Origin of the sequence: Sphaerospermopsis sp. LEGE 00249 (genome assembly GCF_014299995.1) — a bacterium.
Lineage (GTDB): Bacteria > Cyanobacteriota > Cyanobacteriia > Cyanobacteriales > Nostocaceae > Sphaerospermopsis > Sphaerospermopsis kisseleviana.
This window is the reverse complement of the sequence record NZ_JACJUZ010000027.1, coordinates 1-57,671: the sequence shown is the minus strand read 5'-3', so window position 1 is coordinate 57,671 and position 57,671 is coordinate 1. Positions and strand designations below refer to the sequence as shown.

The window sequence follows — 57,671 nt, the reverse complement described above, 5'->3', positions numbered from 1 at the left end:
GTACTCCAGAACTGGCTGGATAATGCCTCCTTTGCTGTTTTGTTCTGCACTATGCTGGTGTATTGGGTGGGGGCGGCTTTTCCGAGTTTATCGGTGACTGCGGCTTTGGGGACAGCTGGAATGGCGATCGCTAATTTGTGTATTGCTACTCTTTTAGGGGCAAGATGGATTGAAGCTGGTTATTTCCCTCTTAGCAATCTTTATGAGTCTCTATTTTTCCTCACTTGGGGAATTACTGCTGTCCATCTCATTGCTGAAAATACGAGTCGTAGCAAGTTAGTGGGGGTTGTAACTGCTCCTGTAGCGATGGGAATTACAGCTTTTGCTACTTTAACCTTACCTTCAGAAATGCAGGTTTCTGAACCTTTAGTACCGGCTTTAAAGTCGAATTGGTTGATGATGCACGTCAGTGTGATGATGTTGAGTTATTCGGCTTTGATGGTGGGTTCTTTGTTGGCGATCGCTTTCTTAATTGTCACTCGCGGCCAAAACATTCAATTACAAGGAAGTTCTTTTGGTAATGGTGGTTATCGCACCAATGGTTACAAACTTATCAAGGCTGAAGAATTAGTCACAGAAACCCTCACTTCTGCATCGGAAAATAATGGTTTTTCCCGGTTGGAAAGTAATAACAATGGTAATGGTACTGCTGTTTTAGATGCGGTAAAAATTACCTCTGTTGCTACTGCGGAAATTCTTTCTCCTCAACGTCTTACCCTAGCAGAAACCCTAGATAATATTAGTTATCGCGTTATTGGTTTGGGTTTTCCCCTACTCACAATTGGTATTATAGCCGGTGGTGTTTGGGCTAATGAAGCTTGGGGTTCTTATTGGAGTTGGGACCCAAAGGAAACTTGGGCTTTAATTACTTGGTTAGTTTTTGCTGCTTATCTTCATGCGAGAATTACTCGCGGTTGGCAAGGTAGAAAACCGGCAATTTTAGCTGCTGGTGGTTTTGTTGTAGTTTGGATTTGTTATTTAGGTGTGAATCTTTTGGGTAAAGGTTTACATTCCTACGGTTGGTTTTTCTAGTTTCAGCAGTCAGCTTTCAGCTTTCAGCTTTTGATGTGTTGATCATTAATTCCTCCTTTCTGTTGAGAGGGGGAATATTTTTTGATCTCACGCAGAGGCGCAGAGGCGCAAAGATACAAAGAAAAATTCAGGAGAAGTTATAACGTATAATATTCTTGAATATACTTGGTTTGATGAATTTCAAGGTAATATCTGTGAGTCATCAATTTGCAATGCTAAATCAAAATGATGTAATTTCTGTGAATCCAGAAAATTTTGACAGATTAGATGTATCTAAAACTATGACAGCTAGTGAATTAATAGAAGTAATTAAAGAATATATAGGTTCTGATGATCACGACGCAAAACTGTTTACAGAAGGTATGGAAGCAAAGGTACTCAGACCTGGTGATGGTTGGAAAAAGGGTAAAATCAGGGTTTGCATAGAATTTGAACCTGATGAACCGACAGTCAAAGAAATAGTTGTGAATAATAATTCAAAATTAAATCAAGAAACTTCACCGTTAGATGATTTAAGAGAAAAATTGAAATATACTGAATGAATAGAATCAAGTTTGTAGAGTGCATCAGACGCACCCTACAATATGCAATTAAAGATTAAAAACCTTGTCGATAACCAACGCTCACACCATAGGAATTAGGTGGGCTGATATCGCTACCAGCATCATTTTTGTAGGAGCTTATGCCCAAATATTTAAATTCAACAAAAGCATTACCTTTTTTGGCGACTTCATATTGAAGACCTACTTTACCTTGATAAGCAAAAGATGAGCCAATACCAAGGTCTATATCTTCAAGCTTACCGCTAATTAAACCAACACCTATACCAGCACCAATGTAGGGACGAAATTTAGAGCCAGTCGGGATATCATAGTAGCCGTTCACCAGTACAGTAGTTGCACTCACATTACCTGTAGCTGGAAAAGAGTCACTATTCAAATTACCTTTATTAACACCAAAAGAAGCATTACTAACTTCTAGTTCAGCGCGAGCATCTTTCCACTGATAACCAGCAGCTATGCTATATTGAAATGCAGAATCTAAGTTTAAGCTACCGCTTAATCCACGATCGGAGTTTTCTGCTTTTAGATCATTTGGGAAAGCACCACCAACACTTCCACTTAGATACCAATAGTTACTTCCAGGTTGACTAGAATCAAACAAATCAGCATCCCTATTCTGAGCTACTAAATTAGATGAATTAGACTGCTTGTTAGTAGGTAATAAAGGACTTTGTGCCATGAGATCAGCGGCTTTCCTAGAAACTTCCTCAGCTTGAACAGAGGTAGTCAGTAAAGTAGCTGATATTAAAGATAGCAAATAACACCAGTTTTTTTTCATGTGTAGGTAAACTTTGATTTCAAACTAAAAAACGAAATTATCTTGTGCTGAAGATTGTATAGAAATTTACCCAATATTGCTGATCTACTATAGTTTCAACGATACCAGTAAAACTTCTCTTTGTTCTAACTAGCTTTAGTTCCTGAATGAGTATTGAGCAACCACAACAACCTCTTTTTTTGTCCTTACACAAAAAAGTATCTCATCACTATATGTAATTGTCATCACTAACTAATTATCAGTATTTAAGCTCATAAAACTAATAAAACTAATAAAGTTAATAAATTTAATAAAGTTAGTGCAAATTAAGATACAATCCACAATACGAGCTTGAAAGAAAACTGGACTATGGATGGGAAAGAGTTAATCAAACTATTTAAAGATTGGGTAAAGCGGGAAAAAGAACAAGATTTAGATTTAGATCCTTGTGAAGAAGCAATTCTGGAATATTCTCTGCACGGTGAACCATACAAAAAGATGAAAATTCCCAATTATGCTCCCAGTACCATCATGATTATTAAAGGTCCCCAATTATTCAAGAAACTGGGTGATACCATAGGAACAGATATAAATAAAAAAAATTGTCGGTTAGTGCTAGATGAACTTTTAAAAAAAAAGAAAGAACTTGTCACAGAAGAGAACACTAAGCACAGATAAATTCACAGATAAATTCACAGATAAATTCACAGATAAATTCACATATAAATTTGCTGGAAGCACCAGATGTAAGTGATTTTTATGGACGACAACAAGAACTGTCTGATTTACAAAAATGGATAGTTACCGAAAACTGTCGTGTGGTAGGTGTTTTGGGGATAAATGGTATTGGTAAATCTGCGCTAGTGAGGGAGTTAGTTGAAAAGGTTAAAAATGATTTTGATTATGTGATTTGGAAGAGTCTTGAATATTCCCCTTCCTTAGCAGAAATTTTAACTGATATAGAGTGCTATTTTGCATCAAATAATCCAGAAACAAATATAAATAGAAGAATTACAAATCTGATTAATTTATTAAATCAGCATCATTGTTTATTAATATTTGATCAATGGGAAGGAGTGATGGGAACTAGTGAATTACTGGACAATTATGATTTATTACTAAGAAAAATTGGAGATTTAGCACATAATAGCTGCTTGGTTTTTACCAGTATACAAAGACCAAGAGTAATGAATTTATTTGTAAATAAGCAACAAATTAAGGAACTTTCATTATGCGGTTTACAAATTCAAGATGCTAAAAACCTATTGACAGATTTGGGAATTGTCAATTCAGGAATAGAACAACTAATTGACACATACAAAGGACATCCATTAGCTTTAATTCTGGCTTCTGAACCAATTAAAAACATTCACGATGGACAAATTTATGAATTTTTGGAAGGAACAATTTATATACCTGATGTGATCATGGGATTACTTGATAAACTTTTTTTTAATTTAACAAACTTAGAAATTCAAATTATGCAACAATTAGCGATAGCGACAGAGCCACTATTAATTGCTCAAATATCTCAAATTTTCCCCTTTAAAGGAGAAATTAGTCAAGCGATAGATAATTTATGGCAAGTGCGTTTGCTTGAAAAAGCTGATATATTAGCAGGAGGTAAAATTCTTTGGGTTCTGAATCCTTTAATTAAAAAATATATTAAAAGACGTTATAACTGATTGTAAAGGTTGATTACATGAAAAAAATCCGCAAAAACTTCCGTCAATACACCATCAGGGCTAAAATAACATTTTTAATCTTGATATTAAGTTTTACTGTTTGGGGATATTGGATTATTCATCCTCAAGATAATTTATTTATTGGGTTATATAATTATTATTTTTATAATACTTGGTGTAACAACTTTAAATTATCTGACAATTTATCTTGTGGTGAGGAAAGTTTATTTACACAAGAGAAATTTTCATATTTTCATGCAGGTAACTGGCAAAAAGCTGTTAATTATTTTACTCAAAAGAGAAATACAGATCCAAATAACCCGGAAATTTTGATCTACCTTAATAATGCCAAATTGATGCAACAGGAAAAAATCACTAGTGAAAAAAGTTACACTATTGCTGTGGTAGTTCCTATTAATGGAAACTCTGAAGGTATAGCAAAAGCTCTGTTAAGAGGTGCTGCACAAGTTCAGGAAGAATTTAACAAAAATCCTAAATATCCAGGTCTAAAAATTATCATTGTTAATGATAAAAATAACCCAAACACTGTGAATAAATTAGCTGAAGATATACTCTCTAAAAAAGACATAGTTGCAGTTATTGGACATTATGCCTCTGAACTCACTAAAGCCGCTTTACCAGTTTATCACAAGCATCAAATAGTTTTTATTTCTCCTGCTTCTACTGCTTTGCGACCAGATATTTTAAATGGTAATACATATCCAAATAATTTTTTCTTTCGCACTGTTAATAGCGTTAAAGTTCAGACTACTCTACTGATTGAAAAATGGCAATTAGCTAAATTAGCTAAGGAAGAAAAAGTAGCTATTTTCTACACACCAAGTAGCACTTATAGCAAATCTGCTTTGGAAGAATTTCGGAAGCAATTGGATGCAAATAAGATAATTGCAATAGATATATCTCAACCTAACTTTATTCCTAATAAGATATTAAATGAAGTTAAAAAACAACGAGCTAAAGCACTTATTCTTATTCCCGATGGTCATGTTAATTCTCTCTCTTTCAAAAATACTTTAAGTATCATTGATGTTAATGAAAATCAATTACCGATGGGAGGACTGTGGGTTTTATATGATCCTCAAATACTTAATCGCAGAAATCTTGTCAAAAATCTTTTAATATTCATTCCTTGGCATCCTTTAACTGCTCCTAATCAGGAGGTTATTACCAAAGCCCAAAACCTTTGGGGAACAGGTAAGATAGATGCTCAAACTGCCATGTCTCATGATGCTACTTTGGTGTTGACAAAAGCTCTGGAAAAACTAAATATCAACGATTCTTTGCAAAAACAAAGATTAGATATACAGCAGCATTTAAGAAGTCTACAGGTTATAGGAGGTGCTTCGGGTAATATTTCTTTTGATCAGGATGGAGATAGGAAAGAAAATATTTCTCAAATAGTCCGTGTTGTACCTACTCAATGTTCTACCTATGGGGCTATGTTTGTACCGATTAACTATAATGTATCAGATTTAAAGTGTCTAGATCAGGAAGCATCCCAATTTTGAAAAAATGACAGCAGCAACACTAAAAAATCTCTTAAACTCTCTTACCTTTGTGTCCTTTGCGCCCTTTGCGGTTCAATCATATCAGTCCCTTGGAACATTTAAGTTCGTTAGATCAAAATAAATTTACACAAATTTACACATTTGGGATGCTCCCATATATAATGCTAAAATCTTAAAATCAACCCATATTTTATTAACCGAAAGGAGAGATAATTATGATCGAAACAGGAGATATTATTAGCAATCGTTATCATGTACTTCAAGAATTAGGAGATGGGAATTTTGGTAAGACCTTTGAGGTAGAAGATAGCTTAATGGGTGATCATAAAGTCATTAAGGTTTTAAGGTTCGGAAATTCTAGCAATCCGAAAGTTGTGGAACTTTTTGAACAAGAATATGATGTATTGAAAAAATTAAATCATCCAGGAATTCCCAAGGTGAAAGTGGATGGTTATCTCAAATTTCGTTGTATTCACACCCAGGAAATTTTACATGGGTTAGTAATGGAGAAAATCGCTGGACAGGATTTAGGTGAATGGCTAAAAAAAAATCAAAAAATTACTAACACCAAATTAGCTATTGAATGGCTAAAACAACTAATTGATATTTTAGATCATGTTCATAGTCAAAACTATTTACATCGGGATATTAAGCCAGATAACATTATGTTAAAACCTGATGGTCAATTAGTATTAATTGATTTTGGGATTGTTAAAGAAGCTACTCAAAAAACTCAAAAGCAAACTATTCCTGGTACACAAATTGGCACACCTGGTTATTGTTCACCAGAACAAGAAAATGGCATAGGGGTAACTTATCAATCTGATTTTTTTTCTTTGGGTCGTACTTTTGTTCATTTACTAACTGGAATTTATCCTGGAAATGGAAACTTGCAACTAGATCCAAGAAATTCAAAGTTATTATGGCGAGATGAATCTCCAGAAATTTCTGAAGAATTTAAAGATTTAATTGATGATTTAATAGAGCATCAACCACGAGACAGACCAAGAAATACTCAGGAAATTTTACAGGAAATCAAAGAAATTGCAGCAGATAATAAGCCAACTTTATTTCCTGTACCAATTGTTTTTTTAAGTTTTGCTCTCAATCTAGTTTTCTTGACTTTACTAGCTATGGGAAATATATTAACACTAGGCTGGAAAGTGTTTTTCTTAGTTGTTGTCTGTGTGATTGGTGGGTTTCTCTTTTTACCTTTGATTAAATATTTATTATAATTTGTGATCATTAAACTTATGAATTTCAATCTATCCTTGTCAACTAAAATCATGCACTAGCAGCAACAGAAAAATGAGCTTATGGACTCCTCTCCACGCCCACATACATCGTACTATCCGCGCTCGTCATTTATTTGAGCGTCACCAAAATCTATTAGTCGCAGTTTCCGGTGGTCAAGATTCTTTATGCTTAATTAAATTATTATTAGATTTACAACCTCAATGGGGATGGAATCTAGCTATAGCCCATTGTGATCATCGTTGGCGTTCTGACTCTCCAGCTAATGCGGATCATGTCCAAAATTTAGCACAAACTTGGAATATACCTTTTTATTTAGAAACAGCTATAAATCCTGTTAATAGTGAAGCTACAGCTAGAAATTGGCGTTATCAGGTTTTAACGAATATTGCCCAAACATATAATTATCAATATATCATTACTGGACATACAGCCAGCGATCGCGCGGAAACTTTACTCTACAACCTTATGCGCGGTACTGGTGCTGACGGTTTACAAGCTTTAACTTGGCAACGTCCAATGACTGACAATATTACCCTAGTACGTCCACTTTTAGAAGTTACTCGCACCCAAACTGAGCAATTTTGTCAGGATTTTAATTTACCAATTTGGGAAGATTCCACAAATCAAAATTTACAATATGCTCGTAATCGCATACGTAACGAACTTTTACCATATCTCAAGCAAAATTTCAACCCCCAAGTAGAATCTCACCTAGCACAAACAGCAGAACTACTGCAAGCAGAGGTAGAATATCTAGAACAAACAGCCCGTCAATTGCGGTTAGAAGCCTCAGTAAAGGGTGAGAAAGAAGATTTACAACTCAATCGTCATCTTTTAAAAAAACAACCCCTAGCTTTGCAACGTCGAGTGATGCGTCAGGTATTACAGGAAATATTACCTGATGCTCCCAACTTTGAACACATTGAAAAAATCACAGCTTTAATTACAGCACCCAACCGTTCTCAAACTGATCCTTTTCCCGGTGGAGCGATCGCTCAAGTACAAGGTGAGTGGATATGTATAATCAAGAAGCAAGGATGAGTGAGATTTTCATCCTCATCCTTTCTAAGAAGCTAACAAATCCAATTGAGGAATCAAACTTTTAATAGTCTGACGCATCTGGGTAATAGTCTGAAGTTGAGAATCACCACTCTTTTGAACATGATTTACAGATTCAGAAACAGCTTGTAGCTTATCCCGTAAACCATCCAAACAATCCTGAATAGGTTGTAAAGCTTCTTGATAAAGATTGACCTTACCCCAACATTCAGCAGTTGTAGTTTGCAAGTTCAGTAATTGTGCTTCCAGTGATTTAATTTCTTGACGCTGAGACTCTAACTCATGGGTTTGATGTTCTATTTCCCCTTGCTTGCTTTCAATATCAGCAATCAGTTGCTGAATCTCACTTTCTAGCTTTTGCAGTGCTTGGGATTGTTGTTGTCGTTGGGTGTCAATTTGGGCAAGAATTGACTCTAAATTAATTGCATTATTACCTGTGGAGTGGGGAACAGACTGTCCTTGTCGGTGCAGTAAAATAGCTTGATGCTGTTTAAAAATTTGCTCCTGTTTTCGTAAATTATGGCGTTGTGGTTTTAAACTTTTATTTAGCATCTGATAGAGGTCTTGTTCTTCAGCGAGTTCTGATGCTAAATTTCTGAGTTCATCTCCAGATGCATGCCGGATCTTTTTCTCTATTTCTTGTATAGCTTGTTCCTTGTAATTTAATTCTTGTTCCTGGTCTTGAACGAAACTAGAATCTATTTCTAGTTTATTTTGTAAGTCGTGTACAATTTTTTGCAGTTCTTCCAGAGGGAGATGCTGCAAAGCGTCTACATCAACTTGACTGTCCAAAACCATATTCCCAGTCATTGTCAAAAAAGCCTGGGTTTGTTGGTATAAATATTCTTGATTTGACAATTGTGCTTTAAGTAAGTCCAGAAAATCTTGTTTACTGTTCAGCTGTGTTTTCGTCAGTTGTAACTGAGTTGTTTGTTCCTGCAAATAATTTTGCTTTTGTTGGAGTTGGGATTGGCGATCGCTCAAAGTTTGGCAGAGTTGTTCAACTTCCCCTTGTTGTTGTTGAGCCAAATGGCGCTTGGACTCTAGTTGTTGCCAATGTGGGTTGAGAGTGGCTTGTTGCTTTTCTACAAGTTCAAAAGCCAAATTCAGATTTTTCCGCAATATTCCCGTAGAACCAACGCCATTAGATAAGCGATTGAGTAAATCAGCAATTCTTCGGCTTTCATCCTCATTGAAAACAGTCCCCTGGTGAGAATCTGCTTTAATTTCATCAAGACGACGTTGTTCTCCCCGTAAATGCTCCCAAGCACCTTCGAGTTCGTGACGATTGCGTTCAACTTCTGCCCGCAATCTGTCAATTTGCTCACGGGATTTTTCAACTTCCTGCTTGTTTTTTTCTAAGCTTTGTACCTCTTGTTCTAGATTTTGCAGTTGTTCCCACCGCGCTTCCATGTCAATTTCACGGCGATTTATCTCTTGGACTTGAAACATTAGTGACTGCTTCCACGAGTCAATTTCATCTTCCTTGAGCTTAAATTTTTCCACTTGACGGGAAAAACTTTGCAAAATGTTTACTAGCGGCCGACCGGCTTCCTGAATCCGCTGTAATTGACGATTCGGACTCAGTTCCACCAATACAAGTGCGCCATCATTCAATTTGCTGGCTTCCTCAGCCACAATTGTTTCTTCTGAGACATTACTCCAATTCTGGTCACTACGTTGACAAGCGAGCAGTTTGAGTTCAGTTTTAGAACCGCCACTCAGTAAACCGCCTTTCTGCTTTTGTACTTCTGCTAAATACAGCACACCGCTAGTCCTTTTGATGTACTTTACGTCTGTGTTTCAGTATATACCTTAGATTATTTTTTGCATTTGTCTTGTTTAACCGTGCGTGATGTTTTCACATCACACGGCTCCTCTGCAAGTTAACCCTTGTCATGGGTACTAAGCTGAGTTGAAAGTTTGCCGATACCACCCCCGTATTTCTCACAAAGAACAAGAAAAAAAGGGTCAAAAACTGAGAAAATCTATATGTATAAAGCATTTCAACAGTTATAAAGTACGACCCAATTAACAACAGATTGTACACCAAAACAGTTCAAATTTGAAAGAGAATAAACCCACCCAGTAGTAGTAAATTTCCAAGGTGGGAAAGTAACAATAGCTCATTTTTAGTTTTTATTTCGAGTTGAGAATTCAGTTTTCTCTCAACTGTGTTTCCTGATGTCTGAGTTTTACCAAAAGAATCTTGATATCCGTATCTAGCAGCTAGGTTACATATAATTTATTACAGCTTTTATCGAATTTATACTGTGACATTTATTTTTTCTCATCGCCGCCCTTCATGTATCAAATAAATTTCACTTGGTGTAGCTTTTCATCAATTATTTTTTCCTCTTGTGAGAAATTCGGGGTCTTCATTATATATTATGCTAGATTGCGTTCACAAAAACCATAAAACCCTTATGATATAAATACGGGCATTATTTATTAACACTTCGACAAGCTCAGTGCATCGCATTTTAGGTATTTTTCATGGGATATGGCTTTTTGCCTTTATTTTTAAACACATTTTTGATGTTTAATTAATAGTTTGGCATACTAGGTACTGAAGAACCATTAATATTTACAACACCAGACCGGATCGCATATTTTATATCCTGTATACATAATAGTGACTATGACTACCGTGTGAACACTAACTTTGTCAAAACTCGATCAAAAAATGAGCATATCTAGGTTTTCAGAATATTGGTGAGAGACAATCATCTAGCCATTCTACTTGAAACTGGTAAAAGCTGAAGGTGACAATAATTGACACTTTGCGTTCTCAAGGAGCGCAGATTCTTGATTCAACGAGTCCACTTAGACTAGATCCCTTGCAGTTTCTAGCAAGCGAGGTGGTTCTCTCCTCAAGCGTTACTTAGGGAATGCCCTTCCCTAGTTGGATGATTCCCAATTTGTTTGAGTTTAAATTATGTGTCGTGTTTCGACTACTTCGACTTACTTCGACTGCGCTCAGTACAAGTGGCTCAGTACAAGTGCGCTCAACACGAGTCTAGCCCCCATGTAGACGCGAAGCGGCTTCCCGAATAGTAGATTTTACTTATTCCTGGGTAGTAACTAGAACTATGGAATAGAACCCACCAATCTTCAATTGTCAAGGTACAGATTGCCGTTAGGCAGTTAGGTTTTTATACAGGTTGATTACCATACCTGTTGAAAAGCAATATATCATGACTGCCTCTAAAGGGGCAAGCCGTTCGCCTACATCCACCGACTGAAGTACGATAAAGTATCGGAACTTGGTGGAGATACTTTATCGGGCGTGGTTTTGGCGCACTCGATTTTCTTATAAAGTAATCTTTCTAGAATACTAAGGAGGGGGGTTTTAAGTAAATGCAGGGAAATTTAAACGAAATTGATATTTGTAGTATTCTACAACTGATTTCCTTAGGACAAAGAACTGGGCAGTTGTGGGTGGAGGCACACCACACTTACCAAAGCCACAAACTGAGTAGGGAGGAAACCCTCAAGCACCGTTCTGCAAGAGAGAGTAAACCACTATCTTGGTTTGTATTTTTTCTAAACGGTCAAATCGTCTACTGTCAAGCTGGTGAAAGTAGTTTAGCCCGGATTGATGATTACCTACGTCATTACCGAGTTGAGCAACGGCTTAACAAAATGCAACTTACCACCTTAGAATCAACAAATTCCCCAGAGTATGCCTACATCTGGGCGCTTTTAGAGCAGAATATCATTAGCCCAAAAGTAGCTAGGAATATTATTTATGGCTTGGTACATGAGACACTGTTTGATCTGTTGAGCTTACACCAAGGCAGTTTCATTTTCGATTTAGGGACAGCACTTGTTCCCCAACTCACCAGTTTAGAAATTACGCCTTTAGTCACAAAAATTACCAAGGAGGTGCAAGAATGGAAACAGTTATATCCACATATTCAATCGCCGGAACAGTTACCGATGCTGGCTGATCTAGCTAAATTGACAGATTCACTACCAGTATCTACAGTGAATAAGTTACAACATTGGGCGGATGGGAAAACATCCATACGCCAATTGGCTCGTTATCTGAATCGTGATATTTTAACTATTGCCAAAGCAATATATCCCTACGTACAACAGGGGTGGCTACAATTAGTATATTCAGTTTCTTCAGTGCCTGGTGATCAAATACCAAATTGGGAGAAAGTAGACAACCATAAAGGAAAAGGACGGATAGTATGTATTGAAGATGCGATCGCCATCTGTGAAACTGTAGAGTCAATTTTGAAACCACAAGGATATGAAGCGATTTCCATCACTAAACCTTTAGAAGCCCTCAGCCTCGTTTTTCAACTCCAACCCAATTTAATTTTATGCGACATAGCTATGCCGGAATTGGATGGATACGAAATTTGCTCCATGCTGCGACATTCCACAGCATTTCGATTTGTACCAATTATCATGCTCACTGGCAAAGAAGGATTTATTGATCGTGTCAGAGCGAGAATGGTTGGAGCTACAGACTATTTGACAAAACCATTTGCAGATACGGAATTACTTATGCTTATAGAAAAATATATCAACGTAGATCCCAGTGTGGGAATATAAACCAAGACAAGACTTGTGGATTTGCTCAAAGATAGGGTAAAAAATGTTATTACAGAATCAGCTAACTCCAGTAAAATGACTTTGTAAATTAGTTAAATATTAGACTTAATTTATACAATTATTAGCTGGGAAGAGAATTGGTGAACATTCCAGAACCGAAAGTCTGACATAGGAGGTAGATAGGTATTTATGAGTACAGTTCTGATTGTCGAAGACAGCATCGCCCAAAGGGAGATGATCACAGATCTCCTCAAAGCTAGTGGCTTAACTGTCACCCATGCGGGAGACGGAGTAGAAGCTTTAGAAGCCATTCAAAGCACACCTCCCGATTTAGTAGTTTTGGATATTGTCATGCCCCGTATGAATGGCTACGAACTTTGTCGGCGGTTAAAATCCGATCCCAAAACCCAAAATGTCCCCGTAGTCATGTGTTCTTCCAAAGGAGAAGAATTTGATCGCTACTGGGGAATGAGACAAGGAGCAGACGCTTATATAGCCAAACCGTTTCAACCAACTGAGTTGGTAGGAACAGTCAAACAATTACTGCGAGGATAAGGATGATAACAAAATGGTCAGCAAACCAGACTTTTTAAGTGGCAGCGGTCCAGACCAATTTAGCCCAGAATTACAACTAGAAAGTCCTGATAGCGTTAACGTGGCACAAGCCATAGACCCAAAAGGCGAGTTACATTTAAGATTTTATATTCCTTCACAACAGGAGTTTGCATTACCGGCAACTGGGATCAGGGAAGTCATCGAACTCAGTCCTGATCGGATCACCCCGATTCCTAATGCTTCTCCACTGCTTTTGGGTACTCTAAATTTACGAGGTCGATTAATTTGGGTAGCAGATTTAGGTCAATTTCTGGGAGATGCCACTCCATTAAACACGGATAGGTCGGAGATACCAGTAATTGCTATTGAAGATCAAGACACAATAGTAGGCTTAGGAGTAGAACAAATATGTGGTATGGGTTGGCTTGATGTACAGTATCTAATGCCAGCCAATAATGTACCAGATACGATGGCTCCTTTTCTCAGGGGCGAATGGATAGATACTGAAAATAATAAGTATCTAAGATTGATTGATCAAACAGCAATTTTGCGGAGTGCTAGGTGGGCAGGTTGAAGTCGGGAGGGAGGATATGGCAGCAAATATAGATGATCGTAATTCAAAATATCAGCAGGCACTAACAGCCTATACAGAAGGAAATTATGAATTCGCCGCTACTTTAATAGACCAAGCGGTGCATAGTTCACCAGATGAAGCCAATTCTCATCTGTTGCGGGGTCACATTTACTATGTTTTGCAGCAGTTCGACATTGCCCAAGCAGAATATGAGCAGGTGTTCCATTTGACAGATGATCAAGAAATTTTAGGTTCTGCAACTAACTACCTAGAAAGTATTCAACAATACTTTGAAGCCTTTGGTGAAGATGAATCCACCGTCGAGACTAGTCAACAGAGAAATCATCTGGAGTCTAATGGTCTGGTAATGGATGAAGCAGATTTACTAGATTTAGGAGTTATGAGAGACTTGGATAACGCCAACTTTGATTTGAAATCGTTTGGTGACTATGAAGCATCTCAAGACTCGCTTGAAGATATGTCTTTGAGTAATCCTTTTACAAGTGATTTAGATAGTATTGATCTTGACAAGCTACCAGATAGCTCAATAGATTTCGGTCATGATCCTTTTGCATTGGATCAACCATTTTCAGAGTTAGGAGCAACCAGCAATGATGCTGAAGTATCAAAAGATTTAGAGTTACCTCCTTTTTGGCAAGAAGGTATTTCATCTGAAGAGAATATTGGAACATCAGTAGAAAATAGTTATTTAACTGATCTGGATGCAAATTCAGAACAGGAAATTTCACTAACCAGTGAAGCGGAGACTAACTCACCATTTTTGGGAAAAATTAATTTATCAGGTGAAAAGAATTGGGCAAGTGCGCCTGAATTAATGCTGGAACAAGATTCACCAGACTTTGAAGATATGAAACTGGAGAATTTGAAAATTGCCAACAATAGTCAGGAAAATATTAATGTAGTCATTGAAGAACATGAAATCAATAATCATTTAAATAGACATGATTTGCCAGACAGTAGTGCAAATACATTTTGGAACCGACCAGATCATTTGAGAGAAAAAAAATCAGAAGAATTTGAACCTGAACTTGACACAAGTACCCAAATTTCATCATCTGTGAACAACAATTTTGCCGATGATGAGCAAGGTATAAATTTGGATACAAAATATCATGCAGATGAATTTGATGATGATCATTTCGATTTAGAGGCATTTGAGTCTGCCTTTGGTTCAGAAAGCTTTACCACTGATGAAGAAGAGAATCCAAATGTGCAGGGAGAAAATTCCCCAAACAATATGGAATTTCTGGGCGATTTTGACGAATTTGACGATTTAGGCAGTATTCCCAGTTTTAACCTCACAGGAGAATCTGAGTATCGAGAAATGAGTGTGTCATCACAAACAAGAGAAAGGTCGAATACTGCTAACAGTAGTTTTTCTCAAGATTTCTCGATGAATTCAGTTGATGATGAAGATATTGACAGAAATGAAGAACTATTCACAATTACAGGAGCGCAAGAAGCAGTTCCTGTCTTTACCCAACCAGAAGTTTCTAAACTAGAACCCAATGTCAGTGTTGAACAGGGTCTATTCGGATTTTTTGAAAATGCCTCTTTAGATAAAAAGCAATGGTATATCGCTAGTACAGTGGGTTTGACATCCGCAGTAGTAGCAGCTTTGGTCAGTTTTGGAGCTACCACATTTTCTCCACCAGACCAACGGGAGTCAGTGCGAAATACAGGCTGGGCAATGGCTTTAGCCGCAGGACTGGCAGGTGGGATGACAGCTGGTTTCATGGGAAATCTGACACTCAAACAAATTCGCCGCACAACCAAAGATTTGCAAGCTCAGTTTGATGCTGTGCGAGAAGGGAATCTCAATGCTCAGGCTACCGTCTACTCAGAAGATGAACTAGGGTATCTAGCTACCAGCTTTAATGATATGGCACGGGTAATTTTCATGACCACCAATGAAGCCCAGCGGAAAGCGGTGGAACAGGAAGAAGCCAAAGAAAACTTGCAACGCCAAGTGATTCGTCTCTTAGATGATGTGGAAGGGGCAGCAAGAGGAGATTTGACAGTTCAAGCCGAGGTGACAGCCGATGTCTTGGGAGCAGTAGCTGATGCCTTTAACCTGACAATTCAAAACCTGCGGGATATTGTTCAACAGGTAAAAATGGCAGCGAGGGAAGTAACCAAAGGCTCAACCAACTCAGAAACCTTTGCTAGAGCCTTATCAGGGGATGCTTTGCGGCAAGCAGAAGAGTTGGCTGTCACCCTTAATTCCGTACAGGTCATGACCGAATCTATTAAACGGGTAGCAGATGCCGCCAAAGAAGCAGAAGTTGTAGCCCGTGATGCCAGCGTGATCGCAGTGAAGGGGGGAGAGGCGGTAGAAAATACGGTAGCGGGGATTTTGGAAATTCGGGAAACAGTGGCAGAAACTACGCGAAAAGTGAAACGGTTGGCGGAATCTTCGCAAGAAATTAACTCTATCGTTGCCTTGGTTTCCCAGATTGCTTCTCGCACTAACCTATTAGCACTTAACGCCAGTATTGAGGCTGCCAGAGCCGGAGAAGCCGGACGGGGGTTTGCAATTGTTGCCGATGAAGTGCGGCAGTTAGCAGACAAATCCGCCAAGTCTTTGAAAGAAATTGAACAAATCGTCATGCAAATCCAGAGCGATACAGGCTCTGTAATGACAGCGATGGAAGAAGGTACACAACAGGTAATTCAAGGGACAAAATTGGCAGAAGAAGCCAAGCGATCGCTAGAAGACATTATCGAAGTAGCTGGTCATATCGACAGTCTGGTGCGCTCAATTACCGCTGATACCGTAGAACAGACGGAAACTTCTCTGGCTGTGGCTCAGGTGATGCAATCAGTGGAACTCACAGCCCAGGAAACGTCCCAAGAAGCACAACGAGTTTCAGGAGCATTACAACACTTGGTGGGAGTATCCCGCGACTTGATCGCTTCTGTGGAAAGCTTCCGAGTGGAAACTATTGAATCTAGGTAAAGGGAGTGTTTAATTTTGGATTTGAGATTTTTTTATCCAAGATCCCAAATCCTAAATTCAACATTCAGCCTTATTCCTGCATTAATAGTCAGGATTCATAATACAAAATACAGAATAAATAAGACTTTGAACATCCTAATTGATATGTTTTCTAAAATCTCTAATCTGTTAATTCCTGAGCAAGATAATACTCCTGACTCCTGACTCCTGACTCCTGAATTCTTCTCATTAATCGTTCATCCTTTATTCTTCATCCTTGTTTATGCAGCTGGAACAACAACAACGGATATTGGGTTACTTCATCGAAGAAGCCAGAGACCACCTGAACACCATTGAACAGGGGTTACTGAACCTACAAGAAACCCTTAATGACCCAGAAATGATCAACGAAGTCTTCCGCGCTGCTCACTCCATTAAAGGAGGGGCGGCTATGCTAGGATTGACCAGTATTCAGCATACGTCTCACAGGCTGGAAGATAGTTTTAAAGTTCTTAAAGAGCAACGAGTTGAGGTTGACCAAAAACTAGAGTCTTTGTTTTTGAGTGTCTCTGATACTTTAAAAGCTTTGTTGGATAATTTGGGTAGTCCCTTTGGTCTGTCAGAGGAAACTGCAAATACTTTGATGTCCGAAACTGAACCGCTGTTTGCAGAACTAAATCAGCATCTAGAAAAACTTTTACAATCAGGAAATATTAACACCCCCATTGCTGTATCTGCACCGACACCACCACCAAAACAGGAAGTTGTACCTCCAGTAAGTACCCAAAAACCGCCAGTAGTCAGCCAAAATAATTGGTCAGATTTTCAAAGTCAAGTCCTACAATCCCTGCGGGAAATGCTGCAACTTTTTAAACAAAGCAGCACACCTTCATCTAGGGAAAATTTACAGTCATGCTGTCAGCAATTATTTAAACTTGGTGAAAAATTTAATTTGCCTAATTGGTCTAAATTGTGTCAATCTGCCAATAATGCGATCGCCAATCCTGATAATAGTTATCTCACTTTAGCCAAAATTATTATTACTGAAATCAAACAAGCTCAAGAATTAGTTATTCACGGTAAAGAAGCAGAAATAACCATTGGTCAAGAATTAGAAGCACTGGAGCTAATTCCAGAACTGGAGTTGTTAGAACTAAATTGGGCAGAGGAAAAACCACAGCCAATCACATCCTCTAACGATACACTAGAAATACAAGAATTACATACAGATAATGTACTGGATAGCAGCGCAATTGTTGAACCAATAGAAGAATTTGACATAGCAGCAGATACAAGCATTCAAGACTTTGATAGTTTGCCAGAAATCGCTAGGGATGACACAGATGTAAATGCTTTTAGTCTCAATTCCTTGTTCACTGAAAACGATGACGAAATACTCAACTTCAGTGGTGATCTTACTAACTTAAATGGACTAGAAGTAGGCATTGCTGAGTTCAATACTCTAGAAGATTTATTTCAAGGTGAGTCTCCCGATTTTGAAAGATGGGAACAAGAACAAATACCAGACACTACCATCAATCAATTAAGAACTGGTGATACTCAGGTTGAAGATAGTGATATTCCTGTAATCTTGAAATCAGAAAATCATGCACCATTAGCATTTGATCAAGAGAAATTAACTCAACCAGAATCCACGGTAGAAGAAAACAGTTTTGATGACTTATTAAGAACTACAACTACTGATTTTCTAGAGGAACTGACTGTTGAAGAACCTACATCAGAACAGATACAATCTCAACCAGAAAGTTTGTCTTTAGATTTGTTTGGTGAAATTGAAGCAGATACAACAGCCACAACAAATGATTTAGAAATTGATGATTTATTGCCTTTAAATCTCAATACAAAAGAAGCAATTTCTGCCGCTGCACCTGAATATGATCTTAATAGCTTCTGGACAGAAATGGATTCAGAACCAGCACAGTTAAATGCTGCTGAATTAGAACAGGATGTGGCTAAGGAATTAGAAGAAAGTTTATTTGCAGGTTTTGGGGAAACTGTAGCTGATAGTCAGCAGTCATCTAACCTCAACTTTTATTTAGCAGACTTTGATTTTACTGAAAACCAACAACAAGAGATAGGAGATTCCTGGTTGACATCTGGTGGAGATGATTTATTTGCTGATTTAGAAAATGCTCCTTCCACTTCTCCCACAGCAGATAATAATCAGGTGTTATTGCCGGAAATTGATAGCTTTTCCCAACAACCAGCAGCAATGAATTTTATAGCAGAATTTACCGTTCCATCTGCTCAGACAAATGCTGATTTGGAATTGGATATATTTGCTGGTTTTGATGACAACAGTAATGAGGATGTATCACTTTCCTGGGAGAAGATCACAGTAATTCAGTCAATTGAAGATCACCAGGAAACCACAAAGACAGCGATCAATGATCGCAATCTTAGTGAGGAAAAACAGCCAGAGGTATTAGAGCAGGATATAAGTGAAAATCTGGGGATAGATATTGATCTTTCCTTTGATCTTTCCTTAGATGTTGATTTGCCAGAATTGGCTTTAGAACAAGAAGAAATTACAACAGATTTATTTGCTCAAACGCCTCTAAGGCTACCTCTAACACTAGAAGCAGCAAATTCTCAACGATTAAAGTTAGAAACCACAACCACAAATACTGCGGAAAATGTAGTAGATGAACTGGCAGAATTGGCAGTATTCAATACTTCAGAAAATGCAGTAGATGAATTTGCAGAGTTAGAAGCATTACTCGATGAAGAAGAATTAGAAACCCCCAATCCAAAGTCCATTCCAGACGCAGATTTTGCGGCTTTAGAAGCATTACTGGGTACAGATAATGCTTCAGCAACAGAGATACCACAAACGCCACCAAAACCGAGTCCACCTGTGGCTGCAAAAGCTAAAAATATAGCTGTGTCTTCAGACATACCAGATGAATTTAAAGACTTGGAGGAATTACTTCAACAAGCAGATCAAACAATTAACTCATCAGGAAGAGGGATAAACTCAAATACTAGCAAAGTGCCACGTCCGGCTACTCGTCGTGTTCGAGAAGAAAGCATGAAAATTCCAGTCAAGCAACTGGATGAAATGAGCAACTTAGTTGGGGAGTTGGTGGTTAATCGCAATACCTTAGAACAGGATCATGAGCGTCTGCGACAATCATTAGATAACTTATTGATTCAAATTCAACATCTTTCCGATGTGGGCGCAAGGATGCAAGAATTATACGAGCGATCGCTCTTGGAAGCTTCACTATTGAAGAGTCGCAGAGCCAGAGAAAAAGGTTACAACAGTTCCAATGATCGGGGTTTTGCCTCCGAAGAAATGGACGAGTTTACCGAATTTCACCTACTTGCTCAAGAAACCATAGAATACATTGTCAGAGTTCGGGAGTCAGCCAGCGACATTGACTTTGTTACCGAAGAAACTGAACGAGTAGCACTACAGTTCCGCCAAGTCACCAGCCAACTACAAGAAGGAATAACTAAAGCGCGAATGGTGCCTTTTGCTCAATCTGTTGATCGGTTGCGTCGAGGGGTGCGGGATAACGGCATCAAATATGGAAAACAAGTAGAACTGATGACAGAAGGGGTAAATACATTAGTTGACAAGATGATTTTGGATCATCTGACAGATCCCCTCACCCATATGCTCAATAATGCGATCTCTCACGGTATTGAAACTCCAGAAGTTCGCACAGCTGCGGGTAAATCACCTGTGGGAACAATCAAGATCCGCGCTTTCCACCAAGGTAATCAAACTGTAATTGCTGTCAGTGATGACGGTGCCGGTATTGATCACGAAAAGGTAAAACAGAAGGCACTGCAAAAAGGTGTGATTACACCAGAAGAAGCAAAAACCATATCTCGCCAAGAAGCTTATGAACTTTTGTTTCTGCCCAATTTCAGCACAGCCGATCAAGTTGATGATATCAAAGGTCGGGGTGTGGGTATGAACGTAGTTCAAACTGATATTAACGAAATTCGTGGTACTGTCACCACTGATTCGGTACTAGGTAAAGGAACTACCTTTACTATTCGCCTACCACTCACCCTGAGTATTTGTAAAGCTCTCTGCTGTATTTCCAACAAGTCAAGAATTGCTTTCCCAATGGATGGCGTGGAAGACACATTAGATATACCCGTTACAGATGTTCAGAAAGATGCGGATGGACAATCGTTTATTTGGTGGCGGGAAACAGTCCTACCCTTCCGAACTTTACAGGAAATTTTGGTTTTCAATCGTCATATTGCTCGCGGTAACGTCTACAGCAACACACGAGAAGATGACACAATTTCTGTGGTTGTTTTGCGCTCAGGTAATACAATGGTCGCTATCCAGATTGACCAAGTGTTGGGTGAACAGGAAATTGTCATTAAGCAATTTGAAGGACCGGCACCTAAACCCAGTGGTGTGGCTGGTGCTACAGTTCTCGGTGATGGTCGCATTATGCCTATTGCCGACGTTTTAGAAATTATTGACATCTTCCAAGGTAAGATGTCTAAACAAATTGGTGGTGGCTCTTGGCAACGAAGAACGGCTCTTCCTGTAGATAACGCTCCAGAGGTGAAGATTGATCCGACAGTGTTAATTGTCGATGACTCTATTACTGTCCGGGAATTACTTTCTCTCACTTTTACCAAAGCTGGTTATCGTGTTGAACAAGCCCGTGATGGTCAAGAAGCTTGGGATAAGCTGCGTTCTGGTTTACCTTGCGATATTGTCTTCTGTGACATTGAAATGCCCCGCTGTGACGGTCTGGAATTGCTTTCCCGTATTCAAAAAGACGGTAGTCTTAATCACCTACCTATAGCTATGCTGACCTCACGCGGTGCAGACAAACACAAACAAATGGCTGTTCAACTCGGTGCTAGTGGTTACTTTACTAAACCCTATTTAGAAGAAGCACTATTAGAAGCCGCTACTCGGATGCTCAAAGGTGAGAAGTTAGTAACGGCTTAGGGGGTGAATGGGGACTGGGAGAGTCAGGAGTTATTGAATTTTGACTTTTGACTTTTCATTCTCCTTTCACATTTACAGCAGATTTTATGGCTATGAGGTACAAATCATAATCATAAAACTCTTGTGGGGTGGGCATACTTCGACAAGCTCAGTACAAGTCTTGACCGCCCATAGTGTACCTCATTACACCGGAAAGTGCTGTAAGTAGGGCTTGCTGAATAAAGACAAAAGCTAGATATATTGAAGGTTTGAGGCTAATAAACAAGAAAAAGATGCAAGGATTTTAAAGTGTATATCTGAAAAAGTGTGCATTTTGGGTCTGATAAATCAGGAAATTATAGGATGACAGATAGCTGAAACTGTCACCTGTCACCTGCCACCTGTCACCTGTCACTGGTCCTTCACAGATAACTTTTTCAGCAAGCCCTAATTATTAACCCCAAATTCAAAATACATCCACCTTATCCAACTTTTCCCAAGGTAATTCTATATCAATTCTACCCAGATGACCATAAGCAGCAAGCTTGCGATAAAACCCACCTTTAGTTAATGAAGGTAAAAACCTTAAATTAAATTGTTTAATAATTCCTGCTAACCGAAAATCAAAATGTTTCTCTAAAATAGCAGTAATTTCCTCATCAGAAATATTCCCAGTGCCAAAAGTTTCCACCTGCACACTCACAGGTCGAGAAAGTCCGATAGAATAACTTAATTGTACTTCGCACTCATCAGCTAACTTTGCAGCAACAACATTTTTAGCAGCATATCTAGCAACATAAGCCCCAATTCTATCTATTCTAATGGGGTCTTTACCACTTAACGCCGAACCGCTATGTTTAGAATATTCACCATAGGTATCAATAGCGTTTTTTCTACCAGTTAAACCTGCATGGGCAGTGGGTCCACCAATAATAAATGGTCCATCAGGATTAATAAAGATTCTAGTTTTAGCATCAGGTTTAATTGCTTCATTTGCAAACACAGGATCAATCACAGTTTCTCTAATATCATCTTGTAATTGTTGTAAATTTGGTTTTGGTGATTGATTTTGACTAGCGATAACTGTAATACTGTGAATCCTATAAGGTTGACGATTTTTATATTCAACACCTACCTGGGTTTTACCATCTGGGGTAAGATAAGAGAGGATTTTTTGCTTTCTCACCTCACTAATTTGTCGAGCTAATTTATGTGCTAACCAAATCGGTAAAGGCATAAAATTATAAGTTTGATTGCAAGCAAAACCAAAAACTGTAGCTTGATTCTTGACAGTAATTTTCTCTATTTCCGCATCAGATAAAATCTTTTCATCAAATAAATGATATTCTTCAGGAGGCAATTCTGTTAAGCTAGTTAAAATACTACAATTTTTACCATTGAATTCTGTTTGTTGATAACCAACTTGTTCAATTACCTGCCTAGCAATATTAGTAAAATCCACATTTGCACTAGGTTCAAATCTCGCAGCAATAAAAACAATACCTGTTGATACAGCACATTCTGTAATAATTCTCCCATAGGGATCTTGTTGTAAAAACCTATCTACAATAGCATCACTAATTTGATCACAAAGCTTATCAGGATGCCCTTCCGTCACCGATTCCGACGTAAACATAAAATCCTTTTTCATAAAAAAATCCTCTCTTTTCTCTGCGTTCTCTGTGCCTCTGTGGTTCGTTATCAAAATATCTTATCAACTGATTTTTTTAGTCCCTTCATTTACCAACAATGGCAACAAAGCACCACCAGAAATTACAGCAGTATCAACCATATTCAACGGGGCAATTTTCAACAAACTCCGTAACTGTGGCACAACCAAAGCAAAAATTTGAATACCAAAAGAACCAACAACAGCAGTCGTTAAATAAGGATTAGGCGGTAATTTTTCCTGACTAAAAATACTGTGTTTTTCAGAACGACTGCTAATAGTATGTAATAACTGGCCAGAAGTCAAAGTCATAAAAGCCAAGGTACTAGCTTTAGGACTAATTCCATATTTAAAAATACCGTAACCATAAGCAGCTAAGGTACTAATAGAAATGACAGCAGATTCAAACACAATTCTCCCAAAATCAGTATTTTTAATAATTGGTTCATTTGGGTTACGCGGAGGTTGATTTAATACGTCTGGTTCTGGTGCTTCCATAGCTAAAGAAAGTCCAGGGAAAATATCAGTTACTAAGTTCAACCATAGCAGTTGAATTGCGTTTAAAGGTTCACCAATACCGACTGCGGTAGCGGTTGTCATCACCATAATTTCGCTGAGATTTGTAGCTAAGAGAAAATGTACAGATTTTCTAATGTTGTTGTAAATTGTTCTGCCTCTACTAACCGCAATCATCATTGTTTCTAATCTGTCATCTTCTAAGACAATATCAGCAACTTCACGGGCGACATCTGTACCTTCTTTACCCATTGCTACACCGACTTGAGCAGCTTTTAATGCAGGTGCGTCGTTAATACCATCACCGGTCATAGAAACAACTTTACCCGATGTCTGCAATGCTTGAACAATTTGCAGTTTATTACTAGGACTAATGCGGGCAAAAACATCTACTTTGTCGCTGAGTGCTGCTAATGCTTCCGGGGTGAGATTATTGAGGTTATTAGAGTCAAGAATTTCTAATTGGGGATGTCGATTTAATTCTAATTCTTTAGCGATCGCATAAGCTGTAGGACTTTGATCACCAGTAATCATTACCGTATTAATTCCCGCTTGATGAAAGTTGGCAATTAATTCTTTTGCACCTTTTCTAATTGGATCAGCCATCCCCACCAAACCCAACCAAATTAAATCTGATTCATGATTATTGTTATTTTCCACTTCCTCAATATAACCATAAGCCACACCCAAAACTCTTAACGCTTTTCCTGCTAAACGATCATTTTCTATTTCTATTTTCTGTCGGTCTTCTGCTATCAAAGGTACAACTTCACCATTTTTCATCCACCGATGACAAAGTTGTAAAACTTCCGCAGGATTTCCTTTCACAGCCACCATTTGCTGACAATTATGAGTTGCATGAATTGTACTCATAAGGTTGCGATTTTCAGAACGCAAATTAGTTTGCAGTAAAGGATATTTTTCTTTCAATGCCATCACATCTACACCTGCACTAATCGCTGTGTAAATCAAGGCATTTTCTGTAGCTGAACCTGTAACCAGATATTCATCAGCATCATTTTTTTTACTAACTTCACTTTCATTACAAAGAATTGCTACATGAATTAATTTTAATAGTTCATTATAAGTGTAGGGATTAATAATTTTTTCCCCAGTAATAAATTCACCATCCCTGACTTGAATATGTTTACTGTCGGTGACTATTTCCACCACTGACATTTTATTTTCTGTGAGAGTTCCGGTTTTATCTAAACAAATAGTTTGCACAGAACCTAATGCTTCTACTGCATTCAAACTGCGAACAATAACTTTATTTTTTCGCATATCACGAATGCCTAAAGCTAGGGTTGTGGTAGCAATTGTTGGTAAACCTTCGGGTACTGCTGCAACTGCTAAAGATATAGAAGATTGCAACATTGCTAATAAATTATATCCCCGTAAAACTCCCATTCCAAACACTAAACCACATAATCCCATACTAATAAAAACCAGTTGACTACCCACTTGATCTAATTGTTTAGCAAGGGGAGTTTGGGTTGTTGTTGCTTCACTAACTAATTGCTGAATTTTCCCCATTTCGGTAAATTTGCCTGTAGCAATTACCGCTGCTAAACCCTGTCCATTAATAACTAATGTACCTTTATAAATCATATTCAAACGATCAGCTAAAGGTACATCTTCACCATGTAATAATGTGGGATTTTTAGAAACGGGAACACTTTCCCCAGTTAAAGCAGATTCATCAATAGTTAAATTATCAACTTCAATAATTCTCGCATCTGCGGCAATATAACTACCAGGTTTAAGAACTAAAATATCTCCTAAAACTACATTTTCTGTAGGTATTTCTTGTAGTTTATCATCTCTAATTACCCAAATAGATTTTTCTGAGCGATTTTTCAGGGAATTAATAATGCGTTCTGACTGACTTTCTGTAACATAACCAATAGCAGCATTTAAACCAACTACACCCAAAATAACGACAGCATCAATAATTCCCCCAGTGAAAATAGAAATTCCCGCAGCAACACCTAATAAAGCAACTGGTAATGATTTAAACTGCTCAATTAACATACTGATTTGTGAGCGTGTTACTGTTGCTGATAATAGGTTTTTACCATATTTATTCAGGTGTTTATTGGCAGTTTCATTAGATAATCCTGAGATATGGGAAGTATTTAATGATTGCAGAACATTATCCGCTGTCATTAAATGCCAATTTTCGGTTTTTTGCTCATACTTGGATACAGTTAACTTATCTTTTTTAGTAGGTTTTACTAATGTTTCAACATCAGTAAATCCAGCCTTATCTTTATATGCCGATAAAGCTTTATCAATAAAATATGCAATTTTTCTATAGCTAACATCTGGTTGAAAAATAACCAAAATATTGCTAGTTAACACATTAGCAGCAACAGAAATAATTTCTGGGTAATTAGCAAGCGATCGCTCCAAATATATCTTTAATGACTGCGAACGATAAAGTTCATCAATTTTATATCTAGCTCTCCCTTTGACATTGCTGTGTATTATTTGAATCACTACTTTGTTGCTCCTGAAATTCCATTGAAACAGTATTAATTGATAAATTTGTTAATTGAGTTTCATCCTCAAAATTTAGTCTGGTAAAAATATCAAAAGCATACCAAGCCAATATATACCAAGGTATTTCTTCTAATTGAAATCCTTTTCTTAACAATTGTTGCAGCGAAAGTAAACCAATTCCTACAGGTAATATCACTCGTAAATCAGCAACACCATTTGTCATTCTTGCCACATCTGTATTAATATCAGAGATGACATTGATTAAATCTTTTGCTGCTTCTGATTTACCATTTGTGAAATAATTTCCATAAGTTCTAGATTGATTTCTAAATTGACTTCTAGATTGAGTTCTAGATGGAAAACTTTCTGGTTTCTCCTTTCTTGCATCTGCGCTTACTTTTTCTACCGTTTTACCCATTTCTGCAACTGCATCCTTAACTTTTTCTGATAACAAAATACTATCTTTAATAGTATTTTGGACTACAGGTTGTTTCATTGCTGATGCAATCGGTAAAATCACAGGTGAAAAGACAATTGCTGTCAAACCTTCAATAATTGTGTCTAATGTAGATGCCATTTTTACATCTCTCCTATTATCAGTTGATCCAGTCAATCACTAAAATAGTATAAAAAAATAGTATAAAAATTACTAGCTATTGCCATCATCCTCAAGTTACATAATTATTTGTAATCCCTAAACAAAATTATCATTTTTCTCTAATTTTTTTCTAAAAATCTTTCTTTAGTTATACACTAAGCAACTTAATTACTAAGGTGAGAATTACACCTATAGACTCATGTAATAGGAATCTAAAAACATTAATACTAAAAAAGATATGAGCTACCCATTACTAAATAAAAAAATACCTAAATGGCAAATTCACAAGAACACAATCAAAAAACTCAGCAGTTGCGTACACTGATTAAAGACATTGACAATGCTATGTTAACTACAGTCGATGATGATGGTAGTTTACATAGTCGTCCTATGTCTATTTTTAGCGACATTGATGCAGATGGTAAACTTTGGTTCTTTACCTTTGCTGATTCTCATAAAGTCTTAGAAATTCAACGTCGTCAACAAGTAAATGTGAGTTTTTCTTCACCTGATCAACAGCGATATATTTCTATTTCCGGTACAGCAGAACTGGTGAAAGATAGAAATAAATTACAAGAGAAATGGAAACCCGAATTACAAACTTGGTTTCCCCAAGGAATAGATGAACCGAATATTGCTTTGCTAAAAGTCAATATTAACAAAGCAGATTATTGGGAAAGTTCATCAAGTTTTATACCACAAAAAATTAGTTTTTTAGAACTCTCTCACCGTTAAGGTAGAATCTAGCGAAGCATTCAAAAAATAGCCTGGGAGAAAAATTGATCATTGTTCGCCCGAATGCTTCGCCCTTGAAAAAAAAATTGATATTGATCATTTTTTTGAACTATTTTTGTCAATCTGCTCAATTAATTTCTCTGCCATTTCTACAGATGCAATAATTAATTTCTGTTCCAAATTTCCATAACCTCCCTCATCACTAACTTGAGGGTAAATGTGAGGATTAGATAGCATTGCTGCCAGTAATTGAGATGCTGTTTTTTTCAATTCATCAATTTGTGTATTCATATCCTTTCCAGCCAATAAGTGATCAATTGATAATTGATATTAACAGTTGATAATTGACTATTGTATTCAAACTTGAAAACCTCTCCTTTGAAGGTGAAAAAATCAAAAAATCCGCTGTTTTCATTCTCTTACAGGGAGAGGCAATAATTAATTATCAATTGTTCATTGTCAATTGTCCATTATTAAATCCTACCAATCTAAAGGAGTTTCCACCAATTTTTCTGAAGATTTACCAGCACGCACACCAGGTTTATCAACTATTTTTACAGTGCTTGCTTGCGGTCCTTCTTCCCCATCTTCTAAGGAAAAATGCACACCAGTACCAATTCCTAAACGGTCAAAGTCGTGATGTAAAACACTATTTTGGTGAAAATATATTTCCCTTCCATCTAAAGTTTTCAGGAAACCATAGCCATCTTCTCGAAATAATTTTGTTACCAAACCTGTACTTTCTTGCGCTTCCTCATATCTGCCAGCTTGTTCACTTGCACGTTGCAGTTGAGTCAGTTTAACTAACTGCTGACGCATAGCATCAAAAGTTTCTCTCACTACTGCATCTAACGGTTGATATTGAACACCCTCACCCGGATTTTTTTCCGCTGCTAGTTCATGGCCAGGCGGAACAGTCAGATCAATTCTCACTCGATAAGGAGAACCGCTACGGGGACGATCATGGATTTTTTCAATAGCAATATGACAGCTATTGATGTAATTACAAATATTCTCTAGTTTGGCAATTTTTTCATGAACTAAATTATCAATTGCCTCTGATTTCTCTACATTACGATAGGTAATTTCTGGTTGAATTTTCATACATTTCTAATCCAAATACTCTCATCAAAAAAATACAAACCAAATACAAAAATGTCGCAACTTACAGATTTATTATACATTAATCAATTCTAAACAAGAAAATAATTATTTTTCTTCAACCCAAGGCTAGATATTTTTAACGTAAGTATATACCAAAAGTATTATTTGACTGGTCAACAGGCAAGAATTATCAAGAATTATATTTATAATAAAATTATAAAAATTATAATTTATAATAAAATTTGTTGTTAAAATATGTCAACCATTGCATTTTAATTCTAACTTAATTTGGTACATAATCTGTCTCATTGGCGGATTTATCCTGGTTTTATTGGTACTGGTTTTATTTATCCTGTATTTAAGAATTGCTTGGCATAAAAAAGTTAAGTACAGAATGACAGATGTTCCCAGTTTGGATGAACCTCATTTTCTGCCAGCAATGATGAGTGTGTCAAATTCACTCCTTACATCTGGTTATTTACAACAATTTTGGTTTGATATAGATGCTATTTATAAAGCTAGACTAGAGGCAGTGAAACGCGCTCAAAAAACAATTCATTTTGAAACATTTTTCATGACTCCTGGTCAGCGGACTGATGAATTTGCTACAGCATTAATTGAGCGATCGCAAGCAGGAATAGAAGTGCTATTTATAGCAGATAACATGGGGGTAAACTCTATCTCACCAAAATATTGGCAGCGGTTAAAAGCTGGCGGTGTCGCAGTCCGATTTTTTCATCAATTTAATTGGCAAGCACCCTTTACTTATAACATCCGCACCCACCGCAAATTATTATTAATTGATGGAGAAATTGCCTTTGTTGGCGGTATGGGAGTTTCTGATCATTGGGATGGCATTATGCCTAAAAAAATCATCCCTCCTTGGTTAGATGTAGAAATTTGTTTTACCGGGCAAATTGTTGTTATCCTAGAAGGAATTTTCATGCAACATTGGTTGTATGAAGGTGGTGTAGCCAGTCTCAGATCAGAACTATTTAAAACTCCAGTTGTCGGTGGTTTAAATAATAGTTTAAATAATAATTTAAATAATAGTTTAACTATGCTAGTAACCCCTAGTAGTTCACCATCTCCAAGTTCTTCTATCTGCGCCCTTTTTTATACAGCTTTCCTAGCCGCAAAAAAACGCATTTGGATAGCTAGTCCCTACTTTTTACCTGATAGTAACTCTTGGCGAGCTTTATTACAAGCAAAAAAAAGAGGCGTTGATCTTCGTATTCTCACAATGGGATCAAGAAATGATAAACCCTTAGTCTATGATGCAGTACGTCAAGGTTATGGAGATTTATTAAAAGCAGGAATAGAAATCTATGAATATCAACCCAGCATGATGCACGCCAAAGTTTTACTTATTGATGATAATTTTGTCAGTACAGGTAGCACCAACTTAGATCCCCGCAGTATGTTCCATAATGATGAGTTGAATATTTCTTTATCTGAGTCTAAATTAGCTCAATTTGTGGAACAGTTTTTCATGAATGGTTTCTCTCACAGTCATCAGATTAATATATCAGAATGGAGAAAGACAAATATTAAGCAAAAGTTGTTAGGTAGATTAATGTTATTTTTGCGTTGGCAATTATAATTATAAAAGGTAAAAATTCAGTAGGGGCGAAGTAGGGGCGAAGTAGGGGCGAAGCATTCGGAAAATAACCTGTGATAAAAATTGATAATTTATCGCCCGAATGCTTCGCCCTTACAGGAAAATAACCTGTGATAAAAATTGATAATTTATCGCCCGAATGCTTCGCCCTTACAGGAAAATAACCTGTGATAAAAATTGATAATTTATCGCCCGAATGCTGATGCTTCCAGCACGCTTCGCGAACGCCCTTACAGGAGTCAGTAGTCAACAGTTAGAATAATATTATTGAATATAATTCGCCCTTTTAATAAATCATCAACATTGAGTAAATATGATTAAAATACTTTCAGAACCATTAAGCATAGAATCCTTAAATGTAAAAATCAACGGATTACCTAAATATCTACAAAACACTAAAATTGTACAACTTTCAGATTTTCATTATGATGGTTTATTACTAGCAGAAGATTTACTCGCACAAGCCATAGATTTCACCAATCAACTCAAACCAGATTTAATAGTATTAACAGGCGATTTTGTTACTCATAATCCCCAACCAATTTATCAACTCGCCAAACAGTTAAAACATCTGCAAAGTCGCGCTGGTGTTTATGCTATCTTGGGCAATCATGACCTTTATTATACTCACTCCCAAACAGAAATTACTAAAGCTTTAACAGGTGTAGAAATTGAGGTACTTTGGAATCAAATCGCCTATCCTTTAGGTTCACATTTAGCATTAGTAGGACTCGCTGATTTCTGGTCTCCAGAATTTCATCCAGCACCTGTAATGAATTCCTTAGATATTCATATTCCCCGTATTGTTTTATCACATAATCCTGATAGTGCAGTAGTTTTGCAAAATTGGCGTGTAGATTTACAATTGTCAGGACATACTCACGGGGGTCAAATTGTGATTCCCGGTGTAGGTTCTTTACCAAATTGGATTTCTTCTTCCCGTCACAAAATACCTGAATTGTTTTGGCCTTGGATACCTTTTACGAAGGGTAAATGGCCAAAAGTCGTAGAAAATTGGCAATGGAGTCAAGGACTACATCAAATAACGACAAATCTAGGTACAAATCAATTGTATGTCAATCGTGGTTTAGGAACTTTCCCCCCCGGACGTTGGTATTGTCCACCCGAAGTAACAGCTATTACACTGGTTTAAAGGGGACTGGTGACTGGGGACTGGTGACTGGGAACTGGGGGAAGATGAATAACCTAATTACCCATTACCCATTACCCATTACCCATTACCAATTACCTTTCCAAAAATTCTTTTTTGTGGTATAATTCAAAATCTTAGATTTGGGAAACTCCGGTTAAATTCCGGGACTGTGCCGCAGCTGTAAAGCAATGTCAGATTTTAGATTGCTAATTTTAGATGATTGATACTGAGAAAAACATTGTAACAAAATAAGGGTAATCAGAAAATCCAAAATCCAAAATCCAAAATCTAAAATCCTAAATTGAACAAGTCAGAATGCCAACTCTAGGAAATTTATCCCTGTTCTGTCTCCGCGTCGCACGGGGAAGGAGTGACCATTTTGTTAAGTCCATTTACAGCTTGTCCAGGTTTATTTTACACCACACCAGCCCAAGATGGCATCTTATCTCGCCTAAGAATACCCGGTGGCATTTTGAATAGTGAACAGCTACACGCGATCGCCAATATAGCGGATAATTATGGAGGCGGCTATGTTGATGTTACCAATCGCGCTAATTTACAAATCAGAGAAATTAAACAAGAAATAAATATTGATATTCTCCAGCAATTACAAAAAATGGGATTAGGTTCTATTAATCCTGCTGTAGACCATATTCGCAATATTATGACGAGTCCCATTACGGGTATAGACTCTCAAGAATTAATATATACTCATCCTCTGGTGAAAGCTTGGGATGAATACATCACAAAAAATTCCCATTTAGGCGGACTTTCGGCAAAATTTAGCGTTGGCTTCGATGGTGGTGGAAAACTTTCTCTCAAACACTTCCCCAATGATATCACTTTAGCGGCTGTTGAGATTGATCAGGGGGGTAGGAAAGAACCGAAGTTCTTTCCTACGGGGAAATGGGGACATAAATTAGTATATCTCATTTTGCATTTTTGTGGTGGTGAAAAAGAAAAATTTTTTATAAATACAGGAATTTTATTAACGTCCGCACAATGTATACCATTTTTAGGTGCTTTAGCAGAGGTTTACTTACAGCATACAGATCCTAGTAGCCGACGTAAACCACGCTTGCGGGAAGTTATTGATAATTTGGGCTGGGAAAATTATTTACAACAAGCTACAGAGTATTTAACTGCAAATAATTTCCAGGTAGCCAAAGAAATAGCATCTCAAAATCTCACACAAATAAGCAAACTCGCAAATTTACATGATGAAGCTAAACATAATAATCAAAATAATCAAGAAATGTACCATATTGGCATACATGAACAGAAACAATCAGGATTATATTATATCGGTGTTGTTTTACCCTTGGGACGGTTGCAAACTTGGCAAATGCGGGGTTTAGCTGATTTAGCCGCCAAATATGGTAATAGTAATCTCAGACTCACACCTTGGCAGAATTTACTAATCACAGATATTGCCCAAGAACACATTGCACAAGTGCAAAGAGAAATTGCCCATCTAGAACTGAGTTATTCAGCTACCAACATTAAAAGCGGGTTAGTTTCCTGTTCAGGAAAGCGGGGTTGTGCTGCTGCTGCAACAGACACCAAAACTCACGCTTTAACATTAGGAGAATATTTAGAAACTCACATCACCTTAGATTCTGCTATTAATATTCATTTTAGTGGGTGTGTTAAATCTTGCGCTCAACATCATCAAAGTGATATTACATTGCTAGGAGTGAAAATTGAGGCAGAAAATGAATCCAGGGAAGGATATCAAGTGTATCTTGGTGACGATACCTTACAACAATTTGGTCGTCCAATTTATGAAAATGTGACTTTTGCCGAATTACCTCAACTCATGGAACGAATGTTAAAAGTGTATCAAATGAAACGGGTTAGTTCTCAAGAATCATTTAGAGAATTTGCCAATCGTTATGATATATCTGAACTCAAACAATTGTTCACTGTTCAATCCATTTAAGTCTCAAATTCCAAATATCGAAACTATGTATAATTATATACGCGATGCTGAGGAAATATACAGAAAATCTTTTGCCATTATTCGCTCAGAAGCTAAATTAGATACCCTACCGGATGATGTAGCGCAAATTGCTGTTCGTTTAATTCATGCCTGTGGAATGCCGGATATAGTTCCAGAGTTAGCATATTCACTCAATGCCGTGGCAGCAGGTAGAAAAGCCTTAGCATCTGGCGCACCAATTTTATGTGACTGTCACATGGTTGCACAAGGAATTACCAGAAAAAGATTACCCACCAATAACGCAATTATTTGTTCTTTGAATGATCCAGAAGTACCAACAATAGCCAAACGCCTGGGAAATACTCGATCAGCAGCAGCTTTAGAACTGTGGCGTTTTCATTTAGATGGGGCAGTTGTGGCCATTGGTAATGCACCCACAGCCTTATTTAGATTATTGGAAATGCTAGATGAGGGAGTACCACGTCCGGCATTAATTTTAGGCTTTCCCGTGGGGTTTGTCGGTGCGGCCGAATCAAAAGTCGCTTTAGCAGAAGATAGTCGTGGTGTGCCATTTATGACTTTAAATGGACGAAGAGGAGGCAGTGCGATCGCTTCTGCTGCCATTAACGCCATAGCAACCGAGGAAGAAATATGAACTCAAAAGGTCGTCTGTATGGAGTTGGTGTTGGTCCTGGAGATCCAGAACTATTGACATTAAAAGCATTACGCTTAATACGTTCGGCCTCTGTTATTGCCTATCAGTCAGCAATAGACCGGGAAAGTATCGCCAGAAAAATCGTGTCGCCATACTTACCGGGTAATCAAATAGAAGTTTTGTATCATCTTCCCCGCGCCCTAGAACCAGAAAAAGCCCAAGCCATTTATGACAAAGAAGTTGAACCCATAGGTGAACATCTAGCAGCCGGTCGGGATGTGGTTGTATTGTGTGAAGGCGACCCGTTTTTTTACGGTTCTTTCATGTATATCTTTACTCGTTTATCTGACCAGTATCAGACGGAAGTTGTTCCTGGCATTTCTTCCTTAATGGCCTGTCCAGTATCCTTGGGTGTACCCTTCACCTACTACAACGATATTCTTACAGTTCTACCTGCTACACTGCCCACAGAAATGCTAACTGCCCAACTGTTGGCTACAGATGCAGCCGCCATCATGAAACTTGGCCGTCATTTTGTTAAAGTGCGTGATATCCTGCATCAATTAGGACTAGCTGCACGGGCAAAATATATTGAACGGGCAACAACAACACAGCAAAGAATTTTACCTCTAGATGAAGTAGATCCCGAACAAGTTCCTTATTTCTCGATGATCGTTATTCCGACTAAGCAAAGACTTTAAGGAGTTCAAGGAGTCAGGAGTCGTAGGGGCGAAGTAGGGGCGAAGCATTCGGAAAATAGCCTGTGATAAAAATTGATAATTTATCGTCCGAATGCTTCGCCCTTACAGGAAAATATCCTTAGACAACAATTGATAATTTATCACCCGAATGCTTCGCCCGTACAGGAGTCAGGATAAAGAATATATGTTACCTCTTCCCAGTCCCCAGTCACCGCGCAATAGTAAGTTAAGACTATTGACACCCATCTGAAAACCTGATAGAGTATCTCCTGATAAGGAAGAACTATCTTAAAATAAGTAAATAAACATAAATATTAAATGAAAACAAGGTTGACATCTGCCGTTGTCATACTGGGTCAAAATAGTATCACAGTAGCAAGGAAAATTACAAGTATTTTACCAGGAGCGAAATTATATGGGTTAGCAAGTCGTACCTGTGATGTTGATGTGAGTTTTGCAAACTTTGGCGATACACTGCGGGACTTATTCGCCGCTGGCACACCGATAATTGGTATATGTGCATCTGGGATTTTGATCAGAACTTTAGCACCACTGATTACAGATAAAAGTCAAGAACCACCAGTATTAGCTATAGCTGAAGATGGTAGTGCAGTTGTCCCGCTTTTGGGTGGACTAAGTGGAGTAAATGAATTAGCACGGCAAATAGCAGCAGCTTTAAAAGTACAAGCTGCCATTACAACTACAGGAGATTTGCGTTTTCGGACAGCGTTGTTATCTCCTCCTTTTGGATATCATTTAGCTAACCCAGAGAATGCGAAAAAATTTATATCTGACTTATTAGCAGGGGCAAAAGTTAAATTAGTAGGAACAGCACCTTGGTTGAGTGAAAGTAACTTACCTATTGATGAAAATGGGGAGTTAACTATTGAGGTGACAGAAAAAAAAATAATTCCTCAACCTGACTGTTTAGTTTATCATCCCAAAAAAGTAGCGATCGCCATTACTTCCCCCAACTCAGGAACACTTAGCCACATTTACGAACTACTAGAAGACGCACAGGTTTCATCCAAAGCAGTCGCAGTTATTCTTGCACCTCTTTACCTCGCTGCTGATCCCATACTCGAAAATATCGCCCACATTTTTCAAGTACCCATTCGGTTTTTTGCAGTGAGTCAACTGACAAAATTTACCACCCAAGGATACTGTTTTCATGAAGCAGTTGTTTGTGCAGGTACAGAACCAAATAACAAATCTTTGTGTTCTCCATTTTCCCAGATTACTCTGAGTATTTCTCCAGAAATTATCAACCCCGAAACCATCGGACAACCACAGGGAAAATTAGCCATTATTGGTACTGGACCTGGTGCATCAAAATGGATGTCACCCGAAGTTAAAGAAATTCTCAATCATGCTACAGATTTAGTTGGTTATAAGACTTATATTAATTTAATTGGTGCTTTAGCTGAAGGTAAAAAAATTCATGAATCGGATAATAGAGAAGAAGAAGCAAGGGCAAAAATGGCCTTAGACTTAGCCGCAACAGGTAAATATGTAGCAGTAGTTTCTTCAGGAGATCCCGGTATTTATGCAATGGCCACCGCAGTTTTTGAAGTCATAGATAAATATCAACAACCAGAATGGCAAAGTATTGATATTCAAGTAGCTCCTGGTATTTCCGCCATGCAAGCCACCGCAGCAGCTATTGGCGCACCTTTGGGACATGACTTTTGTGTAATTTCTCTTTCTGACATTTTAAAACCTTGGGAAATTATCACCCAACGTATTACAAACGCAGCCCAAGGTGATTTTGTAATTGCATTTTATAATCCTATTTCCAAAGAAAGAACTTGGCAATTAGAAGAAGCGAAAAATATCTTACTAAAGTACAGAAAACCAGATACCCCGGTAATATTAGGGTGGAATCTTGGCAGACCAGGACAAACGGTAAAAGTCATTAATTTGGAACAATTAGAACCAAAGGATGCTGATATGCGAACTTTGATTATTGTTGGTTCTTCCCAAACTCGGAAAATTGAAACCAGTGAAAAAGATACAAGAGTTTATACACCACGTCGTTATCAATTGATAATTGACAATTGATAATTGACAATTGTTTCATTCCAGGTTCATTTTTAATTGTCGATGAATAAAACCCCAAGAATAACAGATTATTCTCAGGGCTTGTCATACCTGACCACCTTTACCTTTTTAATTTAATTTAATTTAAAAATACCATAAATCTTCAGAACTTAAAGACATAAATATCGGAATTATGTCTAAAAATAAATGTCCGATTTTAGTAATTTTTGCTATGCTATTAGACAAATTGTTTTATATAAACAACCAAAATATTTATCAGGTGATTTTCCTGTTGATATTTCCTAGAAAATTGCCAAGATGCAGAATATAGAATATCCTTAACCAAAGTTGTGCTAACAAAAGTCAAAATCATCATCGCTGTTGGAGTCAGACTTGATAATTTATCTACAAAATTGGTTCTCTGTAATTACAAATTTGACAATAATTCCATACAAACATTCCGGTCAACGTCTCTAATCACTCATCAAGGCTTATTATATAAAAAGATAAAATTCAAGTAGTTATGTCTAGTCTAATGCTTGTAAACCCTTGATTTTTTGGTTTTGATCATCAACAATAAAAGCATCATGTTCCATACATGATTGTAGCCAATAAAAGTGACAGAAGCCCTGATATATGTCCGCTCTTGCGGACATTTTATTATTCATTTTTTAATAGTTAATTTTCAGTCAATATCTAAATTGATTGAATAACTAAAACCCGTCTTTCCTGTTTCCTGATCCTTGCTGTTTCCTGGCTACACACTTCAATAATGGACAATTAACAATGGACAATTGACAATGACCTCTCTCTGAAAGGAAGAGGATTGAAAAAATTGTCAAAGTCAAAAGACATAACTACTACAATTATGTCCAAAAAATTAAATAACTGGTCAGTGACTAATACTGACACTCTATAGCACCGGAATCAACTATTATTATTCCTGATAGCTGTTCTCTTGAATTGAAAGATTTAATCGTGTATCCTTAGCAGTCAAGAACATTATATCAAGCAAGATGATGAACAAATTTATACTAAGCCTCTTTTCTTCTCCTGTATTGATTAGCTCCTGGTTGACTATGGGAGTGATGCTCAAGCAAGCCCAAGCGATAGAACCAACAGTTAAAAATACATCCCAGAATACAGCCCAAAGTAAAGATAATTTGTCCTGTATTCGCAATAAACATAAAGTTGGTTTAGTATGTGCTAGAGCTTCTGTATTAGCTCAAATTCCAGAGTATCAAGCTCAAGCAGAAGATTTTGATACTCCTGCTGATATTCAGATGCTAGAGTTCAATATTGAAGAAAGCAATATGGCCGTGGATTTATTTGGCTGTGATTGCCCAGCTTGTATAAATTCTTTACGAGCAATGCGTGGTGTAACACCTTTAGTTTATTAAGGAGTGGTGACTGGTGAGTGGGGAAGAAAATTTTAGATTTTAGATTTTAGATTTTAGACTGGAGATGACAAAAACAATCCAAAATCCATGACTCCTATTCCCCATTTCCTATTCCCCATTTCCCATTTCCCCTTGAAAAATCAATAACTTCCAGCCCATGTGATCCATGTATGGGATAAACCTATATGCAGAACTTCCTCAGTCATCTCTGGTTCAGAAATGATTGCACCAGTTAAATCTGCATCATAGAGTTCTGATTCTTCGATATTGCTACCAATCAAATTGGCTTTTTGAAGATTAGCACTGCTGAAATCAGCACCACTGATATCTGCTTCACTGAGGTTTGCACCCAGTAGATTAGCTGACGTTAAATTTGCGGATCGCAAGTCTGCACGACTGAGGTTAGTTTCCTGGAAATTAACTCTTGTCAAATCAGCACCAATCAAATTTACTTCACTCAAGTTTGCACCTTGCAAATTTGCGCCATTGAGATCGGCATTGGTCAAATTTGCTCTAGATAGATTACATTTACTCAAGTTGGCTTCACTTAAATCAGCACCACTCAAGTCAGCTTCAGATAAATTAACACCAGTTAATTCAGCTTGAGTTAACTGTGCCTGATGCAGAATTGCTCCCTTAAAATTCCGTTTTCCTGATGTATATTGACTCAGGAAGCTATTAGCGTCCATAATTTTACCTCTCTGTGTCTTTAGATAAGTTCAACTCCTCAAACCACGCAAAAGACAATCGGGTTATACTATTGTGCTAAAGATTTTAGGATTTTTAATCTTTCCTAAGTAGAAAGATAGCAGAAGTCAGGAGTCGTAGGGGCGAAGCATTCGGAAAATAACCTGTGATAAAAATTGATAATTTATCGCCCGAATGCTTCGCCCTTACAGGAAAATAACCTGTGATAAAAATTGATAATTTATCACCCGAATGCTTCGCCCTTACAGGAAAATAACCTGTGATAAAAATTGATAATTTATCACCCGAATGCTTCGCCCTTACAGGAAAATAACCTGGGACAAAAATTGATAATTGGTCGTCCGAATGCTTCGCCCTTATTGTGGTCTAAAGACATGAAAACTGCTATAATCTGCAATCTGCTGTATTTATGCCATCAGCTATCAGACAGATTACCAATTCTGGGAAAAGTTGGGTAGCTTGTTGATCAAGGTTAAAATCTATTTAGGCTTTGCTGAAAAAGTCTCTTCGTTAAGGCAGGGAATAGGGAATAGGGAATAGGCAAGAGTTTGGGTGATCTGTTAGTAACCAATTCTTTGAAATTTCACCCGGAAAATGCACGCTTTTAGGAGTATACCCCTGAAAAATCCTGCACTGATTTCCTGATTTTCCACCTGAAACCCTTGATTTATCAAGGTTTTTAGTTTATTCAGCAAGCCCTATTTAGACATAGAAAAAACAACTATTAACATGACGGCTGATTTGACATCTACTACCACGCTTAATTTTCTCAGTATCTTAACTCAAACTGCGATCGCCTATCGAGAGGGAAATAAACCTCCCTCGGCGGAAATAGTTATCAATGCTTTACTAGCAGCAGAAAAATCTGCCAAGCAGCAACGCCTAAATTATCCGTTTGAGTCTTTGATGGGTAAATGGCGGCTTTGTTTTGCTACTGGTACTAAGAAAGTTAGACAGCGTGGGGGAATTATTTTGGGTAAGGGTTTTTATTTACCAAAGTTTGCCGCAGTTTATATTTCTTTTAGTGCCAGTTTAGATGATGCCAGTTTACAAACAAGTTTACACACAAATTCACAAACAGCATCTGGTAAATGCGAAATTTCTAATCAAGCTCAACTGGGATCTATGGTGTTAAAACTGACGGGACTAGCGCAATATCTAGGTAAGAAAAATCTCTTGGCGTTTGATTTTACCCAGATGCAAGTTAGTTTATTTAACCGTGTTGTTTATCATCAGCGGATTCGTTCTGGTAAAGTGGAATCTGAGAATTTTTATGGGTATGGGTTTTTGTTTAATTAAATAACGCTGTAAAAATTCTATAATTGCTAAAGGCGGTTTATGATCTGGTTAGTTGCGATCGCGTCCCACAGGTAGGGAGGTGGGAGCAGTAGCAAATAAATCATCAGTGTTAATTAATAACACTATCACCTGAGCTTGAAAATTGCCGAAACGCTGTAAATAAGCTAATTCGTTTCTTGGTCACCAGGAGTTAGCAGAAGTATTTAAAACTTTCACTTGTTGGTAATTATTCTGATATTTTTGAGATTTTAAAGAAGTTTCAATTAAACTAGAAATAGTATTTTGTTGACCTGTCCACCAACCGCCATTAGCAATAGAATCACCTAAAAGCAAAATTCGCAGTGTCAATGGTTGAGGTGTTTTTTGTATTGTCGCACTTCGCACAGAATATTTATTAATTTCAATGCGGTTGCCCATACGACGGGTGCTTTGATTAGGTGATAATAAATAACCAATTTGTTCATCACCAATGTAAATGAGAGGATTACCAAAACCAAACAGCGATACCTTCGGTAAGCTTCGCTAAAGCAATTCCCCAATCACCAGTCCCCAGTCCCCAGTCCCCAGTCACCAATCACCTATTCCCAAAATAATAATGTGAATTTAACATCATTAGGTGAATAGAAAGACTACAATCAAATCGGACAGACTGGGAATGTAACAAAGGAGGCTTACAAAAGTATGTCCGACTTAAATCGCGGAATTATGAAATTTGAAGGTGCGGATTCACCAAAAGTAGTCACAATCTCTACTGTGCTAGTTCTGGGATCTATAGCAGCACTCATCCTGTGGGCGTTGCAATCTGCCTATGCGTTAAACTAGGATCATTGATAAGCTCAAAGGACACTGAACAACGAAGGTTAACCTAGCTACTCAGTGTCCATCAAGGCATAAATTAAACAATCTAAAAAAAATAGTGAGAAATAATTAAAATTTAGATTTGCGATTTGCAACTTTAGATGCAATATAAATCTAAAATACAAAAACAACAATAAATGTTTCAGCTTTGGGGTTTATTAGTTATTTTAATTACTTGCCCACTCTTAGGGGCAATGCCGCTAATTGCTTGGATTACTTACGCTCTCAAGCGTCAGCGATTAGCACAAACGGGTACAGGAAATATTAGCGTCTCTGCTGCTTTCTATCACGGTGGTAAACTAGTGGGGATTCTGGCAGTGCTGTCGGAAGCTTTTAAAGGAATTGCAGCAGTATCAATCGCCCGTATTTTCTTTCCTCAAGGCTCATTTTGGGAATTAATAGCTTTGATCGCCTTAGTGATAGGGAGATATGCTTTAGGGAAAGGAGCCGGAACAACAAACGTAGTTTGGGGATTTTTGATGCACGATCCCCTAATTGCCGGATTTGTGAGTTTATTAGCAGCTATTGGTTTTATCATTTTGCGCTCTAGACAGGCGATCAAATATGGGGTTTTAATTTTATTTCCCGTATTTGTAGCAGTCTTACATTTTAATGATTTCCCAAAAATTATCGCTGCCTTTGCATTAGCGGGGTTAGTCGGTTGGATTTATCAACAAATGCCCGATGACATGGATCTGCCAGTGGCAGAAGCAGACACAGAATCACAACCGATGATGCAATATTTAAGCGGTGGTGAGCAAACGATTATCACTTTAGATGATGACTTAGAACCAGAGGTATTTGGAGCTAAGGCAGCTACATTATCACAAATCAAACGCTGGGGTTATCCCGTGCCAAAAGGCTGGATTTTAGCGCCCTTTGATGATCCTGGTTTGTTGATTGATTTTCTGCAACCATCATCCCTGTCACCCTTAGTAGTCCGTTCTTCTGCGATTGGGGAAGACTCACAACAAGCTTCTGCGGCGGGACAATACGAAACAGTATTGAATGTTACTAATAAACAAGAGTTAGAACTAGCGATCGCCCAAGTTCAAGCCTCCTATAATCATCCTACTGCTGTAGAGTATCGGCGCAATCTTGGTGGGAAAGATGCGGCCATGGCCGTATTGATTCAACCCCAAGTCCAAAGTGTATATTCTGGTGTGGCCTTTAGTCGTGATCCCATTGCCCAACAAGGTGATGCAGTCATCATTGAAGCAGTATCAGGAAGTCCCGCACAAGTTGTTTCCGGGAAAATCACACCAGAACAATATCGGGTGTTTGTCGTCGGTGAAGATAAATTATCTACAGTAAAATTTGAGGGAGAAGGAAAAATTCCCCAACCCCTAATCAAACAAGTAGCATACCTAGCCCGAAGATTAGAAAAACGTTATCATGGCGTTCCCCAAGATGTAGAGTGGAGTTATGACGGACAAACTCTCTGGGTATTGCAAGCACGACCAATTACCACCTTACTACCAATCTGGACAAGGAAAATCGCCGCTGAAGTCATTCCCGGTGTGATTCATCCCTTAACCTGGTCAATTAATTTACCCTTAACTTGTGGGATGTGGGGAGAACTGTTCACCATAGTCTTAGGTGACAAAACCCGCGAGTTAGATTTCACCAAAATGGCGACGCTGCATTATTCTAGAGCTTACTTTAATGCTTCCTTTTTAGGTGAAGTGTTTCTGGAGATGGGTTTACCCCCAGAAAGTTTGGATTTTTTAACCAGAGGCGCAAAAATGAGTAAACCGCCTCTAGCTTCCACCTTGGAGAATTTACCAGGATTGACAAAGCTGTTACAGCGAGAAATCAGCTTAGAACAGGAATTTAAGCGGGATTATCGTCAAAGATTTATTCCGGGGTTGACAAAATTAGCAAATGAAGCGATTGAGGAATTATCACCACCGCAGTTGTTAACCAGAGTGGACTTAATTCTTGATTTGCTCAACCAGGGTACTTACTACAGTATTTTATCTCCCTTGAGTGCTGCTATCCGGCAAGCGGTGTCTGGGGTGAAAGAGGAGCAAATTGATCACAGTATTACTCCTGAAGTAGCATCATTGCGATCGCTGAAACTTTTAGCCGCAGATGCCCAAGAAATCTTACTGGAGATTGAGCCAGAAAGAATTTTTGAGCAATTGGAACAAATTCCAGAAGGGCGGCGAATTTTAGACGATTTTGCCGAAATATTGGAAGATTATGGTTATTTGAGTGAAGTGGGAACTGATATTTCCGTCCCCAGATGGAAAGAACAACCTCACCTAGTCAGACAAATGTTTGTTCAGTTCATCCAAGGACATGAAGCAGCAAATACGGATGAATCTAAACAGCGTCACCAAGGTTTTGTGCAAAGACGGGTGGATCTTAAAGGTAGAGTCACAGAAGTTTATTCTCGCTTATTGGCGGAATTACGCTGGACATTTTTAGCTTTAGAAAAGATGTGGCTCAAAGAAAGTTTATTAAAGCAAACAGGGGATATCTTCTTTTTGAAATTAGGAGAAGTGCGACGTTTAGCAGCAAACGCTGATCCAGAACTGAGAGATCAAGTTGCTGAGTTATTGCAAAAGCGGCGATCGCAATTTCTCGAAGATAGCCAAATTACTCAAATTCCCCCTCTAGTTTACGGTAACAATCCCCCCCATCCTATCGCTGCACCCATTGATACCTCTGACCATATTTTACTAGGTATTCCCGCCAGTCAAGGACAGGCCGCCGGACAAGTTAAGGTAGTGCGAAATTTACAAGAAGCAGGAGAAATTAATAAACAGACAATTCTAGTTGTACCTTATACCGATTCTGGTTGGGCGACTATTTTAGTCAGGGCGGGAGGAGTCATAGCCGAAGCTGGTGGTAAACTTTCTCATGGGGCGATCGTCGCTCGTGAATACGGTATTCCCGCAGTTATGGATGTGCGCGGTGCTACCTATCTCCTTCAGGATGGTCAACAAGTACGCATTGATGGTTCTAAGGGTATTGTGGAACTGGAGGAATTTTTAGCGTGACAGGTGACAGGTGACAGAAGAAGCAGGGGGTCAGGGGAGCCAGCGCCGTGGGCGGGTCTCCCGACTTGAGGCGACTGGCGTTGCAGGGGAGAAGAGTTACTGACTCGTTCCCATGCTCTGCATGGGAATGAAATAAGAAGGCTGCTACTAACCATTTATGTAAATCTCTACCACTTTTTGTACGGTAGGAATTTACCAGACATGGTAATTTTAACGCGATCGCCTTTGGGGTCTACCTCTTTTTCCACATCTAAGGTAAAGTCAATTGCACTCATAATCCCATCACCAAACTTTTCTTGAATTACTTCCTTGATCGGGAAGCCATAGACCTGCATAATTTCATAGAAGCGGTAAATCAGTGGGTCTGTTGGGACAACAGGCCCCAATCCCTTGACTGGATATTTGGTCAATTCTTGGATATAGATGGGGGCTAAATCCAATGCTTCTACTAATAACTTAGCTTCTTCAGGTGATGCACTAGCTTGACGGTAGAATATAGCCGCAATGTATACTTCATCCAGTCCCAGAATTTTTTCTAAATCAGCAAAGCTTAAACCTTTCTCTTTCTTTGCCTCTAATAAAGTTTGCGTAATTTCAGGAATAGACATCTGGTAAATTTAAAAGTAAATAATTTTGCACGAAGAAATCTTACCATGATAACGTAAACTAGGCAAAGTTTTAGATGTTAAATTCTGGAATCACTACAATTACCTCTGGATAAGTGTTTCAAGCACTATGGCGGAATTTTTCTTGAATCGTTGCCATACCCCTGATTCATACTCGCTGGTATGACATGATGCCAGTGGTGCTGTCGATTAAGGCTCTTAAGGTGAAGGCATACTCGAAGCATAAAAAAAGTCTCTGGAGTATTGATTAAATGAAATTCAAAATATGTGATTATTATGTGATTATAAAGAATAAGTTTCTAGTAATATTTTTTTGAGCAAAATTTTGGTTAGGTGGTCAAACGAATTTTTGTTTTTTGGGTTAGCAATCTTGGCACTTCAGGGGAAACGCATCTAAATTATCTTGACAGAATACTATTAATAATGACGAATTATGCAAAAGTGGTTATCAATTATCGGCATCGGTGAAGATGGAATTCAGGGATTAAGTGCGATCGCTCTTTCTATTCTTAACCAAGCTCAAATTATCATCGGTGGGGAACGTCATTTAGCAATGTTACCACCTGAAGATAATAGGGAAAAAATTACTTGGAAATCTCCTTTTAATAATTCTATTCAAGAAATTATCAACCTACGTGATACAGGCAAATCAATTTGTATTTTAGCTAGTGGCGATCCAATGTGTTATGGTGTGGGTGCTACTATTATTAAACATATTCCTATTGATGAACTTACTATTATTCCCTCACCTTCCGCTTTTAGTTTAGCTTGTTCTCGGTTAGGTTGGAACTTTACAGAAACAGAAACTTTAAGTTTATGCGGTCGTCCTGTTTCTCTCTTGCAATCTTATATTTATCCTGGTGCTAAATTCTTAATTTTAAGTGCAGGTAAAAACACACCGGAAACTGTTGCTGAAATCTTAAAAAACCGGGGTTATGGGAATAGTAAAATCACAGTTTTAGAAAGAATGGGTAGTGTTAATGAACGGATTTTAACAGGATTTGTCAATAATTGGAATCATCAAGATATCGCATCTTTAAATACAATTGCCGTGGAATGTATTGCAGATTTAGGAATAACTGGTTTATCAAGATTTCCCGGTTTACCTGATAGTGCTTTTCACCATGATGGACAATTAACAAAACGAGAAGTAAGGGCGGTGACATTATCAACATTAGCACCTTTACCCGGTGAATTACTTTGGGATATTGGGGCGGGTTGTGGTTCTATTTCTATAGAATGGATGCGAAGTAATATTAGATGTGGGGCGATCGCTATTGAACAAAATCAGAATAGACTAAATTATATTGCTGATAATGCTGCTGCTTTAGGTACACCCAATTTACAAATTATTGCTGGAAAATCACCAGAAGTTATCCAAAATTTACCCACACCTGATGCTATATTTATCGGTGGGGGAGTTACAGCACCAGGATTATTTGATATATGTTGGGATGCTTTAAAAAGAGGGGGAAGAATGGTAGCTAATGTTGTGACTTTGGAAGGGGAAAAAACCTTATTTGAATGGTATGAAAAAGTAGGGGGAAATTTTACCAGGATATCTATTCAACGTGCAGAACCTATTGGTAAATTTTTAGGTTGGAAAGGGATGGCTCAAGTCACGCAGTGGGTAGGATATAAATAGAATGTGATATATGTGATATATGTGATATATGTGATATATGTGATATATGTGATATATGTGATATATGTGATATAATTTTATTATTATACTCTTTGTAATATCACTTTAACACAATTTTTTTAACAAAAACCTACCATGAATCAAACCGCTATCAATCTTATTGCTATCTCTGTTTTCCTGATGACCATTTCTACGTTGTTGGGACCATTAATCAACCTTTCCCCAACTATCCCAGCTTTAACTATAGTGGGATTTTTAGGTATTGCGACTTTAGATAATTTTAGTTTTCAAGGTAAGGGAGGAACAATAGTTTTAGATTGGTTGGCGCGATTTTCTCCTACTTATAAAGAACGCATTCTACATCATGAAGCAGGACATTTTTTAGTTGCCCATTTATTAGGAATTAGCGTTACAGATTATACTCTTAGTGCGTGGGAAGCTTGGAAAATTGGACAACCGGGACAAGGGGGAATAATATTAGAAGATAATGAAATTGCTCAACAGTTGGAACGGGGCAAAATTGGCGTTTCAATGGTAGAAAGATATTGTAATATTTGGATGGCGGGAATTGCTGCGGAAATGTTAGTTTTTAAGTCTGCTGAAGGTGGTGGAGATGATAAAGCTAAGTTAAATCAATTTTTAACAGCTTTGGGTTTTGAGGAGAGAATTTTTGAACAGAAACAAAGATTTCATTTATTGCAAGCTAAAAATTTGATTCAGGAAAATTGGGAGATTTATCAAAGTTTAGTGGAAGCAATGAGAAAAGGGGTTGCTGTTGAAGAATGCAAAAAGGTAATTGGTGAAATTGCGACATAATAGAAATATAGAAATAGAAACTATCTATTGAGGACAGGGAAAAATGTATCAAACAGATCCGCCACTTTCCCCGAAAGAAACATTACCCACAATGTATGATCTACCGAGTGAAGATCCAGAGGAGAAAGGTTTGCCAGATCAATTTCATTTATTACAACCACAATTATTATCAGAAACATTTTCTCCAGCTAATTATACGAGTGAGGAAATATTTACAGCTAGTGACATGAATCTGTATTATGATTCTCGTCATCCATTGTGGTATAAACGTCCTGATTGGTTTGCGGTTTTGGGTGTACCTTATTTATATAGTGATCAAAAAGATTTAAGATTAAGTTATGTAGTTTGGCAAGAAGGAGTTAATCCTTATATTGTGGTAGAATTACTATCACCAGGAACAGAAAAAGAAGACTTAGGTCAAACATTGCCAGATGTGGAAAAACCACCTGGTAAATGGGAAATTTACGAGCAGATTTTAAGAGTACCTTATTACGCAATTTTTGATCGTTATCAATCTGAGTTTAGGATGTTTCAATTAAATGGCGTTCACGAAGTGTCTCTGAAAGAGAATCGCTATACCGAAGCAACCTTAACTGATAATCGTTTTTGGATACCCAGCATAGAATTAGGTTTGGGAGTTTGGGAAGGTAGTTATAAAAATGTAAATATGCCTTGGTTGCGGTGGTATGATAAAGATGGTAATTGGGTATTAACTCCCACAGAATTTGAAAGACAACGCGCAGATCAAGAAAGACAAAGAGCAGAACAGGAGAGACAAAAAACAGAAAGATTAATTGCCCAATTACGTGCTTTAGGTGTTGAACCTGATATAGATTAAAAATTCAGATCCCCGACTTCTACCAAGAAATCATAATTTATTGAGATGATTAAATTAAGAAGTCGGGGATCTTGGATATCACGATTTTTATTGTCCGCGTCCTGGTTTACAGTCTGCAAAACCTAAAGCTTCTGTATCCAAGAAACTAGCTATAGCCATTTCAATAATAGCTTCAACTGGATATTCAATTTCTGTTGCATGGTTAATTAAAGCTGTTCTAATTCTTTCTGGTAAATGTTCTAAAATGATAGCTGCATCAATAGAAGAAAGTTTTTCTAATTGCATAAATTAAGCCACATTAATTAATTGTTCTAAAGATTTAGCAATAGGTAAAGGTTTACCATCTTCTTGATATTCAGAGACCAACATTTCTATTACTTCCTGAGCATTTTTTACAGCTTCTTCATAAGTGTTACCATGAGTATGATATTTTTGAGTAGGAAATTCAGGTAAATGAACTAAATAACATTGATCTTCATTACTCCAGTGAATAATGATAGTATAGGGTAAATTCATTGTTCTGACTCCTCTTTTTGAATTGATTTTAATTTAGCTAATTTTTCCTTAACTTCTTTTTCTATATACAGTTTAGCATCATCTCCATCTTTTCCAGAAATAGTAATAGGATCTTCTGGTAATAAAGGATGATACCAACGAGTATGACTTCCTTTTGCTGAACGGTAAATAAACCCAGCTTTTTTAAGTAGACTTTTTAATTCTCTGATTTTTTGAGGCATTTTTTCAACGTAAATATTATCAAGGTATCTCAATGGATGTTAATTTGATACCAAGGAGCAATAGGACACTATATACAAAAGATGGTGAAAGCTAACCATAGCTCTAATTTTATGGCATAACTAATAAATAGTAATGATGCTTTTTGCAGAACTGACCAACTTAATTAAAATTGATTTCTTAAACACTCATGTCATCAACTCCCCAGTATCTTAGCGGTAACGATATTCGCGCTTTATTCCTTGACTTCTACACCCAACGAGGACACCAACCCCTCCCCAGTGCATCCCTCGTACCGGAAGATCCCACCGTACTGCTAACCATAGCGGGGATGCTACCATTTAAACCCATATTTTTAGGACAGCGCACACCGGAATTTAAACGCGCTACAACTTCTCAAAAGTGTATCCGTACCAATGATATCGAAAATGTAGGCAGGACGAAACGCCACCATACATTTTTTGAGATGTTAGGTAATTTTAGCTTTGGTGATTATTTTAAAGAACAAGCGATCGCCTGGGGTTGGGAAATTTCCACACAAGTTTTTGGTTTACCTCCCGAAAGATTAGTTGTCAGTGTTTTTGAAGAAGACGACGAAGCATTTAACATCTGGAAGGATAAAATTGGAGTTCCAGAAAAACGCATTAAACGCATGGGAGAAGATGATAACTTCTGGGTTTCTGGTCCCACTGGTCCTTGCGGTCCTTGTTCAGAAATTTATTATGATTTTCACCCAGAATTGGGAGATGATCACATTGATTTAGAAGATGATACCCGATTTATCGAGTTTTATAACTTGGTATTTATGCAATATAATCGGGATGCAGAAGGAAATCTCACCCCATTACAAAATAAGAACATTGACACAGGAATGGGTTTAGAGAGAATGGCGCAAATTCTCCAAAAAGTTCCTAATAATTATGAAACAGATTTGATTTTCCCGATTATTGAAACTGCGGCGAATATTGCCAAAATTGATTATCATCAAAGTGATGAAAAAACCAAAGTTTCCTTAAAAGTAATTGGTGATCATGTTCGTTCCGTAGTTCACATGATTGCTGATCAAATTCGTGCTTCTAATGTTGGTAGAGGTTACATTTTACGGCGTTTAATTCGTCGCGTTGTCAGACATGGTAGATTAATCGGAATTTCTGGAGAATTTATTAACCAAGTTGCAGAAACCGCAATTTCTCTTTCTGAATCAATTTACCCCAATTTACGACAACGAGAAACCGCAATTAAAGCAGAATTAGCCAGAGAAGAAGCTAATTTCTTGAAAACCTTAGAAAGAGGTGAAAAGCTGTTAGCGGAAATCATCCAAGAGGTAAAACAAAAAGGTTTAACTTCCATCAGTGGAGAAAGTGCATTTACCTTATATGATACCTTTGGTTTCCCCTTAGAACTAACTCAAGAAATCGCCGAAGAACAGAATTTAACTGTTGATGTTGATGGTTTCAATGCAGAAATGCAGAAACAGATAGAACGTGCAAAAGCAGCACACGAAACCATTGATTTAACTGTCCAAGGTTCTTTGGATAAACTAGCAGAACATATCCACTCTACCGAATTTTTAGGATATAATCAATTAGCAGCAACCGCAAAAATAGAAGTTTTGTTAGTTGCTGGTATTTCCCAAGAAGAAGCAGAAGCAGGTACAGAAGTACAAATTGTCCTGGATAAAACCCCATTTTATGCGGAATCAGGGGGACAAATTGGAGATAAAGGATATATTTCCGGTGATGGAATTTTAATCAGAATTGAAGATGTGAAAAAAGAATCTGATTTCTTTGTTCACTTTGGTAAAATAGAACGAGGTACAATTAGAATCGGTGATCAAATTACCGCCCAAATTGATACCGCTTGTCGTCGTCGCGCTCAAGCTAACCACACAGCAACCCACTTATTACAAGCTGCTTTAAAGAAAGTAGTTGATGAAAGCATTTCCCAAGCAGGATCTTTAGTTTCTTTTGATAACTTGCGCTTTGATTTTAACTGTCCTCGCGCTTTAACTGCGGATGAAGTTCAACAGGTGGAAGAATTAGTAAATAGTTGGATTTCTGAAGCGCATTCTGTCAAAATTGAAGTATTACCTTTAGCAGAAGCAAAAGCTAGAGGTGCAGTTGCAATGTTTGGTGAAAAATACGGTGATGAAGTACGAGTAATTGATTTCCCTGGTGTTTCGATGGAGTTATGTGGGGGAACTCACGTTAATAATACTGCGGAAATAGGCGTTTTCAAAGTCATATCTGAAGCGGGAGTTTCATCAGGAGTGAGAAGAATAGAAGCGGTTTCTGGTGCGTCGGTTTTAGATTATTTGAATGTGCGAGATCAAGTAACTAAAGATTTGTGTTTCCGCTTTAAAATCAAACCGGAAGAAATACCCGACAGAATCACAACTTTACAAACCGAACTTCGCAACAGTGAAAAAACAATTCAAACTCTAAAATCACAACTTGCAATAGTTAAATCTGACAGTTTATTACAAACTGCGGAAACCGTAGGAGAACATAAAATTATTGTTGCACAGATGGAAGATGTAGACGCAGAATCATTGAAAGATGCTGCGGAAAGATTACTGCAAAAAATCGGTAATGGTGCAGTGGTTTTAGGTTCTATTCCTGAAGAGGGAAAGGTAAGTATCGTTGCTGCTTTTAGTTCTGAAGTGAATAAAAAAGGAATCCAAGCAGGTAAATTTGTAGGAAATGTAGCGAAAATTTGCGGTGGTGGTGGTGGTGGAAAACCCAATCTCGCGCAAGCTGGGGGAAGGGATGCAAGTAAGTTACCGCAAGCTTTAGAAACTGCGAAAAGTGATTTATTAGCAGGGTTGAAATAGAATTTAGATCCCCGATTTTTTAACAGAAGTCGGGGATTTGTCTAATACTGTATAATCTCAAAAATTTTGTTAATCACTTCTGTTAATTTTTCAGATTTTATTTCACCTACTTTATATAGGATAATTTGTTTATCAGCAGTAAAAAGCCGATTGGGTCTAATATTACTTTGCTGATTTAACCCACCTGAGTTAAAATCAGAATTATCTAATCCAATGGCATATCTATCACTGACAGATTGACTGGTAATTTGACAAAGAATCATGTCATTTCCCTGAAGTGTAGCAATAACTAAAGCTGGTCTACGTTTGGTTTGACTTAAATCTGAAAATGGAAAGGGAACGATTACAACATCACCTTTTATAAATTCTGCCATGCTGCGTCTTCCTCTGGTTTTAACCAATCCTTTTCCAGTGAAGATTCACTCATAATCGTAATTTCTAACATCTCTTTTCGTTGTTTTTTAGTTTTTAAAAACTGCACAAAATCTAAAACCTCTTGTAACACAGGTTCAGGTAGTTTTTCTAATTCTTGCGTAATTTGCTCTTTAATTGTCATTGGATTTTCACTATTTTCTAACTCTCAATAAATATCATATCAAATTCAGCAGTAAGTATAAAGTAATTAGATTTATATATTCACTGCAACTTGACCTACTTTTGTAGAAGGTTTGGGTATAGGTTTTCCATCTTCTTTTAACACTTCCAAATACAATTCTATAGCTTCTTTAATCAGTTCTTCTGTTTCTTGTAGAGTATCACCACAAGCAATACATCCCGGTAAATCTGGAACGTAAGCAGAATAATTACTACCTGCCCATTCATAGACTACTGCATAATTGTTCATTATTTATCCTCCAGTTGTGCTTGGGAAAAAATACTCTTTCGAGTTCCTTCTGCTAAGTCTTTACTAAGTTTACCCGCTACTACCACAATACCCGATTTAATTTGATGTTTGAGGATACGGTGACTACCTCTAATGCGATCTATATACCAACCATCATCTTCTAGGATTTTGAGAACTTCTTTAACCTTCATTGTTTACTATCATAGCGTGATTAGTGATTTATTCTTTTTAGAGAACCAGCACTAATACAGAGGTTGTGTGTTAAATTTAATTACATACTATATGAGTTTATACATTAGTATGATACAACCTAAGTATTAAAAAACTTATTGGAGAACTCCAATCATGATAGTCATACAAAAAATCAATGAATATCAAAAATATTCATTTGAGCAAAAAACTATTCTTAGAGGAGCATTCACAAAAATAGACAGAGAAATAAAACGGATAAGATTGATGATTTATGAACAAAAAGGCTTTTGGATATTTAAAAGTCATGTATATTCTAAGGAGACTTTATTTAATGAATTACATTATGGAAAAATTATCAAAATACTGGATAATGTTGACCATCTCACAATGACATGGAATAGACATGGTATTTTAACTCGTGATGGTATTGATTTTTTAAACCTCAAGCGCGATGAGATTACAACGGAACTGGAGAATATTCAAAATGAAATTGCTAGAAGAGATCCTACCTGGTGGGAGCAAATTTACAGTATTTTTATAGACTTTACAAATTTTGTGAGAAATCATATTCCTCAATTTGCAATCGGTTTTCTCATGGCAGTTGCAAAGTATCAAGTTTTTCGTCCTTTAGTCAGTTTATTTTTACCATCTCCTCAATTTTCTACTGATGAAACTAAACTTTTAGAACAAGCAATAGAAGATTATGTAGATATTAATGCTAATGTTATAGACTAATTGCTCTCTCTAATATCCCCAACTTCTTTAAGAAGTCGGGGATTTAAATGTTATAATAAAACTACTCTCATTATTTCTCTGTTGTCTTCATCTTAAAAATTATGTTGAAAAGTGTAAAAATAGAGAATTTTCGAGGTTTCAAATCCTTTGAACTTCAGCAACTAGGTAGAATTAATCTGCTAGTCGGTGAAAATAATAGCGGTAAAACTTCTATATTAGAAGCTATTCAGCTTTTATGTTCACGAACTAATCTTGAACCACTCGGTGAAATAATGATTAACCGGGGTGAGTATTTTTGGAGTGATGATCCAGGAGAAGAGCGTGAACTAGATATTTGTCATTTATTTTACGATCATCAATTTGATATAGATAGTCAATTTTCTATTTCAGGAATTAATGACAATGTTCAAGAAGAGTTTTCTGTCAATATAGGAAGTATAAAGTTACATATTGATGCTGATTTAGAGGAGTTAGAAGAGTTAGACGAAGAAAAAAAAAGAGAACTTATTGAAGAATTATCAAGTAATTTCAAAAGCCTAAACTTCCGAGTAATTTGGAATAGAGAAAATGAAGCTAAAGAAATTGTAAATATGCCTCTGTTAGATAATAATTGCTTATCCTTGAGACTGATTAAACGTTCTAGCCGAGACAAAAAGAATCAATTGAATAAGACAATATTTGTCAATGCTTCTTCTTTAAATACTACAAATATGAAAGAATTATTTGAGGAAGTGGTATTAACTCCTGAAGAAGAACTAGCAACAGAAGCGTTGAAAATAATTGATCCAAAAATTGAACGTATTGCTACAGCAAATGTCCAAAAAACTAATAAGATAGCGAGATTACGTTCTGCTGTTGCTGACTCACATACTGGTTTTTTTGTCCGTCTTAGTGACAAAAAACAGCGTGTACCTATTGGAAGTATGGGAGATGGAATTTGGCGAATATTAGGACTTGCATTAGCTATAGTATCAGCTAAAGATGGTTATTTATTTGTAGATGAAATAGATACCGGACTTCATTTTACTACAATGTCCGGTATGTGGAAAATGATTTGGGAAACAGCTAAAAGACTAAATGTACAAGTTTTTGCAACTACACATAATAGCGATTGCTGGAAAAGTTTGGCTGAAATTGCACAACAAGAAAATGTCACTGATGATGGTATTAGGATTCATAGAATTGAGAAAGATAAATCAAAAAGTATAGTTTTCAATGAATCTCAAATGGTCATTGCTGCGGAAAGAGAATTGGAGGTACGTTAGCAATGGCAAAAAATGATAAACCTAAAAAATTATTAGTTGAAGGTCAAGATGATTTACGAGTGATACCAGAATTAATTGAAAAAAATGGGATTTTCTGGGGTAATAAGAAAGAAGAAGCAATTATATCAATTCAAGAATGTGGAGGTTATGAAAATATTACTTCTGATCTCATATACACAGAATTGCAAACTAGAGGACGCACACATTTAGGTTTAATGGTAGATGCTGATGATGATGCTTTTTTACGTTGGCAAAGTATCAGAAATGCTTGTTTTCCAAATATTCCTAATCTTCCTGAAGCTTTACCAGAAAATGGGTTAATTATTAATACACCAGATAATCAAAAATTTGGTGTTTGGATTATGCCAAATAATATTATAGAAGGAATGTTAGAAACATTTTTAGGTTATATGATTCCCGAACAGGGAGAATATCTTTGGGAATATGCACAGGAAGTAGTCAGAGAAGCAAAAAATAAAGGTGCAACATTTAAAGAATCTTATATTGATAAAGCAGAAATTTACACCTGGTTAGCATGGCAAAATGAACCAGGGAGACAAATACATCAAGCTATAAAGTATAATATTTTAAATCCCAACAATCCTAAAGTGCAGGGGTTTATCAATTGGTTTAAAGAGTTATATGATTTGTGATTAAAAATATCCCCAACTTTTTAAAGGAGTCAGGGATCTAAAAATACATATTTAAAAGTCACTAATTTAAAATTCACTAATTTAAAATTCACTAAAAATTAAGATTCCTGTTCAGGAGGACGATTTTGCAAAATATCAAGAATCCGCCGATTTTCAGTTTGCAAACCCCGCACATCCATCTGTATTTCTCTAATCTCAGACTGCATCTGCATCATATCAGAACGCATATCTCTAATTTCCAAGACCAAAGTATCAAAGTTACGCTGCATAGTTTCAAAATTACGCTGATGATGAGTAGCAGTTTCCAATAAAGCACTTACCGCTAATCGCATATCAATAAGCTGATTTTCCATTTTATCCATCCTTGCTTTATCTTCATTACTCAATTACTCATATTTTTAAAACTTCACAACCTGGTCAAGTATGATCTTGATCATAACGGAATGTGATATAATTATTTTATAATTAGTTTCCTAGAACACCGATTCATTAATCGTAAGGGCGAAGCATTCGGACAGAATATGAACTGGTTTCAGCGATAGGTTATCACCCGAATGCTTCGCCCCTACAAGGTAAAAACAGATTACCTAGCATTACTGAATCGACGTTCTAGTGGGAGTGCAAATTGCGTATAATCTATTTGTCAAATTACACACCAATTATTACACACCAATTATATAGAATCCCAAATCCTTATGAAACTTAACTTATTAAAACCACTGGCGTTTATTGATTTAGAAACCACAGGAGTAGATATAATCAAAGATAGAATTGTACAAATTGCTATCCTCAAAGTATTTCCCGATGGTAGGGAAGAACTGAAAAACCAGATAATTAATCCCACAATTCCTATTCCTCCTACTGTTTCATTAGTACATGGAATTTATGATGATGATGTAAAAGATGCACCGACATTTTCAGAAATTGCTGTTGACTATTTAAATTTTCTTGATGATAGTGACTTAGCTGGTTTTAATTCCAATAAATTTGATATTCCTCTGCTGGTAGAAGAATTTTTACGTGCAGGACTTTGTTTAAAATTATCAGGGAGAAATTTAGTAGATGTACAAAGTATTTTTCACACAATGGAACGACGCAATTTAAGAGCAGCTTATAGGTTTTATTGTGGTCAAGATTTAGAAGGAGCGCATGATGCAGCAGTTGATATTTGTGCTACCTATCAAGTTTTTAAAGCACAAATTCAACGTTATGAAAATGTAGAATATAGTAATGATGGTTCTCCTGTTCCTGTACCAATTACCAATGATATTAAAGTTTTAAGTCAACTGACTACATTTAATTTTTTAGATCCTAGTAATAAGTTGATTTATGATGAGCAGAAGCAAGCTATTTTGTTTAACTTTGGTAAATATAAAGGTCAGAGTTTGTTAGAAGTTTTTTCCAAAGATCCTGGTTATTATGACTGGATGATGAATAAAGGCGATTTTTCATTATCTACTAAGAAAGTTTTGAAAAGAGCTTGGAAAGCAATTCATAATTCAGACAACAGGAAACACATCTCTTGAGGGGATACCTTTATTTACAGAAGTGTTGAATGTTAAGACATCTGTGATAAAAATTGCCCAAAATATATTAAAATTTGGGCAAGCTATAGCTGTAGCCAAGTTAATTAGGACGCTGCTTGCTTGAGAACGATTTCCATTGCATCACGTAAATTTTCTGATGTGGATAAAAGCTTGCGAACCCTACTTTTCAAAGTAGCCAATTGGCTTGCTTCACACTTCTTGAGACCGTCCAATTCGACTTAAAAAGCCACAAAAAAATTACCTCAAGAATCAGCTATGATGTGCTTGCAATTATGGTGAAATGTGATTATCATGACATCAGATAGGTGAATTGCTATATCAAGTCGTAGGGGCGAAGCATTCGGGCGACCAATTATCAATTTTATGAAAAGGCTATTTTCCGAATGCTTCGCCCGTACAAGAGTCAGGTGTCAGGAGTAAAAACCTCTTGTAATCAAAGTTTGATAATAATGATAATAAATTGATGTCGTAACTACTCTGTCTACAGCTATATATTAATTTTTTGGCTTAGTGATCATTTCCGACAGTAGCAATCAGAGGAAATACTAAGTAATTCCTAAATTTTACGTTAATTTAATTTGCTTATTATTTGATTATCATTAATAAATTTTTATAAACTATCCAGAAAATTGTTATTCAGTTCGTTAGCATTCAATCTAAGCTGTTGTGCAGCTAAATCGAATAAACAGCATTACCTTTATTTTTAACTTTGCGCTCCCATTTAATAATAAGACCTCCTTCGTTTAGCAATTTATTTAATAATTCTTCTAACTGTTCTACTGATTCAAATAATCTGTGGGCTATATATTCTTTCGCTGAATGCCATAAGCTGTTGTGCAGCTAGATTGTATAATAGGGAATTAAGTAACTAAGCGATCGCTTCTGAATTATGCCAGCAAAAAACCATCTGTCTCAAGAACAGAGAGAAAAGCTATTAAAACACCTAAAAGAG

49 protein-coding genes and 2 pseudogenes (1 of these 51 running past the window's edge) are annotated in these 57,671 nt (G+C 37.2%); 31 read left to right on the top strand and 20 right to left on the bottom strand.

The annotated features are described in order from the left end of the window. Both ccsB and H5968_RS11535 read left to right on the top strand, forming a co-directional pair. Nucleotides 1–1,032: the 3' portion of a c-type cytochrome biogenesis protein CcsB gene (gene ccsB, locus H5968_RS11540; RefSeq protein WP_187040072.1), read on the top strand. 12 nt of this gene lie to the left of the window's left edge; the window shows 1,032 of its 1,044 coding nt (coding positions 13–1,044); its start codon lies beyond the left edge, outside the window; it ends in the stop codon at nucleotides 1,030–1,032. Nucleotides 1,033–1,226: 194 nt separating this feature from the next. Continuing rightward, on the top strand, nucleotides 1,227–1,574 hold the full coding sequence (locus H5968_RS11535; RefSeq protein WP_187040071.1) for a KGK domain-containing protein: 348 nt from the start codon (nucleotides 1,227–1,229) through the stop codon (nucleotides 1,572–1,574). 55 nt (nucleotides 1,575–1,629) lie between these two features. On the opposite strand, the gene H5968_RS11530 is transcribed toward H5968_RS11535, so the two are convergent. After that, the gene (locus H5968_RS11530) at nucleotides 1,630–2,373 is read right to left on the bottom strand and encodes an OmpW family outer membrane protein (protein ID WP_187040070.1); all 744 of its coding nucleotides are present in this window, start codon (nucleotides 2,371–2,373) and stop codon (nucleotides 1,630–1,632) included. 348 nt (nucleotides 2,374–2,721) lie between these two features. Here H5968_RS11530 and H5968_RS11525 point away from each other — a divergent pair, with 348 nt between their 5' ends. From H5968_RS11525 to tilS, 5 genes are all read left to right on the top strand, one after another. Next, nucleotides 2,722–3,030: a hypothetical protein gene (locus H5968_RS11525; protein ID WP_187040069.1), complete on the top strand. Its 309-nt coding sequence runs from the start codon at nucleotides 2,722–2,724 to the stop codon at nucleotides 3,028–3,030. Between the two features lie 50 nt (nucleotides 3,031–3,080). After that, on the top strand, nucleotides 3,081–4,037 hold the full coding sequence (locus H5968_RS11520) for an NB-ARC domain-containing protein (protein WP_187040068.1): 957 nt from the start codon (nucleotides 3,081–3,083) through the stop codon (nucleotides 4,035–4,037). Between the two features lie 17 nt (nucleotides 4,038–4,054). After that, entirely contained in the window at nucleotides 4,055–5,566 is a 1,512-nt protein-coding gene (locus H5968_RS11515; RefSeq protein WP_187040067.1) for an ABC transporter substrate-binding protein, read from the top strand. A gap of 215 nt (nucleotides 5,567–5,781) precedes the next feature. After that, a complete protein-coding gene (locus tag H5968_RS11510) occupies nucleotides 5,782–6,801 on the top strand; it encodes a serine/threonine-protein kinase (protein ID WP_187040066.1) in 1,020 nt (339 codons plus the stop codon). A 73-nt stretch (nucleotides 6,802–6,874) separates the two neighbouring features. Continuing rightward, entirely contained in the window at nucleotides 6,875–7,864 is a 990-nt protein-coding gene (gene tilS / locus H5968_RS11505; RefSeq protein WP_187040065.1) for a tRNA lysidine(34) synthetase TilS, read from the top strand. A 24-nt stretch (nucleotides 7,865–7,888) separates the two neighbouring features. Here the strand turns inward: tilS and hmpF are convergent, their stop codons facing one another. After that, entirely contained in the window at nucleotides 7,889–9,649 is a 1,761-nt protein-coding gene (gene hmpF / locus H5968_RS11500; RefSeq protein ID WP_187040064.1) for a pilus motility taxis protein HmpF, read from the bottom strand. Between the two features lie 1,593 nt (nucleotides 9,650–11,242). Here hmpF and H5968_RS11495 point away from each other — a divergent pair. From H5968_RS11495 to H5968_RS11475, 5 genes are all read left to right on the top strand, one after another. After that, nucleotides 11,243–12,454 (top strand): response regulator, encoded by a 1,212-nt coding sequence (locus tag H5968_RS11495; RefSeq protein WP_187040063.1) that lies wholly within the window; start codon nucleotides 11,243–11,245, stop codon nucleotides 12,452–12,454. A 189-nt stretch (nucleotides 12,455–12,643) separates the two neighbouring features. Further along, entirely contained in the window at nucleotides 12,644–13,009 is a 366-nt protein-coding gene (locus H5968_RS11490; protein WP_187040062.1) for a response regulator transcription factor, read from the top strand. A gap of 13 nt (nucleotides 13,010–13,022) precedes the next feature. Beyond that, nucleotides 13,023–13,583, top strand: a complete 561-nt coding sequence (locus tag H5968_RS11485; protein ID WP_187040061.1) for a chemotaxis protein CheW — start codon at nucleotides 13,023–13,025, stop codon at nucleotides 13,581–13,583. Between the two features lie 16 nt (nucleotides 13,584–13,599). Next, nucleotides 13,600–16,563, top strand: a complete 2,964-nt coding sequence (locus H5968_RS11480) for a methyl-accepting chemotaxis protein (RefSeq protein WP_187040060.1) — start codon at nucleotides 13,600–13,602, stop codon at nucleotides 16,561–16,563. Between the two features lie 262 nt (nucleotides 16,564–16,825). After that, complete coding sequence (locus tag H5968_RS11475; RefSeq protein WP_187040059.1) at nucleotides 16,826–21,499, top strand: response regulator; 4,674 nt, start codon at nucleotides 16,826–16,828, stop codon at nucleotides 21,497–21,499. Nucleotides 21,500–21,944: 445 nt separating this feature from the next. Here the strand turns inward: H5968_RS11475 and metK are convergent, their stop codons facing one another. From metK to H5968_RS11460, 3 genes are all read right to left on the bottom strand, one after another. Continuing rightward, nucleotides 21,945–23,129: a methionine adenosyltransferase gene (gene metK / locus H5968_RS11470; RefSeq protein ID WP_096568166.1), complete on the bottom strand. Its 1,185-nt coding sequence runs from the start codon at nucleotides 23,127–23,129 to the stop codon at nucleotides 21,945–21,947. Between the two features lie 63 nt (nucleotides 23,130–23,192). Next, a complete protein-coding gene (locus H5968_RS11465; protein ID WP_187040058.1) occupies nucleotides 23,193–26,165 on the bottom strand; it encodes a cation-translocating P-type ATPase in 2,973 nt (990 codons plus the stop codon). Continuing rightward, nucleotides 26,125–26,745, bottom strand: a complete 621-nt coding sequence (locus tag H5968_RS11460; protein WP_187040057.1) for a DUF5132 domain-containing protein — start codon at nucleotides 26,743–26,745, stop codon at nucleotides 26,125–26,127. The genes H5968_RS11465 and H5968_RS11460 overlap by 41 nt, the downstream gene beginning before the upstream one ends. A gap of 294 nt (nucleotides 26,746–27,039) precedes the next feature. Between H5968_RS11460 and H5968_RS11455 the strand changes: the two genes are divergently transcribed. Further along, nucleotides 27,040–27,501 (top strand): pyridoxamine 5'-phosphate oxidase family protein, encoded by a 462-nt coding sequence (locus H5968_RS11455; RefSeq protein ID WP_096568161.1) that lies wholly within the window; start codon nucleotides 27,040–27,042, stop codon nucleotides 27,499–27,501. A gap of 96 nt (nucleotides 27,502–27,597) precedes the next feature. Here the strand turns inward: H5968_RS11455 and H5968_RS11450 are convergent, their stop codons facing one another. Both H5968_RS11450 and H5968_RS11445 read right to left on the bottom strand, forming a co-directional pair. Next, nucleotides 27,598–27,792, bottom strand: a complete 195-nt coding sequence (locus tag H5968_RS11450) for a hypothetical protein (RefSeq protein WP_187040056.1) — start codon at nucleotides 27,790–27,792, stop codon at nucleotides 27,598–27,600. Nucleotides 27,793–27,981: 189 nt separating this feature from the next. After that, the gene (locus tag H5968_RS11445) at nucleotides 27,982–28,605 is read right to left on the bottom strand and encodes an HPF/RaiA family ribosome-associated protein (RefSeq protein WP_187040055.1); all 624 of its coding nucleotides are present in this window, start codon (nucleotides 28,603–28,605) and stop codon (nucleotides 27,982–27,984) included. A gap of 394 nt (nucleotides 28,606–28,999) precedes the next feature. Between H5968_RS11445 and H5968_RS11440 the strand changes: the two genes are divergently transcribed. After that, the gene (locus H5968_RS11440) at nucleotides 29,000–30,208 is read left to right on the top strand and encodes a phosphatidylserine/phosphatidylglycerophosphate/cardiolipin synthase family protein (RefSeq protein WP_222620650.1); all 1,209 of its coding nucleotides are present in this window, start codon (nucleotides 29,000–29,002) and stop codon (nucleotides 30,206–30,208) included. On the opposite strand, the gene H5968_RS11435 is transcribed toward H5968_RS11440, so the two are convergent. Beyond that, nucleotides 30,156–30,476 (bottom strand): hypothetical protein, encoded by a 321-nt coding sequence (locus H5968_RS11435; protein ID WP_187040053.1) that lies wholly within the window; start codon nucleotides 30,474–30,476, stop codon nucleotides 30,156–30,158. The genes H5968_RS11440 and H5968_RS11435 overlap by 53 nt on opposite strands. Before the next feature lie 63 nt (nucleotides 30,477–30,539). Between H5968_RS11435 and H5968_RS11430 the strand changes: the two genes are divergently transcribed. From H5968_RS11430 to H5968_RS11405, 6 genes are all read left to right on the top strand, one after another. Then, the gene (locus tag H5968_RS11430) at nucleotides 30,540–31,379 is read left to right on the top strand and encodes a metallophosphoesterase (protein ID WP_187040052.1); all 840 of its coding nucleotides are present in this window, start codon (nucleotides 30,540–30,542) and stop codon (nucleotides 31,377–31,379) included. A gap of 379 nt (nucleotides 31,380–31,758) precedes the next feature. Continuing rightward, on the top strand, nucleotides 31,759–33,321 hold the full coding sequence (gene cobG, locus H5968_RS11425) for a precorrin-3B synthase (RefSeq protein ID WP_187040074.1): 1,563 nt from the start codon (nucleotides 31,759–31,761) through the stop codon (nucleotides 33,319–33,321). Nucleotides 33,322–33,346: 25 nt separating this feature from the next. After that, nucleotides 33,347–33,976 (top strand): precorrin-8X methylmutase, encoded by a 630-nt coding sequence (locus H5968_RS11420; RefSeq protein WP_187040051.1) that lies wholly within the window; start codon nucleotides 33,347–33,349, stop codon nucleotides 33,974–33,976. Beyond that, on the top strand, nucleotides 33,973–34,677 hold the full coding sequence (locus H5968_RS11415) for a precorrin-2 C(20)-methyltransferase (protein WP_187040050.1): 705 nt from the start codon (nucleotides 33,973–33,975) through the stop codon (nucleotides 34,675–34,677). Before H5968_RS11420 ends, H5968_RS11415 begins: the two co-directional genes overlap by 4 nt. Nucleotides 34,678–34,995: 318 nt before the next feature. Beyond that, nucleotides 34,996–36,738 (top strand): precorrin-3B C(17)-methyltransferase, encoded by a 1,743-nt coding sequence (cobJ, locus tag H5968_RS11410; protein WP_187040049.1) that lies wholly within the window; start codon nucleotides 34,996–34,998, stop codon nucleotides 36,736–36,738. A 998-nt stretch (nucleotides 36,739–37,736) separates the two neighbouring features. Next, nucleotides 37,737–38,117: a hypothetical protein gene (locus tag H5968_RS11405; protein WP_187040073.1), complete on the top strand. Its 381-nt coding sequence runs from the start codon at nucleotides 37,737–37,739 to the stop codon at nucleotides 38,115–38,117. A gap of 140 nt (nucleotides 38,118–38,257) precedes the next feature. Here the strand turns inward: H5968_RS11405 and H5968_RS11400 are convergent, their stop codons facing one another. Further along, a complete protein-coding gene (locus H5968_RS11400; RefSeq protein WP_187040048.1) occupies nucleotides 38,258–38,806 on the bottom strand; it encodes a pentapeptide repeat-containing protein in 549 nt (182 codons plus the stop codon). Nucleotides 38,807–39,094: 288 nt separating this feature from the next. Between H5968_RS11400 and H5968_RS11395 the strand changes: the two genes are divergently transcribed. Continuing rightward, nucleotides 39,095–39,283, top strand: a complete 189-nt coding sequence (locus H5968_RS11395) for a hypothetical protein (RefSeq protein ID WP_187040047.1) — start codon at nucleotides 39,095–39,097, stop codon at nucleotides 39,281–39,283. A gap of 271 nt (nucleotides 39,284–39,554) precedes the next feature. Continuing rightward, the gene (locus H5968_RS11390) at nucleotides 39,555–40,124 is read left to right on the top strand and encodes a hypothetical protein (RefSeq protein WP_187040046.1); all 570 of its coding nucleotides are present in this window, start codon (nucleotides 39,555–39,557) and stop codon (nucleotides 40,122–40,124) included. On the opposite strand, the pseudogene H5968_RS11385 reads toward H5968_RS11390, so the two are convergent. Then, nucleotides 40,101–40,625: pseudogene (locus H5968_RS11385) on the bottom strand (SGNH/GDSL hydrolase family protein); the annotation flags it as partial. The gene H5968_RS11390 and the pseudogene H5968_RS11385 overlap by 24 nt on opposite strands. A 494-nt stretch (nucleotides 40,626–41,119) precedes the next feature. Between H5968_RS11385 and H5968_RS11380 the strand changes: the two are divergent. Next, nucleotides 41,120–43,990, top strand: a complete 2,871-nt coding sequence (locus H5968_RS11380) for a glycerol-3-phosphate acyltransferase (RefSeq protein WP_187040045.1) — start codon at nucleotides 41,120–41,122, stop codon at nucleotides 43,988–43,990. 167 nt (nucleotides 43,991–44,157) lie between these two features. Here the strand turns inward: H5968_RS11380 and cynS are convergent, their stop codons facing one another. Beyond that, a complete protein-coding gene (gene cynS, locus H5968_RS11375) occupies nucleotides 44,158–44,598 on the bottom strand; it encodes a cyanase (RefSeq protein ID WP_015214273.1) in 441 nt (146 codons plus the stop codon). A 451-nt stretch (nucleotides 44,599–45,049) separates the two neighbouring features. On the opposite strand from cynS, the gene cbiE reads away from it, so the two are divergent. From cbiE to H5968_RS11360, 3 genes are all read left to right on the top strand, one after another. After that, nucleotides 45,050–46,261, top strand: coding sequence for a precorrin-6y C5,15-methyltransferase (decarboxylating) subunit CbiE (gene cbiE / locus H5968_RS11370; RefSeq protein WP_187040044.1), 1,212 nt, complete (start codon nucleotides 45,050–45,052; stop codon nucleotides 46,259–46,261). Nucleotides 46,262–46,396: 135 nt separating this feature from the next. Further along, nucleotides 46,397–47,077, top strand: coding sequence for an ATP-dependent Zn protease (locus H5968_RS11365; protein ID WP_187040043.1), 681 nt, complete (start codon nucleotides 46,397–46,399; stop codon nucleotides 47,075–47,077). 43 nt (nucleotides 47,078–47,120) lie between these two features. Continuing rightward, nucleotides 47,121–47,915, top strand: a complete 795-nt coding sequence (locus H5968_RS11360; RefSeq protein ID WP_187040042.1) for a Uma2 family endonuclease — start codon at nucleotides 47,121–47,123, stop codon at nucleotides 47,913–47,915. A gap of 87 nt (nucleotides 47,916–48,002) precedes the next feature. Here H5968_RS11360 and H5968_RS11355 read toward each other — a convergent pair whose 3' ends face one another. The 3 genes from H5968_RS11355 to H5968_RS11345 are packed head-to-tail and all read right to left on the bottom strand — an operon-like array spanning nucleotide 48,003 to nucleotide 48,652. Further along, a complete protein-coding gene (locus H5968_RS11355; protein WP_187040041.1) occupies nucleotides 48,003–48,200 on the bottom strand; it encodes a hypothetical protein in 198 nt (65 codons plus the stop codon). A gap of 3 nt (nucleotides 48,201–48,203) precedes the next feature. After that, nucleotides 48,204–48,431, bottom strand: coding sequence for a type II toxin-antitoxin system HicB family antitoxin (locus H5968_RS11350; RefSeq protein WP_137668281.1), 228 nt, complete (start codon nucleotides 48,429–48,431; stop codon nucleotides 48,204–48,206). Beyond that, on the bottom strand, nucleotides 48,428–48,652 hold the full coding sequence (locus H5968_RS11345; protein ID WP_187040040.1) for a type II toxin-antitoxin system HicA family toxin: 225 nt from the start codon (nucleotides 48,650–48,652) through the stop codon (nucleotides 48,428–48,430). The genes H5968_RS11350 and H5968_RS11345 overlap by 4 nt, the downstream gene beginning before the upstream one ends. A gap of 188 nt (nucleotides 48,653–48,840) precedes the next feature. Between H5968_RS11345 and alaS the strand changes: the two genes are divergently transcribed. Next, nucleotides 48,841–51,483, top strand: coding sequence for an alanine--tRNA ligase (alaS, locus tag H5968_RS11340; protein WP_187040039.1), 2,643 nt, complete (start codon nucleotides 48,841–48,843; stop codon nucleotides 51,481–51,483). A 41-nt stretch (nucleotides 51,484–51,524) separates the two neighbouring features. On the opposite strand, the gene H5968_RS11335 is transcribed toward alaS, so the two are convergent. The 4 genes from H5968_RS11335 to H5968_RS11320 all read right to left on the bottom strand — a co-directional run bounded on the left by H5968_RS11335 (nucleotide 51,525) and on the right by H5968_RS11320 (nucleotide 52,518). Then, the gene (locus tag H5968_RS11335) at nucleotides 51,525–51,857 is read right to left on the bottom strand and encodes a type II toxin-antitoxin system PemK/MazF family toxin (protein ID WP_187040038.1); all 333 of its coding nucleotides are present in this window, start codon (nucleotides 51,855–51,857) and stop codon (nucleotides 51,525–51,527) included. Continuing rightward, nucleotides 51,842–52,039 carry a DUF2281 domain-containing protein gene (locus H5968_RS11330; RefSeq protein WP_187040037.1) on the bottom strand — a complete coding sequence of 66 codons (198 nt, stop codon included), beginning with the start codon at nucleotides 52,037–52,039 and terminating at the stop codon, nucleotides 51,842–51,844. The genes H5968_RS11335 and H5968_RS11330 overlap by 16 nt, the downstream gene beginning before the upstream one ends. Nucleotides 52,040–52,111: 72 nt before the next feature. Continuing rightward, entirely contained in the window at nucleotides 52,112–52,327 is a 216-nt protein-coding gene (locus H5968_RS11325; RefSeq protein WP_187040036.1) for a type II toxin-antitoxin system HicB family antitoxin, read from the bottom strand. Beyond that, the gene (locus H5968_RS11320; RefSeq protein ID WP_187040035.1) at nucleotides 52,327–52,518 is read right to left on the bottom strand and encodes a type II toxin-antitoxin system HicA family toxin; all 192 of its coding nucleotides are present in this window, start codon (nucleotides 52,516–52,518) and stop codon (nucleotides 52,327–52,329) included. Before H5968_RS11320 ends, H5968_RS11325 begins: the two co-directional genes overlap by 1 nt. Nucleotides 52,519–52,672: 154 nt before the next feature. Between H5968_RS11320 and H5968_RS11315 the strand changes: the two genes are divergently transcribed. From H5968_RS11315 to H5968_RS11305, 3 genes are all read left to right on the top strand, one after another. After that, on the top strand, nucleotides 52,673–53,254 hold the full coding sequence (locus tag H5968_RS11315) for a hypothetical protein (protein ID WP_187040034.1): 582 nt from the start codon (nucleotides 52,673–52,675) through the stop codon (nucleotides 53,252–53,254). 101 nt (nucleotides 53,255–53,355) lie between these two features. Further along, complete coding sequence (locus H5968_RS11310; protein ID WP_187040033.1) at nucleotides 53,356–54,519, top strand: ATP/GTP-binding protein; 1,164 nt, start codon at nucleotides 53,356–53,358, stop codon at nucleotides 54,517–54,519. 2 nt (nucleotides 54,520–54,521) lie between these two features. Further along, on the top strand, nucleotides 54,522–55,172 hold the full coding sequence (locus H5968_RS11305) for a DUF3226 domain-containing protein (RefSeq protein ID WP_187040032.1): 651 nt from the start codon (nucleotides 54,522–54,524) through the stop codon (nucleotides 55,170–55,172). A 98-nt stretch (nucleotides 55,173–55,270) separates the two neighbouring features. Here the strand turns inward: H5968_RS11305 and H5968_RS11300 are convergent, their stop codons facing one another. Further along, nucleotides 55,271–55,525, bottom strand: coding sequence for a hypothetical protein (locus H5968_RS11300; RefSeq protein ID WP_255427111.1), 255 nt, complete (start codon nucleotides 55,523–55,525; stop codon nucleotides 55,271–55,273). A 342-nt stretch (nucleotides 55,526–55,867) separates the two neighbouring features. Here H5968_RS11300 and H5968_RS11295 point away from each other — a divergent pair, with 342 nt between their 5' ends. Further along, on the top strand, nucleotides 55,868–56,698 hold the full coding sequence (locus tag H5968_RS11295; protein WP_187040030.1) for a 3'-5' exonuclease: 831 nt from the start codon (nucleotides 55,868–55,870) through the stop codon (nucleotides 56,696–56,698). Nucleotides 56,699–57,391: 693 nt separating this feature from the next. On the opposite strand, the pseudogene H5968_RS11290 reads toward H5968_RS11295, so the two are convergent. Next, nucleotides 57,392–57,547 (bottom strand): annotated as a pseudogene (locus H5968_RS11290) (IS630 family transposase); the annotation flags it as partial. Nucleotides 57,548–57,671: the final 124 nt, after the last annotated feature.

What these genes read in the sequence shown, in the direction of transcription:
- H5968_RS11530 (WP_187040070.1), bottom strand. Translation starts at nt 2,373, where the DNA reads ATGAAAAAAAACTGGTGTTATTTGCTATCTTTAATATCAGCTACTTTA.
- H5968_RS11525 (WP_187040069.1), top strand. Translation starts at nt 2,722, where the DNA reads ATGGATGGGAAAGAGTTAATCAAACTATTTAAAGATTGGGTAAAGCGG.
- H5968_RS11515 (WP_187040067.1), top strand. Translation starts at nt 4,055, where the DNA reads ATGAAAAAAATCCGCAAAAACTTCCGTCAATACACCATCAGGGCTAAA.
- H5968_RS11510 (WP_187040066.1), top strand. Translation starts at nt 5,782, where the DNA reads ATGATCGAAACAGGAGATATTATTAGCAATCGTTATCATGTACTTCAA.
- tilS (WP_187040065.1), top strand. Translation starts at nt 6,875, where the DNA reads ATGAGCTTATGGACTCCTCTCCACGCCCACATACATCGTACTATCCGC.
- H5968_RS11495 (WP_187040063.1), top strand. Translation starts at nt 11,243, where the DNA reads ATGCAGGGAAATTTAAACGAAATTGATATTTGTAGTATTCTACAACTG.
- H5968_RS11490 (WP_187040062.1), top strand. Translation starts at nt 12,644, where the DNA reads ATGAGTACAGTTCTGATTGTCGAAGACAGCATCGCCCAAAGGGAGATG.
- H5968_RS11485 (WP_187040061.1), top strand. Translation starts at nt 13,023, where the DNA reads ATGGTCAGCAAACCAGACTTTTTAAGTGGCAGCGGTCCAGACCAATTT.
- H5968_RS11480 (WP_187040060.1), top strand. Translation starts at nt 13,600, where the DNA reads ATGGCAGCAAATATAGATGATCGTAATTCAAAATATCAGCAGGCACTA.
- H5968_RS11475 (WP_187040059.1), top strand. Translation starts at nt 16,826, where the DNA reads ATGCAGCTGGAACAACAACAACGGATATTGGGTTACTTCATCGAAGAA.
- metK (WP_096568166.1), bottom strand. Translation starts at nt 23,129, where the DNA reads ATGAAAAAGGATTTTATGTTTACGTCGGAATCGGTGACGGAAGGGCAT.
- H5968_RS11460 (WP_187040057.1), bottom strand. Translation starts at nt 26,745, where the DNA reads ATGGCATCTACATTAGACACAATTATTGAAGGTTTGACAGCAATTGTC.
- H5968_RS11455 (WP_096568161.1), top strand. Translation starts at nt 27,040, where the DNA reads ATGGCAAATTCACAAGAACACAATCAAAAAACTCAGCAGTTGCGTACA.
- H5968_RS11450 (WP_187040056.1), bottom strand. Translation starts at nt 27,792, where the DNA reads ATGAATACACAAATTGATGAATTGAAAAAAACAGCATCTCAATTACTG.
- H5968_RS11445 (WP_187040055.1), bottom strand. Translation starts at nt 28,605, where the DNA reads ATGAAAATTCAACCAGAAATTACCTATCGTAATGTAGAGAAATCAGAG.
- H5968_RS11440 (WP_222620650.1), top strand. Translation starts at nt 29,000, where the DNA reads ATGACAGATGTTCCCAGTTTGGATGAACCTCATTTTCTGCCAGCAATG.
- H5968_RS11430 (WP_187040052.1), top strand. Translation starts at nt 30,540, where the DNA reads ATGATTAAAATACTTTCAGAACCATTAAGCATAGAATCCTTAAATGTA.
- H5968_RS11420 (WP_187040051.1), top strand. Translation starts at nt 33,347, where the DNA reads ATGTATAATTATATACGCGATGCTGAGGAAATATACAGAAAATCTTTT.
- H5968_RS11415 (WP_187040050.1), top strand. Translation starts at nt 33,973, where the DNA reads ATGAACTCAAAAGGTCGTCTGTATGGAGTTGGTGTTGGTCCTGGAGAT.
- cobJ (WP_187040049.1), top strand. Translation starts at nt 34,996, where the DNA reads ATGAAAACAAGGTTGACATCTGCCGTTGTCATACTGGGTCAAAATAGT.
- H5968_RS11405 (WP_187040073.1), top strand. Translation starts at nt 37,737, where the DNA reads ATGAACAAATTTATACTAAGCCTCTTTTCTTCTCCTGTATTGATTAGC.
- H5968_RS11400 (WP_187040048.1), bottom strand. Translation starts at nt 38,806, where the DNA reads ATGGACGCTAATAGCTTCCTGAGTCAATATACATCAGGAAAACGGAAT.
- H5968_RS11390 (WP_187040046.1), top strand. Translation starts at nt 39,555, where the DNA reads ATGACGGCTGATTTGACATCTACTACCACGCTTAATTTTCTCAGTATC.
- H5968_RS11380 (WP_187040045.1), top strand. Translation starts at nt 41,120, where the DNA reads ATGTTTCAGCTTTGGGGTTTATTAGTTATTTTAATTACTTGCCCACTC.
- cynS (WP_015214273.1), bottom strand. Translation starts at nt 44,598, where the DNA reads ATGTCTATTCCTGAAATTACGCAAACTTTATTAGAGGCAAAGAAAGAG.
- cbiE (WP_187040044.1), top strand. Translation starts at nt 45,050, where the DNA reads ATGCAAAAGTGGTTATCAATTATCGGCATCGGTGAAGATGGAATTCAG.
- H5968_RS11365 (WP_187040043.1), top strand. Translation starts at nt 46,397, where the DNA reads ATGAATCAAACCGCTATCAATCTTATTGCTATCTCTGTTTTCCTGATG.
- H5968_RS11360 (WP_187040042.1), top strand. Translation starts at nt 47,121, where the DNA reads ATGTATCAAACAGATCCGCCACTTTCCCCGAAAGAAACATTACCCACA.
- H5968_RS11355 (WP_187040041.1), bottom strand. Translation starts at nt 48,200, where the DNA reads ATGCAATTAGAAAAACTTTCTTCTATTGATGCAGCTATCATTTTAGAA.
- H5968_RS11350 (WP_137668281.1), bottom strand. Translation starts at nt 48,431, where the DNA reads ATGAATTTACCCTATACTATCATTATTCACTGGAGTAATGAAGATCAA.
- H5968_RS11345 (WP_187040040.1), bottom strand. Translation starts at nt 48,652, where the DNA reads ATGCCTCAAAAAATCAGAGAATTAAAAAGTCTACTTAAAAAAGCTGGG.
- alaS (WP_187040039.1), top strand. Translation starts at nt 48,841, where the DNA reads ATGTCATCAACTCCCCAGTATCTTAGCGGTAACGATATTCGCGCTTTA.
- H5968_RS11335 (WP_187040038.1), bottom strand. Translation starts at nt 51,857, where the DNA reads ATGGCAGAATTTATAAAAGGTGATGTTGTAATCGTTCCCTTTCCATTT.
- H5968_RS11330 (WP_187040037.1), bottom strand. Translation starts at nt 52,039, where the DNA reads ATGACAATTAAAGAGCAAATTACGCAAGAATTAGAAAAACTACCTGAA.
- H5968_RS11325 (WP_187040036.1), bottom strand. Translation starts at nt 52,327, where the DNA reads ATGAACAATTATGCAGTAGTCTATGAATGGGCAGGTAGTAATTATTCT.
- H5968_RS11320 (WP_187040035.1), bottom strand. Translation starts at nt 52,518, where the DNA reads ATGAAGGTTAAAGAAGTTCTCAAAATCCTAGAAGATGATGGTTGGTAT.
- H5968_RS11315 (WP_187040034.1), top strand. Translation starts at nt 52,673, where the DNA reads ATGATAGTCATACAAAAAATCAATGAATATCAAAAATATTCATTTGAG.
- H5968_RS11310 (WP_187040033.1), top strand. Translation starts at nt 53,356, where the DNA reads ATGTTGAAAAGTGTAAAAATAGAGAATTTTCGAGGTTTCAAATCCTTT.
- H5968_RS11305 (WP_187040032.1), top strand. Translation starts at nt 54,522, where the DNA reads ATGGCAAAAAATGATAAACCTAAAAAATTATTAGTTGAAGGTCAAGAT.
- H5968_RS11300 (WP_255427111.1), bottom strand. Translation starts at nt 55,525, where the DNA reads ATGGAAAATCAGCTTATTGATATGCGATTAGCGGTAAGTGCTTTATTG.
- H5968_RS11295 (WP_187040030.1), top strand. Translation starts at nt 55,868, where the DNA reads ATGAAACTTAACTTATTAAAACCACTGGCGTTTATTGATTTAGAAACC.